This is a genomic window from Nonomuraea insulae (genome assembly GCF_042656245.1).
Genome location: NZ_JBHSPA010000088.1, coordinates 128,359 through 175,052, shown reverse-complemented (window position 1 = coordinate 175,052; position 46,694 = coordinate 128,359). Strand labels below are relative to the sequence as shown.

41 protein-coding genes (1 of these 41 running past the window's edge) are annotated in these 46,694 nt (G+C 69.7%); 14 read left to right on the top strand and 27 right to left on the bottom strand.

Annotation, left to right across the window (positions count from 1 at the left end):
- Nucleotides 1–124: 124 nt before the first annotated feature.
- The 6 genes from ACFPZ3_RS55525 to ACFPZ3_RS55500 all read right to left on the bottom strand — a co-directional run bounded on the left by ACFPZ3_RS55525 (nt 125) and on the right by ACFPZ3_RS55500 (nt 6,969).
- Nucleotides 125–1,405 (bottom strand): thymidine phosphorylase, encoded by a 1,281-nt coding sequence (locus tag ACFPZ3_RS55525; RefSeq protein WP_379522545.1) that lies wholly within the window; start codon nt 1,403–1,405, stop codon nt 125–127.
- A complete protein-coding gene (locus ACFPZ3_RS55520; RefSeq protein ID WP_379522544.1) occupies nt 1,405–1,800 on the bottom strand; it encodes a cytidine deaminase in 396 nt (131 codons plus the stop codon). The genes ACFPZ3_RS55525 and ACFPZ3_RS55520 overlap by 1 nt, the downstream gene beginning before the upstream one ends.
- Nucleotides 1,797–3,077, bottom strand: coding sequence for an ABC transporter permease (locus ACFPZ3_RS55515; RefSeq protein WP_379522543.1), 1,281 nt, complete (start codon nt 3,075–3,077; stop codon nt 1,797–1,799). Before ACFPZ3_RS55515 ends, ACFPZ3_RS55520 begins: the two co-directional genes overlap by 4 nt.
- Entirely contained in the window at nt 3,074–4,216 is a 1,143-nt protein-coding gene (locus ACFPZ3_RS55510) for an ABC transporter permease (protein WP_379522542.1), read from the bottom strand. The genes ACFPZ3_RS55515 and ACFPZ3_RS55510 overlap by 4 nt, the downstream gene beginning before the upstream one ends.
- Nucleotides 4,216–5,823 carry an ABC transporter ATP-binding protein gene (locus ACFPZ3_RS55505; protein WP_379522541.1) on the bottom strand — a complete coding sequence of 536 codons (1,608 nt, stop codon included), beginning with the start codon at nt 5,821–5,823 and terminating at the stop codon, nt 4,216–4,218. Before ACFPZ3_RS55505 ends, ACFPZ3_RS55510 begins: the two co-directional genes overlap by 1 nt.
- 81 nt (nt 5,824–5,904) lie before the next feature.
- Nucleotides 5,905–6,969, bottom strand: a complete 1,065-nt coding sequence (locus ACFPZ3_RS55500; RefSeq protein WP_379522540.1) for a BMP family lipoprotein — start codon at nt 6,967–6,969, stop codon at nt 5,905–5,907.
- Nucleotides 6,970–7,255: 286 nt separating this feature from the next.
- Here ACFPZ3_RS55500 and ACFPZ3_RS55495 point away from each other — a divergent pair, with 286 nt between their 5' ends.
- On the top strand, nt 7,256–9,133 hold the full coding sequence (locus tag ACFPZ3_RS55495; RefSeq protein ID WP_379522539.1) for a Xaa-Pro dipeptidyl-peptidase: 1,878 nt from the start codon (nt 7,256–7,258) through the stop codon (nt 9,131–9,133).
- Nucleotides 9,134–9,194: 61 nt separating this feature from the next.
- On the opposite strand, the gene ACFPZ3_RS55490 is transcribed toward ACFPZ3_RS55495, so the two are convergent.
- Complete coding sequence (locus ACFPZ3_RS55490) at nt 9,195–10,418, bottom strand: M20 family metallopeptidase (RefSeq protein ID WP_379522538.1); 1,224 nt, start codon at nt 10,416–10,418, stop codon at nt 9,195–9,197.
- A gap of 570 nt (nt 10,419–10,988) precedes the next feature.
- On the opposite strand from ACFPZ3_RS55490, the gene ACFPZ3_RS55485 reads away from it, so the two are divergent.
- On the top strand, nt 10,989–12,308 hold the full coding sequence (locus ACFPZ3_RS55485) for a peptide ligase PGM1-related protein (RefSeq protein WP_379522537.1): 1,320 nt from the start codon (nt 10,989–10,991) through the stop codon (nt 12,306–12,308).
- On the opposite strand, the gene ACFPZ3_RS55480 is transcribed toward ACFPZ3_RS55485, so the two are convergent.
- The gene (locus tag ACFPZ3_RS55480; RefSeq protein ID WP_379522536.1) at nt 12,280–12,489 is read right to left on the bottom strand and encodes an SCO4848 family membrane protein; all 210 of its coding nucleotides are present in this window, start codon (nt 12,487–12,489) and stop codon (nt 12,280–12,282) included. The genes ACFPZ3_RS55485 and ACFPZ3_RS55480 overlap by 29 nt on opposite strands.
- Before the next feature lie 83 nt (nt 12,490–12,572).
- Between ACFPZ3_RS55480 and ACFPZ3_RS55475 the strand changes: the two genes are divergently transcribed.
- Complete coding sequence (locus ACFPZ3_RS55475) at nt 12,573–13,691, top strand: D-alanyl-D-alanine carboxypeptidase family protein (protein ID WP_379522535.1); 1,119 nt, start codon at nt 12,573–12,575, stop codon at nt 13,689–13,691.
- On the opposite strand, the gene ACFPZ3_RS55470 is transcribed toward ACFPZ3_RS55475, so the two are convergent.
- Both ACFPZ3_RS55470 and ACFPZ3_RS55465 read right to left on the bottom strand, forming a co-directional pair.
- Nucleotides 13,680–14,603, bottom strand: coding sequence for a YihY/virulence factor BrkB family protein (locus ACFPZ3_RS55470; protein WP_379522534.1), 924 nt, complete (start codon nt 14,601–14,603; stop codon nt 13,680–13,682). The genes ACFPZ3_RS55475 and ACFPZ3_RS55470 overlap by 12 nt on opposite strands.
- 19 nt (nt 14,604–14,622) lie before the next feature.
- A complete protein-coding gene (locus ACFPZ3_RS55465) occupies nt 14,623–15,897 on the bottom strand; it encodes an amidohydrolase family protein (RefSeq protein WP_379522533.1) in 1,275 nt (424 codons plus the stop codon).
- A gap of 61 nt (nt 15,898–15,958) precedes the next feature.
- Between ACFPZ3_RS55465 and ACFPZ3_RS55460 the strand changes: the two genes are divergently transcribed.
- Nucleotides 15,959–16,465, top strand: coding sequence for a MarR family winged helix-turn-helix transcriptional regulator (locus tag ACFPZ3_RS55460; RefSeq protein WP_379522532.1), 507 nt, complete (start codon nt 15,959–15,961; stop codon nt 16,463–16,465).
- Here the strand turns inward: ACFPZ3_RS55460 and ACFPZ3_RS55455 are convergent.
- Nucleotides 16,456–17,319, bottom strand: a complete 864-nt coding sequence (locus ACFPZ3_RS55455) for a haloalkane dehalogenase (protein WP_379522531.1) — start codon at nt 17,317–17,319, stop codon at nt 16,456–16,458. The two genes, ACFPZ3_RS55460 and ACFPZ3_RS55455, sit on opposite strands and share 10 nt — an antisense overlap.
- A 93-nt stretch (nt 17,320–17,412) precedes the next feature.
- Between ACFPZ3_RS55455 and ACFPZ3_RS55450 the strand changes: the two genes are divergently transcribed.
- The 3 genes from ACFPZ3_RS55450 (at nt 17,413) to ACFPZ3_RS55440 (ending at nt 19,447) form a co-directional block, all read left to right on the top strand.
- Complete coding sequence (locus ACFPZ3_RS55450; protein WP_379522530.1) at nt 17,413–17,880, top strand: MarR family winged helix-turn-helix transcriptional regulator; 468 nt, start codon at nt 17,413–17,415, stop codon at nt 17,878–17,880.
- 80 nt (nt 17,881–17,960) lie between these two features.
- Nucleotides 17,961–19,151, top strand: a complete 1,191-nt coding sequence (locus tag ACFPZ3_RS55445; RefSeq protein WP_379522529.1) for a helix-turn-helix domain-containing protein — start codon at nt 17,961–17,963, stop codon at nt 19,149–19,151.
- Between the two features lie 101 nt (nt 19,152–19,252).
- Nucleotides 19,253–19,447, top strand: coding sequence for a hypothetical protein (locus ACFPZ3_RS55440; RefSeq protein WP_379522528.1), 195 nt, complete (start codon nt 19,253–19,255; stop codon nt 19,445–19,447).
- A 379-nt stretch (nt 19,448–19,826) separates the two neighbouring features.
- On the opposite strand, the gene trpS is transcribed toward ACFPZ3_RS55440, so the two are convergent.
- Nucleotides 19,827–20,831: a tryptophan--tRNA ligase gene (gene trpS / locus ACFPZ3_RS55435; RefSeq protein ID WP_379522527.1), complete on the bottom strand. Its 1,005-nt coding sequence runs from the start codon at nt 20,829–20,831 to the stop codon at nt 19,827–19,829.
- Nucleotides 20,832–20,845: 14 nt separating this feature from the next.
- A complete protein-coding gene (locus ACFPZ3_RS55430) occupies nt 20,846–22,159 on the bottom strand; it encodes a hemolysin family protein (RefSeq protein ID WP_379522526.1) in 1,314 nt (437 codons plus the stop codon).
- An 86-nt stretch (nt 22,160–22,245) separates the two neighbouring features.
- On the opposite strand from ACFPZ3_RS55430, the gene galE reads away from it, so the two are divergent.
- Complete coding sequence (gene galE / locus ACFPZ3_RS55425) at nt 22,246–23,193, top strand: UDP-glucose 4-epimerase GalE (protein WP_379522525.1); 948 nt, start codon at nt 22,246–22,248, stop codon at nt 23,191–23,193.
- Between the two features lie 218 nt (nt 23,194–23,411).
- A complete protein-coding gene (locus ACFPZ3_RS55420; RefSeq protein WP_379522524.1) occupies nt 23,412–24,629 on the top strand; it encodes an MFS transporter in 1,218 nt (405 codons plus the stop codon).
- A gap of 46 nt (nt 24,630–24,675) precedes the next feature.
- Here the strand turns inward: ACFPZ3_RS55420 and ACFPZ3_RS55415 are convergent, their stop codons facing one another.
- Together ACFPZ3_RS55415 and ACFPZ3_RS55410 are read right to left on the bottom strand one after the other, a co-directional pair.
- Entirely contained in the window at nt 24,676–25,662 is a 987-nt protein-coding gene (locus tag ACFPZ3_RS55415; protein ID WP_379522523.1) for a malate dehydrogenase, read from the bottom strand.
- Nucleotides 25,663–25,720: 58 nt separating this feature from the next.
- Nucleotides 25,721–27,901 carry a serine/threonine-protein kinase gene (locus tag ACFPZ3_RS55410; RefSeq protein WP_379522522.1) on the bottom strand — a complete coding sequence of 727 codons (2,181 nt, stop codon included), beginning with the start codon at nt 27,899–27,901 and terminating at the stop codon, nt 25,721–25,723.
- 199 nt (nt 27,902–28,100) lie between these two features.
- Between ACFPZ3_RS55410 and ACFPZ3_RS55405 the strand changes: the two genes are divergently transcribed.
- A complete protein-coding gene (locus tag ACFPZ3_RS55405) occupies nt 28,101–29,240 on the top strand; it encodes a saccharopine dehydrogenase family protein (RefSeq protein WP_379522521.1) in 1,140 nt (379 codons plus the stop codon).
- A 522-nt stretch (nt 29,241–29,762) separates the two neighbouring features.
- Here the strand turns inward: ACFPZ3_RS55405 and ACFPZ3_RS55400 are convergent.
- The 4 genes from ACFPZ3_RS55400 to ACFPZ3_RS55385 form a co-directional block, all read right to left on the bottom strand.
- On the bottom strand, nt 29,763–30,791 hold the full coding sequence (locus ACFPZ3_RS55400) for a polysaccharide deacetylase family protein (RefSeq protein ID WP_379522520.1): 1,029 nt from the start codon (nt 30,789–30,791) through the stop codon (nt 29,763–29,765).
- Between the two features lie 139 nt (nt 30,792–30,930).
- Nucleotides 30,931–32,145 carry an NADP-dependent isocitrate dehydrogenase gene (locus tag ACFPZ3_RS55395; RefSeq protein ID WP_379522519.1) on the bottom strand — a complete coding sequence of 405 codons (1,215 nt, stop codon included), beginning with the start codon at nt 32,143–32,145 and terminating at the stop codon, nt 30,931–30,933.
- A gap of 52 nt (nt 32,146–32,197) precedes the next feature.
- A complete protein-coding gene (locus tag ACFPZ3_RS55390; protein ID WP_379522518.1) occupies nt 32,198–32,497 on the bottom strand; it encodes a DUF3017 domain-containing protein in 300 nt (99 codons plus the stop codon).
- 18 nt (nt 32,498–32,515) lie between these two features.
- The gene (locus ACFPZ3_RS55385; protein WP_379522517.1) at nt 32,516–33,637 is read right to left on the bottom strand and encodes a citrate/2-methylcitrate synthase; all 1,122 of its coding nucleotides are present in this window, start codon (nt 33,635–33,637) and stop codon (nt 32,516–32,518) included.
- Between the two features lie 181 nt (nt 33,638–33,818).
- On the opposite strand from ACFPZ3_RS55385, the gene ACFPZ3_RS55380 reads away from it, so the two are divergent.
- Nucleotides 33,819–34,469: an FHA domain-containing protein gene (locus tag ACFPZ3_RS55380; RefSeq protein WP_379522516.1), complete on the top strand. Its 651-nt coding sequence runs from the start codon at nt 33,819–33,821 to the stop codon at nt 34,467–34,469.
- Nucleotides 34,470–34,642: 173 nt separating this feature from the next.
- Here ACFPZ3_RS55380 and ACFPZ3_RS55375 read toward each other — a convergent pair whose 3' ends face one another.
- Nucleotides 34,643–36,172 carry a glycoside hydrolase family 10-like protein gene (locus ACFPZ3_RS55375; protein ID WP_379522515.1) on the bottom strand — a complete coding sequence of 510 codons (1,530 nt, stop codon included), beginning with the start codon at nt 36,170–36,172 and terminating at the stop codon, nt 34,643–34,645.
- An 87-nt stretch (nt 36,173–36,259) separates the two neighbouring features.
- Between ACFPZ3_RS55375 and ACFPZ3_RS55370 the strand changes: the two genes are divergently transcribed.
- Together ACFPZ3_RS55370 and ACFPZ3_RS55365 are read left to right on the top strand one after the other, a co-directional pair.
- The gene (locus ACFPZ3_RS55370) at nt 36,260–37,690 is read left to right on the top strand and encodes a glycoside hydrolase family 3 protein (protein WP_379522514.1); all 1,431 of its coding nucleotides are present in this window, start codon (nt 36,260–36,262) and stop codon (nt 37,688–37,690) included.
- Nucleotides 37,687–38,547, top strand: a complete 861-nt coding sequence (locus tag ACFPZ3_RS55365; protein ID WP_379522513.1) for a MurR/RpiR family transcriptional regulator — start codon at nt 37,687–37,689, stop codon at nt 38,545–38,547. The genes ACFPZ3_RS55370 and ACFPZ3_RS55365 overlap by 4 nt, the downstream gene beginning before the upstream one ends.
- Before the next feature lie 65 nt (nt 38,548–38,612).
- Here ACFPZ3_RS55365 and ACFPZ3_RS55360 read toward each other — a convergent pair whose 3' ends face one another.
- Genes ACFPZ3_RS55360 through ACFPZ3_RS55335 form a run of 6 tightly spaced genes read right to left on the bottom strand, consistent with a single transcriptional unit; the run spans nt 38,613 to nt 44,957 of the window.
- The gene (locus ACFPZ3_RS55360) at nt 38,613–40,073 is read right to left on the bottom strand and encodes a benzaldehyde dehydrogenase (RefSeq protein ID WP_379522512.1); all 1,461 of its coding nucleotides are present in this window, start codon (nt 40,071–40,073) and stop codon (nt 38,613–38,615) included.
- An 11-nt stretch (nt 40,074–40,084) separates the two neighbouring features.
- Nucleotides 40,085–41,755, bottom strand: a complete 1,671-nt coding sequence (locus ACFPZ3_RS55355) for a thiamine pyrophosphate-binding protein (RefSeq protein ID WP_379522511.1) — start codon at nt 41,753–41,755, stop codon at nt 40,085–40,087.
- The gene (locus tag ACFPZ3_RS55350) at nt 41,752–42,522 is read right to left on the bottom strand and encodes an ABC transporter ATP-binding protein (RefSeq protein ID WP_379522510.1); all 771 of its coding nucleotides are present in this window, start codon (nt 42,520–42,522) and stop codon (nt 41,752–41,754) included. Before ACFPZ3_RS55350 ends, ACFPZ3_RS55355 begins: the two co-directional genes overlap by 4 nt.
- Nucleotides 42,515–43,264: an ABC transporter permease gene (locus tag ACFPZ3_RS55345; RefSeq protein ID WP_379522509.1), complete on the bottom strand. Its 750-nt coding sequence runs from the start codon at nt 43,262–43,264 to the stop codon at nt 42,515–42,517. The genes ACFPZ3_RS55350 and ACFPZ3_RS55345 overlap by 8 nt, the downstream gene beginning before the upstream one ends.
- Nucleotides 43,261–44,034 (bottom strand): ABC transporter permease, encoded by a 774-nt coding sequence (locus ACFPZ3_RS55340; protein WP_379522508.1) that lies wholly within the window; start codon nt 44,032–44,034, stop codon nt 43,261–43,263. Before ACFPZ3_RS55340 ends, ACFPZ3_RS55345 begins: the two co-directional genes overlap by 4 nt.
- Entirely contained in the window at nt 44,031–44,957 is a 927-nt protein-coding gene (locus tag ACFPZ3_RS55335) for an ABC transporter substrate-binding protein (RefSeq protein WP_379522507.1), read from the bottom strand. The genes ACFPZ3_RS55340 and ACFPZ3_RS55335 overlap by 4 nt, the downstream gene beginning before the upstream one ends.
- A 105-nt stretch (nt 44,958–45,062) precedes the next feature.
- Between ACFPZ3_RS55335 and ACFPZ3_RS55330 the strand changes: the two genes are divergently transcribed.
- Nucleotides 45,063–45,833 (top strand): IclR family transcriptional regulator domain-containing protein, encoded by a 771-nt coding sequence (locus ACFPZ3_RS55330; RefSeq protein ID WP_379522506.1) that lies wholly within the window; start codon nt 45,063–45,065, stop codon nt 45,831–45,833.
- Between the two features lie 87 nt (nt 45,834–45,920).
- Here the strand turns inward: ACFPZ3_RS55330 and ACFPZ3_RS55325 are convergent, their stop codons facing one another.
- On the bottom strand, nt 45,921–46,694 hold the 3' portion of the coding sequence (locus ACFPZ3_RS55325; protein ID WP_379522505.1) for a bifunctional methylenetetrahydrofolate dehydrogenase/methenyltetrahydrofolate cyclohydrolase. 78 nt of this gene lie beyond the right edge of the window; 774 of the gene's 852 nt are visible here — the last part of the coding sequence; the start codon falls outside the window, past its right edge — the gene reads right to left on this strand; its stop codon occupies nt 45,921–45,923.

The window sequence follows — 46,694 nt, the reverse complement described above, 5'->3', positions numbered from 1 at the left end:
CAATCATCACCAAAAACGATCAAGAAAACACGGCTTGACATCCATAGGAGCATCCCTTCAGTGGCGAGCCGCCGCCACGCGAGCCCACCTTGCCCGGATTCCGTGGTCGACAGCCCGGCGGGAGTTACGAGGCGGTGATGCGGTCGATGATCAGTGGGAGTTGTTCCCCGGAAGCCTGGCCCACCGCGTAGGCGCCTTCCAGCGCCGACAGGGCCCGCTCGAACCGTGAGGTCTCGTCCGCGTGCAAGGTCATCAACGGCTGGCCGGCCCGCACGAGATCCCCCGGCTTGGCATGCAGCACGACCCCGGCCCCGAACGAGACGGGATCCTCCTTGCGGGCCCGTCCGGCGCCGAGCCGCCAGGCCGCCAGGCCCACCGCGTAGGCGTCCAGCCGGGTCAGCACCCCGGACGACGGCACCTCCACGGTCAGCGTCTCGGCCGCCCGGGGCAGCAGGGCGTCAGGGTCCCCGCCCTGCGCGGAGATCATCCGCCGCCAGGCGTCCATGGCGGAGCCGTCCTGCAGAGCCTTCGCCGGGTCCTTGGGCGAGGACACCCCGGCGGCCGACAACATCTCCCGCGCCAGCCGTACGGTCAGCTCCACCACGTCGGCGGGCCCGCCGCCGGCCAGCACCTCGACCGACTCCTCGACCTCCAGCGCGTTCCCCACGGCCCGCCCCAGCGGCCGGTCCATGGCCGTCATCAGGGCGACCGTGCGCACCCCTGCGTCCGTGCCGAGGGCGACCATGGTCTCGGCCAGTTCCCTGGCCATCGGGACGGTCTTCATGAACGCCCCCGAGCCCACCTTCACGTCGAGGACGAGCGAACCGGTGCCCTCGGCGATCTTCTTGGACATGATCGAGGAGGCGATCAGCGGGATGGACTCGACGGTGCCGGTGACGTCGCGCAGGGCGTACAACTTCTTGTCGGCCGGCGCCAGGCCGGAGCCGGCGGCGCAGACGACGGCGCCCGCCGTGCGCAGGACGCCGAGCATCTCGTCGCCCGAGAGGGAGGCCCGCCAGCCGGGGATCGACTCCAGCTTGTCCAGGGTGCCGCCGGTGTGGCCGAGGCCGCGGCCGGAGAGTTGCGGCACGTACGCCCCGCAGGCCGCCACCACCGGCGCCAGCGGGAGCGTGATCTTGTCGCCGACCCCGCCCGTCGAGTGTTTGTCGGCGGTGGGCCGGTCGAGGCCGGACCAGTCCATACGTTCGCCGGAGCGGATCATGGCCTGGGTCCAGTCGGCGATCTCGCGCCGGTTCATGCCGTTCAGCAGGATCGCCATGGCCAGCGCGGACATCTGCTCGTCGGCGACGTCGCCGGCCGTGTACGCGCCGAGCACCCAGTCGATCTGCCCGGTGGTGAGCTCTCCCCTGTCCCGCTTGGCGCGGATGACCTCGATGGCGTCCATCACGTGCTCCTGCTGAGGTCCTGGGGCCCGAACGCGTACGGGAGGATCTCGGCCATCGGCTTGGGCCCGTCCTCGGTCTCGACCAGCAGGTCGGGCCCGCCGAACTCGTACAGGAGCTGACGGCAGCGCCCGCACGGCATCAGCAGCTCACCGTGGCCGTCCACGCAGGTGAAGGCCACGAGACGGCCGCCGCCCGAGCGCTGCAACGCCGAGACGAGGCCGCACTCGGCGCACAGGCCCAGGCCGTAGGAGGCGTTCTCGACGTTGCAGCCGGTGACGATCCGCCCGTCCTCCACCACTGCGGCGGCGCCCACGGGAAATTTCGAGTACGGCGCGTACGCGTGCCGCATGGCCTCCGCGGCCTCGTCGCGCAGGCCGTCCCAGTCGATGTTCAATGTTGTTCCCCCCGGCGATAGCTCACGCCGTCGGCCTTGGGCATCCGCAGGCGTTGCGAAGCGACCAGGAGCACGAGCAGCGTGAGCACGTGTGGCGTGATGAAGACGAACTCGTTGGGCAACTTGTCCACGGTGAGCCAGAGCCAGAACAGCAGGGCCGCGCCGACCACGGCGGCGCCCATCTGGGTGTACTGCCTGGCGCCCCTGACGACCAGCTCGGCCGGCTGGTCTGAGGCGAGCAGGCGGCGGATCCGCAGGGCGAGATAGACCAGCAGGAGCACCGCACCGAACAGGAAGAACGAGGTGACGGCCTCCGAGCTGCGCAGTTGCAGGCCGTCGGCGTAGCCGAACAGGGCGGCGCCGGCCGCGAGCCCGCCCGGACGCCAGTTCCCGAAGATCATGGCGGCCAGGCCGATGAACCCGCGCCCGGCCGTCTGGCCCTCGACGTACTTGGTGGAGACGAAGACCAGGAACACGCCGCCGAGCCCGGCGAAGGCGCCGGAGATGATGACGGCGACGTACTTGATCAGGTAGACGTTCACGCCCAGCGACTCGGCCGCCCACGGGTTCTCGCCCGCCGAACGCAGCCGAAGGCCGAAGGCCGTGTGCCAGAGCACGAAGTACGTCAGCGGCAGCAGCAGGACGGCCAGGATCACCAGCACGTTGACGCCGTGGGTGAGGCCGCGCAGGATCCCCGCCACGTCGGACAGCAGGAACCAGTGGGTGTTCTCCAGCAGGCCGAGCACGTCGGGGCCGCCGGAGAACAGCGGCAGGCTGACCTCCGGCGGGTTCGAGGCCAGCGCGGGCGAGGTGGTGATGCCGGCACCCGCGTCGGAGGCGGGCGTGCCCTCCTTGTAGAGGACCTCGGACAGGAACCGGGTGACGCCGGGGCCGAGCAGGTTGATCGCGACGCCGCTGATGATGTGGTCCACGCCGAACGACACGGTCGCGATCGCGTGCAGGAGCCCGCCGAGCGCGCCACCGAGCAGTCCGGCGACCAGCGCGGCCACCGGGCCCCACTGGTATCCGGCCCAGCCGGCGAACCAGGTGCCGAGCACCATCATGCCTTCGAGGCCGATGTTGACCACGCCGGCCCGCTCGGCCCACAGGCCGCCGAGACCGGCCAGGCCGATCGGCACCGCGAGCAGCAGCGCGGCGGCGAACGTGCCGGAGGAGGTGATGTCATTCTCGCCCGTCACGATCCGCACGAGCGACATCAGCAGGATGAGCGCGGCGATGCCGATGAGCACCACGTGGTATTTGCCGACCCTGGTCATGCGGTCACCTCAACGGGAGTGTTCCTGCCGAGCTGCTGGGCGGCCCGCCGTTCTTCCAGTCTGAGGGCGATCCGCTTCGTCACCTCGTTGGCCATGACGACCAGCAGCACGATCGCGCCCTGGATGATCGTGACGACGGACGCGGGGACGTCCGCGAACTGCAGCGCGCCCTGCGCCCGGTCGAGGAAGGCGAACAGCAGCGCGGCGATCGCGATTCCGACGGGCTTGTTCCGGCCGAGCAGGGCCACGGCGATGCCGAGGAAGCCCAGGCCGGCGGTGAAGTTGGAGTTGTAGGCACCCGAGGAGCCGAGGATCTCGGGCAGGCCGATGAGTCCGGCGATCGCGCCGGACATCACCATCGCCGCGATCACCATGGTCTTGGGGTTGACGCCCGAGGCGAGCGCGGCGGGGGCGTTGAGCCCGCTGGCCTTGACGTTGAAGCCGAAGCGGGTGCGTTCCAGCACCAGCCAGACCCCCAGGCCGAGCACGACGGCCACGAGAAGGAAGCCCCACAGGCCGCCTTCACGGGTGGGCGGGAGCAGGCCGAACCACTCGAAAACCGCGTTCAGGTTGGGGAACATGGCCGAGTCGGGGAGCGGCGGTGTGGTCACGTTGACATCGGTCTTCGCACGTTCGCCGGCGAAGAGGCCCCGGACGAGATAGGACGACAGGTTGATCGCGATGTAGTTGAGCATGATCGTGGCGATGACCTCGTTCACGCCCCTGGTGACCTTCATGACGGCGGGGATGAGCGCGTACAGACCACCGGCCAGCGCCGCCACCACGATGATCACCGGGATCTGGATCCACGACGGCGCCGTGAACGTCGAGCCCACGTACGCCGCGCAGATGGCCGCGATCCGGTACTGGCCCTCGACGCCGATGTTGAAGAGGTTCATGCGGAAGCCGACAGCCACCGCCAGACCGGCGATGAACAGCGGCACAGCCCGGTTGAGGAAGGTGGCGATGGAGTTGGACTGCGCCCGCTCGCTCGTCCCGAAGTCGAAGAAGGCGGCCAGCGCGTCCAGCGGGCTCCCGCCCGCGATGATGATCGCCACGCTGCAGATCGCGATCGCCAGGAGGATGGCGACGACGGCGCCGGCGACGGTGAGCAGCGCCCGGTTGAGCCCGGCGGGCATCACGTCTCCTCAGTGCCGGCGATGGCGCCGGTCATGTAGCCGCCCAGCCGTTCGGGCGTGACGTCGGAAGGGTCGAGCGCGGCCACGAGCCGGCCCCGGTAGATGACCTGGATCGTGTCGGACAGGCCGATCAGCTCGTCGAGGTCGGCGGAGATGAGCAGCACCGCGAGCCCGGCGGCGCGGGCGTCGCGCAGGTGGTCCCAGATCGCGGCCTGGGCGCCGACGTCCACACCCCGGGTGGGGTGGGCGGCGATGAGGAAGGCCGGCTCGCCGCTCATCTCGCGGCCCACGATCAGCTTCTGCTGGTTGCCCCCGGACAGGGCCAGGGCCAGGGTTTCGACGCTGGGCGTGCGTACGTCGTAGTCCTTGACGATGCGCTCGGTGTCGGCCTTCGAGGCCCGCCTGTCGACCCAGATGCCGCTGCGCGCGGGCCTTCTGGTCTGGTGGCCGAGGATCCGGTTCTCCCAGAGGGACGCCTCCAGGAGCAGGCCCTGGCGGTGGCGGTCCTCGGGGATGTAGCCGATGCCGGACTCCCTGCGCCTCAGCGTGGACCAGGCGGTCATGTCGCGGCCGTCCAGCTCGACCCGGCCGTGGGCCGGGCGGATGCCCATGACGGCCTCGATGAGCTCGGACTGGCCGTTGCCCTCGACGCCGGCGATGCCGAGGATCTCGCCCTTGTGGATGTCGAACGACACGTCGTCGAGGAGCAGGCGTTTGCCCTCTTGGCGGAGCTTGTCGGCGTACAGGCTGACGGGGGTGCCCTTGGGCACCGGGCGGAAACCGTCGGCCTCCACGGTGAGGCTGGAGACCTTCAGCGCCACCGTGTCGGTCACGGTGGACTCGCGGGTCTCGGGTGTGGGCAGCTCGCTGCCGACCATCAGCTCGGCGAGCTGACGCGCGGTGACCTCGCCCGGGTTCACGCTGGCGACCGTGGTGCCGCGCCGGATGACGGTGATCGCATCGGCGATGCCGAGCACCTCGTCCAGCTTGTGCGAGATGAAGATGACGGTCAGGCCCTCGGACTTGAGCTCGCGCAGGTTCTGGAAGAGCTCCTCGACCTCCTGCGGCACGAGCACGGCCGTCGGCTCGTCGAGGATGAGGATGCGGGCGCCGCGGTAGAGGACCTTGAGGATCTCCACGCGCTGCCGGTCGCCGACGCCGAGGTCCTCGACGAGCTTGTCCGGGTCGACCCGCAGGCCGTGGGTGGCGGCCAGTTCGGTGATGCGCCGACGGGCGGCGGCCCTGTCGAGCGTGCCGAGCTTCCTGGGCTCGGCCCCGAGCACGATGTTCTCCAGGACCGTGAAGTTGTCGGCGAGCATGAAGTGCTGGTGCACCATGCCGATTCCGACCCCGATGGCGTCGCTCGGCGTGCGGAAGCTGACCTCCGCGCCGTTGACCTTGATGGTGCCCTCGTCCGGCTTCTGCATGCCGTAGAGGATCTTCATCAGGGTGGACTTGCCCGCGCCGTTCTCCCCGACGATGGCGTGTACCGTGCCGGGCTGGACGGTGATGCGGATGTCGTGGTTCGCGACGACACCGGGGAAACGCTTGGTGATGCCCTCAAGCTCTACGGCGGGTTTCACCGTGGCCAAGGTGTCAGCACTCATCTGCCTCTCCTACAGGGGGGCGGCATAGACAGAAGGCCCGAAGTCCGGACTCCGGGCCCTCAGCTGTCTCTTCTACCCCGGTTACGGCTTGGCGGGAACCGTGATTTTGCCGTCGACGATGTCCTTCTTGGCAGCGTCGAGCTTGTCCTTGATGTCGTCGATCTCGCCGCCTGTGGTGGACAGGCCCACGCCGTCGACCTTCAGGTCGTAGATGACGTCCGAGCCGCCCTTGGCGCCGCCCTGGAAGGCCTTGATGAACTCGAACACGCCGACGTCCACGCGCTTGAGCATCGAGGTCATGATGACCGGCTGCAGGTCGGTCTCCTTGACCGTCTGGCGCTGGTCGGAGTCGACGCCGATGGCCTTCTTCTTGGCCGCCGCCGCCGCCTGGAACACGCCGAGGCCGGAGTCACCGGCGGCGTGGTAGACGATGTCCGCGCCGTCCTGGAACATCTTCTCGGCCGCGACCTTGCCCTTGTCGGGGGCCTTGAAGCCGGTGAAGTCGCCGTCAGGGGTGAGGTACTTGATGTCGATCTTGGCGTCCGCCTTGACCGACTTCACGCCGGCCACGAAGCCCGCCTCGAACTTCCTGATCAGGTCGCTCTCGACGCCGCCGACGAAGCCGACGTGGCCGCTCTCCGCCTTGGTCGCCGCGGCGACGCCCGCCAGGTAGGAGCCCTGCTCCTCGGCGAACAGCAGACCGGTCACGTTGGGCGCGTTGGAGGCGGAGTCCACGACCGCGAACTGGATGTCCGGGTATTCGGTGGCGGCCTTCTTGATGTCCTCGGCGTAGGCGAAGCCGACCCCGATGATCGGGTTGTACTCGGCGTCCGCGAGCTGCCGCAGCAGGTCACCGCGGTTGGAGCCGTCAGCGGACGGGCTCAGCTCCTTGATCTCGGCGCCCAGTTCCGTCTTGGCCTTCTCCAGGCCGGCGTAGGCCGCGTCGTTGAAGGACTTGTCACCCCGCCCGCCGACGTCGAACGCGAGACCCACCTTGAGAGAGGCCTTCGGCGCCTCGCTGCTCGCGCCGGTCGGCTCCTGGCTGGCCGTGGTGCCCCCGCCGCCGCCACCACACGCGGCCGCTGCCATGAGCATGACGCCGGCGACCGAGCCGAGCGCCAACCTGTTGAATCGCTTGCCGAGCAAGGCGACTCCTTCCATTTCCCCGCCGTCGAATCTCATCGCAGGCGCGAAGAAACGTACGGCACCTGCACGGAAGATAGTTGCTTGACCAGGGCGAACCAAACCGGCGCACAGGGTCGCAACCTGTCCGTTATCGACATCACTCGCGTCCGTGACCTGAGACCCCATCACGGAGCGCAACCCACACACGGGAAGATTTGCCCAATTTTGGGACACGATCACCTCTTGTCCAGGAGGCGATCGTGACGGAGATTCCCACAGACAGTGGAAATCTCGCATCGGAGCCCGCATGCACCTTCGTACCATTCTCGCCGTGCCGCTGGCCGCGTTACTCGTCGCGTCCATGACCGGCACCACTCCCGCCACAGCCGCCGCCCCGGCCATCAGGATCGGGAACAACGCCACCCAGCCGGTCTTCTCCCGGGCCGACGCCGTCAAACAGACGGTGTTCGTCGAGGTCGCGGGGACCGACAGCGACAACGACGGCGCGCCCGACCGGGTGGCCGTGGACATCCTGCGACCCAAGGAGACCGACGAGGGACTCAAGGTCCCGGTGATCATGGAGGCGAGCCCCTACTACGCCCCCGGCAACGACGTCGCCAACCACCCCGTGGACGTGGACGAGAACGGCAACCCGCTGCCCGCACTGACCGCCCTGTCGGCCAGGGCGGCCGAGCCGTTCGACGGCTACTACGACAACTACTTCCTGCCCCGCGGCTACGCCATCGCCCTGGTGGAGAACGTGGGCAGCGCCCGCGCCACCGGCTGCCCGACCTCGGGCGACCGCAACGAGACCGCCGGCCCGAAGGCCGCCATCGACTGGCTGAACGGCCGCGCCAAAGGCTTCGACCCCGCCGGGAACCCGGTCGAGGCCACCTGGTCGACGGGCAAGGTCGGCATGATCGGCGTCTCCTACAACGGCACGCTGCCGAACGCGGTCGCCGCGACCGGCGTGGAGGGCCTGAAGACGATCGTCCCGATCGCCGCCATCTCCAGCTGGTACGACTACTACCGCGCCAACGGCGGCGTCCTGGCCCCCGGCGGCTTCCAGGGCGAGGACCTGGACGTGCTCGCCAAATACGTGCTGACCAGGGAGAACGGCCAGGAGGCCTGCGGCGCGGTGATCGACAGGATCACCGCGACCCAGGACCGGATCACCGGCGACTACAGCCGATTCTGGGACGATCGCAACTATCTCAAGGACGTGCGCAAGGTCAAGGCCAGCGTCTTCCTGGTGCACGGGCTCAACGACTGGAATGTCAAGACCAAGCAGTTCGCGCAGTGGTGGTACGCCCTGGCCAAGCAGCACGTGCCGCGCAAGATCTGGCTGCACCAAGGCACCCACATGAGCCCCTTCAACTTCCGCACGGCCGAATGGCTGCGCCAGCTCCACGGCTGGTTCGACTACTGGCTGTACGGGATCGACTCGGGCATCATGCGTGAGCCGCAGGCGGACGTGGAGTCCGCCGCCGGCCAGTGGGCCCAGCACGCCTCGTGGCCGCTTCCCGGCACGGTCACGGTGCCGCTCCACCCGGGCTCCGGCTCGACGCTCGGCCTGCTGCCGCGTCCGCGTTCGGCCAAGGAGTCGTTCGTCGACCAGAAGGCCAGGACGGCCGAGCAACTCGTGGAGGCGGTGGGGGCGGATCCGAACCGGCTGGCGTACTCGACCGGTGCCCTGCCCGCCGACGTGCGGATCTCGGGCACGCCCACCGTCTCGGTGCGGGCCTCGCTGAAGGACGGGGCGTCGCCGTACCTGACGGCGCTGCTGGTAGACTACGGCACCGACGTCCGCCCGAACGGCACCCTGGTCTCGACCGGCCAGAACTACTGTTACGGCGAGGGCATTCCGGGTGACACGGGCTGTACGGTCCTCAGGACGCTCGGCACCGCCACGACCCCGTACAAGATCGTCACCAGGGGCTGGCTGGACGTCCGCAACCGTGACCGCCCGGACAGGACCGAGCCGATCAGGGCCGGCAAGGACTACACCTTCGCGTGGGACTTCCAGCCGACGGACTACATCTTCAAGAAGGGCCACCGGCTGGGCCTGGTGATCATCTCGACCGACTACGACTACACCCTGCGTTACCCGCCGGGCACCAGGATCACGGTCTCGCCGGGACAGTCGTCCCTGCGCCTGCCCGTGACCTTCGGCAAACTGCTCTAGGCCCCGTCCCTGTCCCATCTCCCTCTCGGGGGAGGGAGATGGGAGGGACGGCAAGGCGACGTCAGGCCATCGCGGTGGTGATCGAGTCGAGCGGCCCGACCTCCCACAGCGCGGTCAGCGCCGTGGTGGCCATGACCCGCACGCCCATGGCGATCGCCTTCTCATCCACCGCGAACGTCCCCTGGTGGATGTCGTAGGTGACCCCGTCGGGCGAACGCGTGCCGAGCCGGGCGAACGCGCCGGGGATCGACTCCAGGTACCAGGCGAAGTCCTCGCCTCCGAGCGACTGCTGGGTCGGGACGACCGCGCCCGCCCCCAGCGCCCGCTCGGCCGCCTCGGCCAGCATCTCGACGCTGACCTCGTCGTTGACCACCGGCGGCACGCCACGCGTGTAGTCCAGCGTGGCCTCGACGCCGTAGGCGCCGGCCACCGACTCCAGCAGCGACTTGATCAGGTCGGGGGCGGCGTGCCAGGCGTTCTCGTCGAGGCAGCGCACCGTGCCCTCGGCCACGCCGTCGTCGGGGATCGCGTTGGCCGCGGTCCCGGCCACGACCTTCCCCCAGACGAGGCTGAGCGAGGAACGCGGGTCGACGCGGCGCGACAGCGCGGCGGGCAGCTCCGTGAGGATCTTGGCCAGCGCGAAGACCAGGTCGGCGGTCAGGTGCGGGCGGGCGGTGTGACCGCCGGGGCCCGAGACCCGGACGGCGATCCTGTCGCAGGCCGAGGTGATCGGGCCGCTCCTGAGCCCGAGTTGCCCCACGTCCACGCGCGGGTCGCAGTGGAGGCCGAAGATCCGGTCCACACCGCTGATGCCGCCCTGCGCCATGACCTCGAGCGCGCCGCCGGGAAGCTCCTCGGCGGGCTGGAAGATCAGGCGCACCCGGCCGGGCAGCAGACCCGCGGCGGCCTGCTGGGCGAGGAAGAGCGAGGTGCCGAGCAGCACCGTGGTGTGCACGTCGTGCCCGCAGGCGTGGCAGGCCCCCGCCACGGTCGAGCGGTAGGGCACGTCCTTCTCGTCCTGAAGGGGCAGCGCGTCGATGTCGGCGCGCAACGCGATGGTCGGGCCGTCACCGCTGCCCACCTCGCAGATCAGGCCGGTGCCCCTGGGGAGCACCGAAGGCGTCAGCCCCGCGGCGGTGAGCCGCTCGGCGATCCGCTGTGTCGTACGATATTCGGCGAAGGCGAGCTCAGGGTGCATGTGGAGGTCGCGACGGAACGCCACGAGATCCTGCTCGGTCTCCGCCAGGAACGCGTCGAGTTCCCCCCGAAGCTCACGTCCCCGCATATGTCACCGTCCTGTCCCATGCCGCGCCGCCCCACACATCCTGGCCATCGCGGCTCGTGCGCTGTAAGAAAAGTCCCCATCCGCAGCGGCCACCCGGTTGAGCGGCCGCTCGGCGAATCCAAATAACACACCCGATTGGTTTCGGGGCGCGAGATCGTCAGCACGGGCTTCGCATTCGTAGATCGCGAGTGCCACTGCAGCCCGGGAGCACAGCGGTCGGCTGTGAGCCCGATGGCGATGCTTCGACTTTATCGCTCTCGTACGGCTTCGCGCCGACAGATACACCAAAAGTTGCCCGACGGCATGCCCGTAACCGCAGGTGGTCACGTTCCGTGCAGGCATGACTGATCCGGAAATAGTTACAACGGATCAGTAGATCGTGACCCAATGCTGTCAGTTCAAACGTGGTCAGCGATTCCGAATCCTGTCACCTTCTGTCATGGTCATCACACTCTAGCGATGGCTGCATTTGAGAAGAATGCGTGTTTCACTCGCTGTATGATCACTAATATCCCGTTCGGGGAGAAGTGTGCTGGGTTAAGCATCTTCGAGCCGAGCGAGGGGACCCTGGTGGTCGTACCCTCGCTCTCCCTTCCGCAGGATGAACTCCGCCGGATCGCCGGCGCCAGGTCGTACGAGGAGCGCCTGTTGTTCCTCCTGCTGACCCTCCGCGAGCCCCGGGTCAAGGTGGTCTACCTCTCCTCGGCGCCCATCGATCCCGACATCATCGACTACTACTTCGCGTTCCTGCCGGATCCGGATGACGCCGCCAAGCGCCTGACTCTCATCAGTCTCGACGACCCCTGGTCTCAGCCGTTGACCAGGAGTCTGCTCGACCGTCCAGACGCCATCGAGCGGTTACGCTCGGCGATCGACGGTGACGCTTGGCTGGTGCCCTTCGTCCTGAGCGAACTCGAAGAGGAGCTCGCCTCGCTACTCAACGTTCCCGTCTACGGTCCCGCGACGTCCCTTTCCTATTACGGCTCCAAGAGCGGGGCCCGGGAGGTGGGACATGAGGCCGGGGTACCGATGGCACGGGGCTTCGCCGACGTGCGTACGGAACCCGAGATCGAGGAGGCGCTGGAGGCCCTGCCCGGCGAGCGGGTGATCGTCAAGCTGAACGACGGGTATTCGGGTCTAGGCAACGCCATCGTGCCGAAGGCCGACAGGTCGCTGATCAACTTCTCCGCGGCGGGAGAGACCTGGGATAGCTTCACTGCGAAAATCCTTGAACGAGGGGCCGTGGTCGAGGAGTTCATCGAACATAGGCCGCTCTACTACCCGAGCGCGCTGGCTCAAATCACGCCCGGCGGAAAAGCTCAGGTGCTCGCCACGCACGATCAGGTGCTCGGCGGGCCCAACGGGCACGTCTACCAGGGGTGCACGTTCCCCGCGGCGCCCGAGTACCGCGCGGATGTCGGCTCGTCGGCCGCGCGGATCGCGGACATCCTCGCGGAGCGGGGCGTGGTCGGGCTGTTCGGGATGGACTTCTTCGCGCTGAAGGCCGACGCCGGCTACGCCGCGCTGCTGTGCGAGATCAACCTGCGGATCGGCGGCACCACGCATCCGTTCGGTGCCGCCGTGCTGACGACCGGGGCCACATACGACCCCGCCACCGGTCACCTCATGTCAGGAAATCAGCCGAAATTCTATACAGCTACTGACAACTGCCACTCGTCCTGCCTCGCGGGTCGCACCCCGGGTGAGGTGATGCGGACGGCCGAACAGCTCGGGGTCGGGTTCGACGCCGGGCGGCGTACCGGAAACGTCTTCCACCTGCTCGGCGCGATCCCCGAGCACGGCAAGCTGGGCTTCACCTCGATCGGCGACTCACGGGAAGAGGCCGACGAGCTGCACGCCCTCACCCGGCGTCTCCTTTGCGGCCCTTGAGGCCGCGCCAGCCGATGATCCCCAGGACAATGGCGAGGACGATGTTCACCGCGATCAGGATCCCGTGCACCACGTAGAAGCTGGTCGGATGCCCGTCGGCCAAGTTAAACCCCAGGTTCACCCACTCGAAGATCATGAACGCGCCGAGAATGATGAGGAAACCGGCGATCTTTCGTGACACATGTACCTCTCTCGCATCAAGGTGGATCAACGGGGGGATGTGTCGCCACATGGGCATTAACACGGAGCTACGCTGAGATCGCCATGTGGACGAAACTCGTGCCGGTCACGGCACTCATCGCCTCGGTCTCGCTCACAGGCGGGACCGCACACGCCGAACCGACGACGCCGGTCGGCGGCGAGGCGCTGGGCAGCCGCGGCCTTGTCGCCCCCACAGGCGTCAAGAAGCCGCCCAAGAGCAAGGCTACTTCGTACGTCATCGCGGACGCCGACACGGGCCAGGTGCTCGCGGCCAAGGACGCCCACGGGCGCTTCCTGCCGGCCAGCACGCTGAAGACGCTGACCGCGGTCACCCTGATCCCGAAGCTGGACAGGAACCGCAAGGTCAGGCCCAGCCAGAACGCCTGTAACCAGGAGGGCACCGCGGTCGGGCTGTCGCCGAAGGCCACGTACAAGATCGACGACCTGTTCAAGGCGCTGATGATGTCCTCGGGCAACGACGCCGCCATGGCGCTGGCCGAGGCGAACGGCAGCCTGGCCAAGACCATGACCGACATGAACGCCGAGGCCAAGCGGCTGCAGGCGAACGACACGGTGGCCAAGACGCCCAGCGGGCTGGACAAGCCCGGGCAGAGCAGCTCGGCGTACGACCTGGCGCTGATCGCCCGCGCCGGCCTGGCCAACCCGGAGTTCAAGCGCTACATCAGCACGAAGGTCGCCAACTTCCCGGCGCCCAAGGGCCACTACGAGATCAGCAACCACAACAAGCTGCTCTGGCGCTACGAGGGCATGGTCGGCGTCAAGAACGGCTGGACGTCGAAGGCCCAGGCCAGCTTCGTCGGCGCGGCCACCCGTGGCGGCCACACGATCGTGGTGAGCATCATGCGGCACGAGGGCGGCTTCTGGGACGAGGTCGCCTCGCTGATGGACTGGGGCTTCTCCGTACGGGGCAAGGCCGCCCCGGTCGGACAGCTCGTGGATCCGATCCCGGCGGCGGCGCTCGCCGCGCCCAAGCCGTCCGCGGCGCCGGGCGGCGCGTCGGTCACGCCGGCCGCGCAACCGCCGTTGCTGGACTCGGCCGCCTCCAAGCAGACCGACTCCACCAAGATGGTCGGCTCGCTGGTGATCGGTGGCGGGCTGCTGTTCGGACTGGTCTGGCTCGGCTTCGGCATCCGCCGCAGGCGCGGCCGCTCAGACCTCTGAGGTCTTCGACGAGGGGATCGGGGACGGGGAGGGCGGCGGGCAGAGCCCGGCGGTGGCCGTCCAGGCGGCGACGAAGAGCACGAGTCTGGCCGAGAAGTTGATCCAGACCAGCAGGCCGACGATGACGGCGAACGTACCGTAGATCGGGTTGCCCAGCGTGGTCGCCAGCAGCAGCGTCGCGATCTGCTTGAGCAGCCCGAACCCGATCGCGCCCATCAGCGCGCCCTTCGCGATCACGCGGAACGGCTGGGTCGGCTGGGCCACCCAGCCGAGCAGGATCACGAACAGCAGCCAGTCGGCCGCCACGCTCGCCGTCACGCCCGCGACCCTGAAGCCCAGGTTGATCAGCTCGTTCTGGCTGCCGAACAGGAAGTGCATGACGTTGTTGGTGGCCGTCGTGGCGAACCCGGCGACCAGCACGGACACGATCGCCGTCACGCCGAGCATGATCAGCGAGGCCAGGTCGCGCAGCTTGCCGACGAAGAAGTCGAGCGGCGGGGTGGTGGTCATCGACATCTCGCGCAGCGCCCCGCGCAACGCGTCGAGCGCGCCGAGCCCGGCGTAGAGGAGGCCGAGCAGGCCGATGATCCCGGCGGTCGTCCTGGCCGTGGCGATGGCCTCGAAGTCGAGCTGTTCCGCGATGCCCGGCAGCCGTTCCTCGATGGCCTGCCGCAGCGCCTTCCTGGTGGTCTCGCTGGTCGCGACGACGAGCCCCAGCACCGCGTACGACAGCGCCACCAACGGGAAGAAGGACAGGAACGCGAAGTACGTCACCGCTCCCGCCAGCCGGTCGCCGGACTGGAGCTGGTAGCGCTGGGCCGCCCTGAGGAGATGGTCGAGCGACAGCCTGCGCACCCGCCAGTAGTCCACCTTGCGGCGGCCCCAGCGCTTCACCGCCCTGACGCGCTTCATCGCATCCCTCTTCCCGTGATCACCCCCCGCTCACCACGTCCGCGCTCTCCCCCAGGCTCGCGAGAACCGCGGGAAGGTCGTGGTGGAGCATCTGCCCACCACTCTTGACCACACGCCCCGCGACCATGACCGTCTCCACACAACCGATATCGGCGTTCAGCACGACGGCGCCGATGGGGTCGTGGGCGGCGGCCATGCCGGGCGTGTCCGTACGCAGCAGGATCACGTCGGCCTGCTTGCCGGGCCGCAGCGAGCCGATGACGTCGGCCATGCCGAGCACCTCGGCGCCCTCGATGGTGGCCATGCGCAGCGCGTCGCGGGTGGTGAAGCCGAACCCGGCGCCGTCGGGGCGGCCGCGTTCGAGCAGGTGGGCGGTGCGCATCTGGCTGAACATGTCGCCGGGTGCGCACACCACCGTGTCGGCGCTCAGCCCGGTCGGGATGCCCGCCGCCCTGGCGCGGCCCGTGGTGGGGTAGCCGAGGCCCAGGTTCATCTCGTCCACCGGAGAGATCGAGGCGGTGCCGCCGGCCGCGGCGATGCGCTTGAACTCCTCGTCGGTGTAGTACAGCGCGTGCACGAATGTGGTCGGGGTGGCCAGCAGCCCGTTGTCCTCCAGGAACGCCAGCGCCTTGGCCGCGCTCTCCCTGCCGTGCCCGCCGAGGTGCGCGGTGACGGGCAGGCCGAGCTCGGCGGCCATGCGCCATTCCTCCAGTGCGCGCTCCTCGCCCGCGATCTCGGGGCCGAGGGCCGCGAGCACCATCGTGACCAGTCCGGAGGTGTCGAAGAGCTCCTCGCGTACGCGGCGGGTCTCGGCCGCCAGGCCGCCGGGCTCGCCGCCGTAGCAGTAGCCGAAGGCGGCCCTGATGCCCGAGTCGCGCAGGGCCCGGACGGCGTTGTCGGTGTGGGCGGGGCTGAACTGGGCGTGGGACCAGTCGAGCAACGTGGTGATGCCCGCGTCGAGGCACTCCAGCGCGCCCGCCAGGTTGCCCGCGTAGAGGTCCTGGGGGCGGTGGCGGGGGGCCAGCTCTCCGAGGACCCGTCGCAGGTAGGCCGGGAAGTCGATGTCGGGCGCGATCGCCCTGACGGTCGCCTGCCAGGTGTGGCGGTGGGTGTCGACGAAGCCGGGCAGCACGAGCCGCCCGGTCGCGTCGATCACCTCGGCGCCCGGCTCCACGGCCAGGTCGGGGCCGACTTCGGCGATCGTTCCGCGCTCGATCCTGACGTCCATCCGGCCCAGCACCACGGGCTCCGGCTCGGTGTCGATGACGACGCCGTTCTTGATCAATGTTGTCATAGCTAAAAGCTTAATGAGAAGCTTTTAAGAAAGCAATCTTGCGCTGGGTATCCTCTATGACGTGAAGCCGGATGAGATCGACGCGCTGGTGCCCCGCTGGGAGGAGGCGGGGATGTCGTCGCCGCTCATCGCCGCCCTTGAGCTCGGCAAACGCACCTCGCGCCTCCACCTGCTGTTCGACCAGGCGCTCAAGGCCGAGTTGTCGGAGCTGGGGCTGACCTACGCCGAGTTCGACGTGCTGATGGTGCTGAACAGGGCGGCGCCGCCGTACCGGATGAAGCCGAGTGAGCTGTCGAAGTCGTTGCTCCTCACCTCGGGGGGCATCAGCAACGTGCTGCAGCGGCTGACGGCGGCGGGATACGTGGAGCGCGAGGCCAACGCCGGCGACGCGCGCAGCCGCTGGGTGCAGCTCACGGACAAGGGGCGGCAGCAGGCCCAGGAGGCCATGGGGGCCTCGTCCCGGGCCTACATGGAGATCACGGCGGGGATCCCGGAGGAGACCGTGCGACAGGCGGCCGACGTGCTGCGCGAGATCCTGTCCCACGTGGGCCGCCGCCGCTACCGCTGAGCCCCCCGCAGCGCCGACCAGCCGGCGAGGGCGGCGGAGACGGCCTCGGGACGGTCCTCCATGGCGTGGTGCCCGGCCGGGCCGCAGTGGACGATCTCCAGGGCCGCGACGTTCTCCGCGCACCAGGCCGCCATCGCCGCGCCGATCAGCAGTGTCGGCGAGGAGTCGAAGGTGAGCAGCAGCTTGGGCACGTCGTCACTGCTCGCGAGCCATTTCCCGTAGCCCTCGACCCACTCGGCCACCTCGGCGGGCTCGCCTTCCAGCGGGGACGAGCGCGCGAACGCCAGCAGCGGCCTGCGGCTCTCCCTCGTCGGGTACGGCGCCAGGTACGGCTCCATCTCCGCCTCCCCCAGACCCTCCAGCACACCGCCCGTGAACGCCGTGCGCACGAGGAAGTCCTGGTCGAGCACCAGCGACTCCCCTTCGGGCCCGCGAATCTTCTCGGCCCTGGCGATCGCCTGCTCGCTCAGGTCGTGCCTGGTCAGCGGCCTCAGGAAGGTCTCCATGAACGCCACCCCGCGCACCCGCCCCGGATGCCGGGCGGCCCAGTCGAAGGCCAGCGCGCCACCCCAGTCGTGCCCGACCAGCACGACCTCCCGCAGCCCGAGCGCCTCGAACCAGGCGTCGAGGTAGCGGACGTGGTCGGCGACGCGGTAGGGGATGTCGGGCTTGCCCGAGCGGCCCATGCCGATGAGGTCGGGGGCGAGCAGGCGGCGGCCCGGCGCGTGGAGTGCGGGCATGATCTCGCGCCAGGCGTGGGACGAGGACGGGTTGCCGTGCAGGAAGACGACGGGGGCGCCTTCTCCTGAGTCCTCGTAGTGCATCACCGAATCGAGCACGTCGATCGTCGGCATGATGATCCCTCATTTCGTTCGTCACACTAACGTTTATGGCACTAACGAACTTACATCGTTAGTGTCACTAACGCAATGAGTAAGATCGCGCGCATGACGTACACCATGGACGAGCAGGCCACCCCTGGCCCCTTGCGCATCCTGCCCAGCCGGATGTTGTCGCTGGTCGCCATACACGCCGACCGGATCGTGAGCGAGGGCCTGGCCGGGGCGGACGCCCGCAAGTGGCACTACGCGGCGCTCGTGGCCCTCCGCGAGTCGGGGCCGGCCAGCCAGGCGGAGCTGAGCAGGCGTACCGGCATCTACCGCAGCGACCTGGTCGCCGTCATCAACGAGCTCGCCGAGCGCGGCCACGTCGTGCGCGCGCCCGACGCCGCCGACCGCCGCCGCAACGTCATCACCCTCACCGCCACGGGCCGCCGGCACGTGGAGCGGCTCGACAAGTTGATCGCGGAGCTCCAGGACGACCTGCTCGCGCCCCTGACCCGACCGGAACGTGAGAGTTTCACGGATCTGCTCGCCCGGTTGCTGGCCCATCATTCGCGCCGCGGGGGTGCCTGAGCAGGGCGGAAACCATGGCAGCGGGACATCGGGAGCCCTAGCCTGAGGGAGTTGGGACCGATCCAGGAGACGTCACGCCTATGGCCGAAATCAGCACCGGGCAAATGGTCAGGCTCCAGCGCGAGCGAAGGGGCATGAGCACCACCGCGCTGGCCACCCAGTCCGGCTGCACCCCCAGACACATCGAACTGATCGAGCACGGCAAACGAACCCCCTCGCTCCCCCTTCTGCGAGAGATCGCCAAGGTGCTCGGCGTACGGACCGCGGTCCTTTTGGGAGAGAGCCCCCGAGACTCACACGAGCCCAACAGGCCGCAGATCGGCGACATCGAGCGGGCCCTGTTCACGTGCCGGTCGCTGGCGCCCGACATCGAACCGCCCGACGCCGGGCAACTCGCCGAACGGGTGGCCTCGGCCCGCAACGCCTGGTTCACCTCGACGCGCCGCTACTCCATCCTGATGGCCGCGCTGCCGTCCCTCGTCACCGATGCCGAGAGCCTGGCGCTGGAGCACACACAGGAGGCGCACAGCGTGGCGACGGACGCCTACCTGCTGGCGAGGGGGGTGCTGAAACACCTGCGGCGGGTGGACCTGGCGCATCTCGCGGCCGACCGGGCCATGCGCTTCGCCGAGGAGTCGGGGGATCCGCTGATGGTCGCGTGGGCGTACTGGAACCTGGGGCAGTCGATGCTCTCCGACGACATGCACGAGATCGCCTACGACGTCGCCAGGCGCGGCATCGAAAGCCTCGAACCGCACGTCGGCGACGGCGACGAGCGTCACCTCAAAGCCCTGGGCGCGCTGCACCTGCTCGCCGCGATCGGCGCCGCCAGGATGGGCGACGACGACGAGGCCAGGGAACGCGTACGCGGGCCCGCCGCCCGCCTGGCCGAACGCGTCGACGACTCCGCCGGCGTCTACGACCTGGCCTTCTTCGGCCCCACCAACGTCGCCATCCACCTGGCCAGCATCGAGAACGACACCGGCCATCCTGAGGCGGTGCTGCACCTCGCCGACGACATCGACCTGCGCCGCACGCCGTCGATCGAACGACGCACCACCCACCTCGGCCACGTCGCCCGAGCCTGCGAGGACCTCGGCGACGACGCCGCCAGCCTGCTCCACCTCCTGCGGATCGAGCGTGAGTGCCCGGAGGAGCTCGACCACAAGCTGCTGCTGCGCGAGATGGTCAGGTCACTGGCGCGGCGGGCCCGGCCGTCCTGGGCCCCGGAGGTGCGCTATCTCGCAGAACGCCACGACATTCCCATCTGACGAGTTCCCCATCTGACGAACTCACAGTTCGGTCGCAACGAACTGGGAGATCTTTCGCCTGAGTTCGTCACGGACAGGCATGTCGGTGACACTCTGCGTTCATGACCAGAGCGCCGAGTGCTGATTTCGTCATGGAACGCCTGCGCCAGGAGGCGACCAGGGAGTTCCCTGGATGGTCCTTCGAGCGAGATCGTTCGAGCTGGACCGCCATCCATGACGAGACCCGGTTCACCAGGCACAGTCTGGCCGCCCTGCGTGCCCTCCTGCGCGTGCACCGGGCCGCGCGGAGGAGCTGATCTCCACGCCCTCCGACGACGACCTGGCCCGGCGGCAGCTCGCGGTCCTGCGGTCAACCTATCCGGCCTGGGAGATCAACCTGCGCGCCGACGCGCCCGGCACGGCCCGCTGGACGGCCGCCCTGCGGCGCCCGGTCACGCCACAGCTTCGCGCGAACGGCGTACGCGAGCGCCTCGGCGCCCCCGACGCCATCACCCTCGCCTCCGCCCTGGCCCACCAGGCGTCGCTCCTGCACAACGGCGGCACAGCCTGGCCGCCACCTCCCTGACCCCTCCCCACCCCGGCCTACCTCCCCATCACGCCGCCGGCCCGGACGGGTCCGTCGGCGTGATGGCGGGGTGGTCCGAGGCCTGAAGAAAGGGCCCGGCGGTGAAGCAGTCACAACTTGGGGAGGAAGCCCACCCGGTCGCGGACCTGCGCCATGGTCTCCCTGGCCACGGCCGCCGCCCGCTCCGCGCCGATGGCCAGCAGGCGGTCGAGCTCCACCTCGTCCGCCAGCAGCTTCTCCGTGCGCTCCCGGATCGGCGAGAACGTCTCCGTCACCGCCTCCGCGACGTCCTTCTTGAACGTGCCGTACCCCTGCCCCTCGTAACGGGTCACCAGCTCGGGGATGGGCGTGCCGGTCAGAGCCGACAGGATGCGCAGGAGGTTGGAGATGCCGGGCTTGTTCTCCTCGTCGAACAGCACCTCGGACCCGGTGTCCGTGACCGCGCGCATGACCTTCTTGCGCAGCGGCCCCGGCTGCTCCAGGACGTCGAGGATGCCCGCGGGGCTGGAGGAGGACTTGGACATCTTCGCCGTCGGGTCCTGGAGGTCGGTGATCTTCTCGACCTCCTTGAGGATGTACGGCTCCGGGAGCGTGAAGGTGTCACCGAAGCGGTGGTTGAAGCGCTGCCCCAGGTCGCGGGTGAGCTCCAGGTGCTGCTTCTGGTCCGCCCCCACGGGCACCCGGTTGGCCTGGTAGATCAGGATGTCGGCGGCCTGCAGGACCGGGTAGGTGAACAGCCCGACGCTGGCCGCGCTCTCCCCGAACTTGGCCGACTTGTCCTTGAACTGGGTCATCCTGGCCGCCTCACCCATCCCGGTGAGGCAGATCAGGATCCAGGCGAGCTCGGTGTGCTCGCGCACGTGCGACTGCACGAAGACGGTGGAGCGCTCGGGGTCGAGCCCGGCGGCGAAGAGCTGGGCCGCGGCCACGCGGCTGCGGCGGCGCAGCGCGGCGGGCTCGGTCGGCACGGTGATCGCGTGGAGATCGACCACGCAGTAGAACGCGTCGTGGGTCTCCTGCAAGGTGACCCACTGGCGGACCGCACCCAGGTAGTTGCCCAGGTGGAATGAGTCCGCTGTGGGCTGGATGCCGGAGAGTACACGAGGTCTGGCCATAGCAGGCAATTGTGTCAGGAATCCTGCTCAGGAGGCGACTCGGCGACCGGTCGGCGTTTCACTCTCACCCGGTCGATACGGCGGCCGTCCAGTTCGGTGACGGCCAGCTCGAAGCCCGAGAACTCCACCCGCTCCCCCGCGTCCGGCACGTGGCCCAGCATGGCCATGACGAACCCGGCCAGCGTCTCGTAGGGGCCGTCGGGCAGCCGGATGCCGGTCTCGGTGGCGAAGTCGTTGAGGTTGGTCAGGCCGTCGATCTCGATCTCGCCGGCGGGCAGGATGACGACGTCCTCCTCGACGTCGTACTCGTCCCTGATGTCGCCGATCAGCTCCTCGACCAGGTCCTCCATGGTGACGATGCCGGCCGTGCCGCCGTACTCGTCGACCACGATCGCCAGGTGCTGGCCCTCGTCGCGCATCTCGTTCAGCGTGGTGAGCAGGCGTTTGGAGGCGGGTACGAACTTCGCCGCCCTGATGGGCACGACCGCGCTGATCGGCTCGGTGCGGCCGATCAACTCCGGGTCCAGCAGGTCGCGTACGTGGACGAAGCCGACCACCTCGTCGTAGGACTCCCGGTAGACCGGGAAGCGCGAGTGCGGGAGTGTGGCGGCCAGCCGCGCCGCGTCGTTCAGCGGCGTGTCGGCCTCCATGAACTCCACCTCCGTACGCGGCAGCATCACCTCCCTGAGCTGCCGTTTCCCGGCGGCGAACACCTCCCCGATGAGCTTGCGCTCGTCGGCGGTCAGGTCGGTGTGCCCTACCACCATGTCGCGCAGCTCCTCGGTGGAGACCTCCTCCCTGTCGGCCTTCGGGTTGCCGCCGAGCAGCTTGACCACGCCGTCGGTGGACTTCGACAACATCCAGATGATCGGGCGCGACAGGGAGGCGATCCGGTCGAGGAACGGTGCCACGTACAACGACAGCCCCTCGGCCCGCTGCAGCGCCAGCCGTTTGGGGGCCAGCTCGCCGAGCACCAGCGACACGTACGAGATCGCCAGCGTCACGAGCACCAGCGCCATCACGGGCGCGACGGCGGGCGGCACCTGCCAGCCCTCGAGGACGGGGACGAGCTGCGCGGCCAGCCGGTCGGCGCCGAACGCGGCCGACAACATGGTGGCCACGGTCACGCCGATCTGCACGGCTGACAGGAATCTGTTGGGGTCGTGGGCCAGCTTGGCCACGCGCTCGCCGCGGCGGCCGTGCCGCGAGAGTTTGCGGACCTGGCTGTCGCGCAGGGAGACCATGGCGATTTCGGCGGCGGCGAAGAAGCCCCCGATCAGGATGAACAGCAGGACCAGGGCGATGTTGGCCGCGACGGTGTCAAACATGGTGGTTGGCAGCGTACTCGTCCGGTTTCCCGCGTATGCTGAACGGCAAGCCGTACAAAATCAAACATATTTGAACAGGAGCGCACATGAGACTACTGGTCACCGGAGGCGCCGGATATGTCGGCAGTGTCGTCGCGGCGCAGCTCATCGAGGCGGGACACGAGGTGACCGTACTCGACGACCTGTCAACCGGGCATGAGGACGCGGTGCCGGAGGGCGCCCGGTTCGTGCGGGCGGACATCCGCGAGGCCGATCAGGCGCTGGACGGCGTGGAGGCGGTGCTGCACTTCGCGGCCAAGTCGCTGGTCGGTGAGTCCGTGCGGGAGCCGGGGCGCTACTGGGCCGGCAACCTGGGCGGCACGCTGGCGCTGCTCGACGCCATGCGGGACAAGGGCGTGGGGCGGATCGTGTTCTCCTCGACGGCGGCCACGTACGGGGAGCCCGAGCGCTCGCCCATCGAGGAGAGCGACCCCACGCGCCCCACGAACCCCTACGGCGCCTCCAAGCTGGCCGTGGACACGGCGCTGAGCGCGTACGCGGGGCTGCGCGGGCTGGGCGCGGTGAGCCTGCGCTACTTCAACGTGGCCGGCGCCTACGGCCGCTACCGCGAGCGGCACGCGGTCGAGACCCACCTCATCCCGAACGTGCTCAAGGTCGCGACCGGCGAGCGCGAGTCGGTGAGCGTGTTCGGCACCGACTACCCCACGGCCGACGGCACCTGCGTGCGCGACTACATCCACGTCTCCGACCTGGCCAAGGCCCATTTGCTGGCCCTGGGGGCGATCACGCCCGGCGAGCACGAGATCTACAACCTGGGCAGCGGCACCGGCTTCTCCGTGCAGGAGGTGATCTCGGTCTGCCGCGAGGTCACCGGGCACGAGATCCCGGCGGTCGTCGGGGAGCGGCGGCCCGGCGATCCCGCGGTGCTGGTCGCCTCGTCGGCCAGGATCCAGCGCGAGCTGGGCTGGAAGGCCGAGCGGGCGTCGCTGCGGGACATCGTCTCCGACGCCTGGGGAGCGCTTTCCGGGAAATGAGCCATGCGGCGCGGAATTATGTGCTGTGATACCGAAATGTGAGGAGCATTTCACCAAGGGTCACGAAGCTGATCTTCGGTGCCGTCATCGTGGTGGGCAGCCTTCTGGCCGCGGCCGGCGTGCTCTTCGCCACACCCCAACCTGCTCCCGCCGTCCAGCCGACGCCTTGCGCGAAGGTGGACAAAAGGTGAAAAGGGCCTGACCGCTACCCTTTCGGCGTGCCACTCCTCCCCGAGAGCGGGCCTGTCCGCGCGCTCACGTACGCCACCTTCCTGCGCGCCATCGGGCGCGGCCTGTTCATCACGGTCAGCGTGCTGTTCTTCAAGCTGTCCGTGGGACTGTCCGACGGGGAGATCGGGCTCGGCATGACGATCGCCGGCGCCGTCGGCCTCACGGCGGGACTGCCCGCCGGACGGCTGGCCGACGTGGTCGGGCCGCGCGGGGTGCAGATCGTGTTCTCCTCCGCCGGGGCTGTGCTGGTGGCGGCGTACGCGCTGGTGAACGACTTCACCGGGTTCGTCGTCGTGGCCGCTCTGGTGACCTTCGCCGAGGCCGGGGAGTCGACGGCGCGGGCGGCGCTGGTCGGGGGCGCGGTGCCGGGGCCCGATCGGGTCCGCGTGCGGGCCTACCTGCGGGCCGTGACGAACGTGGGCTGGTCCTTCGGCGGCATCGGGGCGGGGGCGGCGCTGGGCCTCGACAGCCGGCCCGTGTACCTGGCGATGATCTTCGGGTGCACGGCCTGTTATCTGGGGAGCGCGGCGCTGATGTTCCGGGTCCCGCCGGTCGCGCCCGTGGCCCGCGGCGGCGCCGGGCCTTCCTGGGTGGTGCTGCGCGACCGGCCGTACGCGGTGCTGGCGCTGCTCAACGCGGTGCTGTTCATGCAGGGCGGGATGTTCAACTACGCGATCCCGCTGTGGGTCGCCGGGCGCACCTCCGCCCCTGCGTGGACGGTGGCGCTGCTCGCCCTGCTCAACAGCGTCATCGTCACGCTGCTGCAGGTGCGTCTCAGCCGCGGCACCGACGACGCCGCCGGCGCCGCCAGGGCTCAGCGGCGCTCCGGGGTGTTCCTGCTGGCGGGCTGCGTGGTGCTGGCCCTGGCCGCCGGACAGCCGGTGTGGGTGGCCATGGTGACGCTGATCGCCGGGGCGATCCTGCACGTGTTCGGAGAACTGCTGCAGGCTGCGGGGTCGTGGGGCCTGTCGTACGAGCTGGCGCCGCCGCACGCCATCGGCCAGTACCAGGGTCTGTACGGCATGGGGCAGCAGGTGTCCAACATCGCCGCCCCCGCCGTCATGACCACGGTGGTCGTGGGCTGGGGGCTGCCCGGGTGGATCCTGTTCGGGGTGCTCTTCCTGGCCGCCGGGCTGGCGGTCCCACCGGTGACACGGTGGGCCGAACGTACGCGTACCACCGCCGATCAGCCGCAACCCGCCTGAACGCGGACGCGCGCCCCCCGTCCGTCGGGAGGCGCGCGTCTCAGGGCTAGATGAGGCCCAGTTCCTTGACCGCGTCGCGCTCCTCTGCCAGCTCGCGCACGGTGGCGTCGATGCGCTCGCGGGAGAAGTCGTCGATCTCCAGGCCCTGGATGATCTCGAACGAGCCGTTCGCCGCCCGTACGGGGAAGGAGGAGATGAGCCCCTCCGCCACGCCGTAGGAGCCGTCGGAGACCACGGCCGCCGAGGTCCAGTCGGTGCCGTTGACCCAGTCGTAGACGTGGTCGATCGCGGCGTTGGCGGCCGAGGCGGCCGAGGAGGCGCCGCGGGCCTCGATGATGGCGGCGCCGCGCTTGGCCACCGTCGGGATGAACGTGCCGCTCAGCCACTCGGACTCGACCTGCTCGGCCGCGACCTTGCCGCCGACTTCGGCGTGGAACAGGTCAGGGTATTGGGTGGCGGAGTGGTTGCCCCAGATCGTCATCTTCTTGATCTCGGTGACCGGGACCTGGAGCTTGGCCGCGAGCTGGGACAGCGCGCGGTTGTGGTCGAGCCTGGTCATCGCGGTGAAGCGGTCGGCCGGCACGTCGGGCGCGTTGCGCTGGGCGATGAGCGCGTTGGTGTTGGCCGGGTTGCCCACGACCAGGACCTTGATGTCGGCGGCGGCGTGGTCGTTGATCGCCTTGCCCTGCGGCCCGAAGATGCCGCCGTTGGCTTCGAGCAGGTCGCCACGCTCCATGCCGGCCTTTCGCGGCATGGCGCCGACCAGCAGCGCGACGTTGGCGCCGGCGAAGGCGACGTTGGGGTCGTCGGTGATCTCGATGCCGGACAGCAGCGGGAACGCGCAGTCGTCCAGCTCCATCGCGGTGCCCTCGGCCGCCTTCACCGCGTTCGGGATCTCCAGCAGGCTGAGCTTGACCGGCACGTCGGCGCCGAGAAGCTGCCCCGACGCGATGCGGAACAACAGTGCGTAGCCGATCTGGCCGGCGGCTCCGGTGACGGTCACCTTGACGGGCACAGTGGCTGACGACGCCATGGCCTTCCCCTAACTCCAGGCACGAATCGTTGACGTTGGGGATGTTACCCGCATGTCATCAGCAGCTTTCCATCGCGGGCACCTTCAGCTCCGCCTGGAAGTCCACCGTCCCGAACTGCTTGGTGATGAGCTGCTTGATGAAGCCCGTGGTGTACAGGTCGGCGATCACCGCCTTCACCGCCTTGCAGGTCTTCACGTCGCCCTTCTTGATGCCCACGGAGTAACGCTCGTTCGTGAGCTTGACCCCGAGGATCTTGAACCGCATGTTCTCCCTGGCCGCGAACCCCGCCAGGATCAGGTCGTCGCCCGGCACCGCGTCCACCGCGCCGCTCCTGAGCATGTCCATGCAGACGGCGTAGTTGGTGGCCGAGACCGGCTCGACCTTCACCCGGTCCTGGACCGCGCCGACCGACGGGCTGTCGGGCGCGCAGATCTTCTTGCCCTTCAGGTCCTCGACCGACTCCACGCCGACGCCCGCGCGTACCAGGATGTCCTGGTGGGCCAGATAGTAGGGCCCGGCGAAGCGCGTCTCGCTCTTGTCGACGGAGTAGGTGGCGATCACCAGGTCCACCCGGCCGTCGGCCAGGGAGCTCGCGCGGTCGTCCCTGCCGACCCTGACGAACGTCGTCTCCTTCGCACCCAGCTCCGTCGCGACGCGCTTGGCGATCTCGATGTCGAAGCCCTGGAAGTCGTCGCCGTTCTGCAGCCCCACGCCGGGCAGGTCGCCCTTGACGCCGATCACGATCTTCCCGGTGCCGGCCACCTTGTCCACCACCGTGGCGAAGGTGCCGGCGGGGCCCTGCTCAGATGTCTCCTGCTCAGGACCGGACTGCTCGCCGAACGCCAGCGGCCGCCAGCCGTTCAGCAGCAGCGCGATCCCCGCGGCGGCGAGCAGCACCAGCGCGGTGACGACCGCGAGCCACACCTTCGCCCGCCTGCGCCTCGCGGGCACGGCGGGCCCGGTCATCGGGTACGGCGCCCCACCCCCTTCCGGCGGCCCCATGGCGCCGTGCTGACCGGTCGTGACGTGCGGAAGCGGCGGCTGCCCCGGCACGGCCTGCTGACCCGTCACCGGACGCTGATCCTGCTGACCGCCCGTCGTCCTATGGTCCTGCTGGCCCGCTGTCGTCCTGTGGTCCTGCTGACCGCCCGTCGTCCTATGGTCCTGCTGGCCCGCTGTCGTCCTGTGGTCCTGCTGACCGGCTGTGGTGCGGGGATCTTGCTGGCCCGCCGTCGTCCCGTGGTCCTGCTGACCGGCTGTGGTGCGGGGATCGTGCGGGTACCCGCCGGTTTGGGAGGGCGGCGTCCCGGACCCCGTACGGCCCGGCTGGTCTGTGATCGACCCGGCGGACACCCTGATGAACGGCGTGGTGTCGTCACTGGCCACCTGCACGCCCCGCGTCAGCACCGCCGTCGAGGCCCCCACCGTGGAGGACTGCCCCAGCAGCCGCAGCAGGATCTGGTCCGCGGAAGGCCGCTCGGCCGGTGCCTTGGCCAGCGCGGAGCCCACCACGCTCCGCAGCGGCTCCGGCATCATGGAGACGTCGACCTCGTGGTTGAGGATGCGGTTGAGCACGACGGCGATGGACTTGCCCTCGAACGCGACCTGCCCGGTCGCCGCGAAGGCGATGGTCGCGCCCCACGAGAACACGTCGGTGTAGGGCCCGATGTCGTCGCCGGCGATCTGCTCGGGCGCCATGTAGGCGGGGGTGCCGATCGCGCGGCTGGTGATCGTACCGGTGGAGTCGATGATCCGGGCGATCCCGAAGTCGACCACGCGCGGCCCGTCGGCGGCGATCAGCACGTTGTCGGGCTTGAAGTCCCTGTGCACGATCGAGGCGTGGTGGATCGCCGTGAGGGCCGTGGCCGTGCCGATGGCCAGCCGGTCGAGCGCCGTGCCGGTGAGCGGCCCGTCGGTCTCGACGATCTCCCGCAGCGGCCTGCCGTCGATGTACTCGCTGGCGATGTACGGCGTGTCGCCGTCGAGATCGGCCTCGATCACCCGCGCGGTGCAGAACGACGCCACCCGCTGCGCCGCCTTCAACTCCCTGGCGAACCGCGACCTCGCGATGGTGTCACCGCTGAACTTGATGTGCAGCAACTTGATCGCGGCGCGCTCGCCGTCGCCATTGACTCCCAGGTAGACGATCCCCTGACCGCCTTCCCCGACCCGTCCGGACAGCCGGAAAGACCCCAGCTCGGTGGGATCGCCGGTGACCAACGGCGAGATCTGCGGCATTCGTCATCCCCACGTGTACTGAACCCCATCGAGGCAAACTTTACGACGCTAAGCAAGTTCACAGGGATCCGTTAATGGTTCGTGACGTCACGGGTTCGACTCTTTCGCGCACGGATTCATCACTTTTGCGACAGAGCCTTGTTCTGTTTTGGCAAGGGACGCCTTGCGCCCGGGCCCCGCCGGAGGCAGTCTCGGGATCATGGATCGCCCCTTCGACGTCGTGCTCTTCGGCGCCACCGGGTTCACCGGCGCGCTGACGGCCGCCTACCTCGCGCGCGCCGCCGGCCCCGGCACCCGGTGGGCGCTGGCCGGTCGCGACCGGGGCAAGCTGGAGCGGCTCGGACTTGAGGCGCCGATCCTGCTCGCCGACGCCACGGACCCGGCCTCGCTGGCCGGCCTGGCCCGCCAGACCCGCGTCCTGGCGACCACGGTCGGCCCCTACGTACGGCACGGGGAGCCCCTCGTCGCCGCGTGCGCCGACGCCGGCACCCACTACCTGGACCTCACGGGCGAACCCGAGTTCGTGGACCGCACGTACGTACGCCACCACGACCGCGCCACCCGCACCGGCGCCAAGATCGTGCACTCCTGCGGCTTCGACTCCATCCCGTACGACCTCGGCGTCCTCCACACCGTCACCCAGCTCCCCGAGAACGTCCCGATCACGATCAGCGGCTTCCTGCGATCGAGCATGCGGCCCTCGGGCGGCACCCTGGCCACCGCGCTGTCCGTACTCGGCCGCGCCCAGGAGACCGCAGGGGCGGCCGCACAGCGCCGCTCCGCCGAGCCCCCGCCCAAGGGCCGCAAGGTGAGCTCCCGGGCCGGTGGGCTGCGTTACGTGGGCGGCTGGGCCCTGCCCCTGCCCAGCCTCGACCCCCGGATCGTCGGCCACTCCGCCCGCCTCCTCGACCGCTACGGCCCCTCTTTCACCTACCGCCACCACTACGCGGTCAAAACCCTCCCGGCGGCACTGGCCACGGTGGCGGGCGCGGGCGCGTTCGCGGCCCTCGCCCAACTCCCTCCGGTACGCGGCTGGCTCCAGGGCCGCATCAAGCCCGGCGATGGGCCATCGGCGGAACGACGGGCCCGTAGCTGGTTCAAGGTCACGTTCGTGGGCGAGGGGGGTGGGGTGCGGGTGGTCACCGAGGTGGCGGGCGGGGACCCCGGCTACGACGAGACGGCCAAGATGCTGGCGGAGTCGGCCCTGTGCCTGGCTTTCGACGACGTTCCTGAACGAGCGGGCCAACTGACCACGGCCTCAGCCATGGGCCAACCCCTCATCGACCGACTTCACGCGGCCGGGATCACGTTCACCACCCGGCACGTCACTGCCCCCTGACCCCCCACGCCTTCCTTCCCCGCCGTACTACGGCTGGGGTCCCTTGGGGAAAAGGGGATGGCTACGCTCCCCCGGCACGCCCCGGCAGACTCCCTCCGGCAGGCGGCCCCGAAACGCGGTCCGCTGGCGGCCGATAGGCGGTCCGTTGGCGGCGGCCCGGTATGGAGCCCGCCTGCCCAGGTGCACGGCTGGCCGCCGCCCGGCCACGCGGGTCAGGCGCCGTCCGGCCACGCGGCCAACTGTTGCCCGGTTACGTGGTCAGGACGGTGTTCCGGGGTTCCGTGGTCAATGCTTTTGGCCACGGAAACCGGCCGGCAGGGCGCTCCGTTGCGGCGGTGCGCCGCTGACCGGTCAGCGGGCGTTTCCCTGGACAGGCGCAAGCCCGCGACGGCGGGTGGCCGGCCACGGCAGCGCGTAAAGGATGGATATCCCCCACACCGGTCAGCGGGCGTTTCCCTGGACAGGCGCAAGCCCGCGACGGCGGGTGGCCGGCCACGGCAGCGCGTAAAGGATGAAGATTGATCAATACGGCAAGCCCCAGGCGGCGAAGGACTTGCGCATGTACGGGGTCTTGAACTTCGGATAGGCCACCGTGCTCACGTCGCCGTCGGAGGTGTACCTCATGTCCGGGTTGGACTTGAGCCAGTCGAGCCAGGCCGCCGAGCAGAACTGCGCGCAGTCGCCCTTCTTCTCCATGACCTTGATCCGTGGGATCCCGGCCGCGTCGAACGACTTGCTGAACGGCGCGGGCGCGGGCGTGTAGCCGGCCAGGAACGCGCCCTGGTGGTGGTAGAGCTTGCCGCGCAGCGCCCAGTCCTTCTTGCTGGGCTGGTTGCCGTACGGCAGGGCGATCGTGGTCGGCTTGATGTAGGACAGCGAGGTGATCTGCTTGCCGATCGTGCCGATCTGCTCCTCGACCTCCTTCTGCGAGCGGCCCCGCAGGTTGAGGTGGTCGCGGGTGTGGTTGCCGATCTCGAACCCGTTGTCCTTGAGCCAGAGCAGCGCCTGCGCCTGCTCCTCGCGCACGGTCTTGCCGAACATGTCGCGTGTCACGTAGAACGTGGCCTTCGGCTTCCAGCCCGGGTGCTCGGCCCCCACCTCCTTGAGGATGGCGACGGCGGTGTCCTTGGCGGGGACGCCCATCTCGTTCAGGGTGAGCTGGGATGGTGAGGAATCGTCAAATGTCAGGACCACGGGATGCTTGCCGGCCGGGATGTCGATCTTCCCGGACACCATCTCGGCGGCCGTGATCGGCACGTAGTCCTCTTTGACCAGCCGCTCCAGGTCCGCCTTGAACTGCTGCGGCGACCGGTCGTCCGTGGTCTGCGGCTTGGGGACGATGCGGTGCCACATCAGCACCGGGATCTGTCCCAGTTCGTTCGCCTTGACCTTGGCGGCGGCCTTCGTCTTGGCGGCCTTGCTCGCCTTGACCTTGGCGGCGGCGTTGGCCTTGGTGTCGGTCAGCTTGACGGTCTCCGGCTCAGAGTCGCATCCCGTCAGGATGACGGCGGCCGTGAGCACCCCTAGCCCACTCAAATAACGCAGTCGCATCCGAACCCCCCGAGACGCGCACGACTGTTGTGAGATGGCTCATACCCAGCTGATCAACTGCGCCACGCCGCCGTACCGTCAAGACATGGGAAAGGGCCGCCCGGAGGCGGCCCTTTCGTGCTGCGGGGGAACGGAACGATCAAGCCATCTTCTTCTTGAGGTTCTCATCCAGCGCCGCCAGGAAGTCCTGGGTGGTGAGCCACTTGGCGTCGCCGCCGACCAGGAGCGCGAGGTCCTTGGTCATCTGGCCGCTCTCGACGGTCTCGACGCAGACCGCCTCCAGCTTCTCGGCGAACTCGGTCACCGCCGGGGTGTTGTCGAGCTTGCCGCGGTGGGCCAGGCCACGCGTCCACGCGAAGATCGAGGCGATCGGGTTGGTGGAGGTGGGGTTGCCCTGCTGGTGCTGGCGGTAGTGACGGGTCACGGTGCCGTGCGCGGCCTCGGCCTCGACGGTCCGGCCGTCGGGGGTCATCAGGACCGAGGTCATCAGGCCGAGCGAGCCGAAGCCCTGGGCGACGGTGTCGGACTGTACGTCGCCGTCGTAGTTCTTCGCGGCCCAGACGTAGCCGCCCTCCCACTTCATCGCCGCGGCGACCATGTCGTCGATGAGGCGGTGCTCGTAGGTCAGGCCGGCCTTGTCGAACTCGTCCTTGAACTCGCTCTCGAAGACCTCGGCGAAGATGTCCTTGAAGCGGCCGTCGTAGGCCTTCAGGATCGTGTTCTTCGTGGAGAGGTAGACGGGGTAGTTGCGGTTGAGGCCGTAGCGCATCGAGGCGCGGGCGAAGTCGCGGATCGACTCGTCCAGGTTGTACATCGCCATCGCGATGCCGCTGCCGGGGAAGTCGTACACGTCGATCTCGATCGGCTCGGAGCCGTCCTTCGGCGTGAAGGTCAGCGTCAGCGTGCCCTCACCGGGGATCTTCAGGTCGGTGGCGCGGTACTGGTCGCCGAAGGCGTGACGGCCGACGACGATCGGCTTGGTCCAGCCGGGCACGAGCCGCGGCACGTTCGACATGATGATCGGCTCGCGGAAGATGACGCCGCCGAGGATGTTGCGGATGGTCCCGTTGGGGGACTTCCACATCTTCTTGAGTCCGAACTCCTCGACGCGCGCCTCGTCCGGGGTGATGGTGGCGCACTTCACGCCGACGCCGTACTTCTTGATGGCGTTCGCGGCGTCGATGGTGACCTGGTCGTCCGTGGCGTCCCGGTGTTCGATGCCGAGGTCGTAGTACTTCAGGTCGACGTCGAGGTAGGGAAGGATCAACTGGTCCTTGATGAACTGCCAGATGATCCGGGTCATCTCGTCGCCGTCAAGTTCGACGACAGGACCCTCCACCTTGATCTTGGGCATGCGAATGGTTCCCCTTCAATGATTGATGCGTTGAGGCTATCGGACCGTCAGGTCACGGGGCGAAAAGGGACAGGATCAGCGCCTTGAGCTCGTTGTTGTAGAGCAGGAGCGAGGTCAGGACCAGCACGAATCCGAACCCGGACAACGTGATGACGTCAGTCGTCTTGCTCCGCAGAGCGAGCTGTCCGCCGTAACCGGCGAAACGGAGGGCGGCGGCGATCATGATGAAGGCGCCCAGCACGAACCCGCCCCAGCGCGGGTTCACGATCAAGATCACGAGCGTGCCGATGGCCGCACCAGCCAGGATCAGCGGGTACGGCCCCCAGCTCTCGCGTTCAGTCCCTTGGCTCAACGCGCTCCTAACACTCTTCTACCGCTCTTCTATCGGCTTCCACTTCTGGTCCGTCTCACCGATGTACTCACTGTCGGGACGGATCAGCCTGTTGTCGGCGTGCTGCTCGATGACGTGAGCGGTCCAGCCGGACATGCGGCTGATGGAGAATACCGGCGTGAACAGGTCGGTCGGAATCCCCAGGTAGTGATAGACCGAAGCCGCGAAGAAGTCGACGTTCGGGTAGAGGCCCTTCGTCTCGAGGACGACCTCTTCCATTTCCTTGGACATCCGATAATACGTGTCGTCGCCGGTGGACTCGGCCAGCTCTGCCGACAGCCTGCGCAGGTGCGTGGCCCGCGGGTCCTCGGTCTTGTAGACGCGGTGCCCGAAGCCCATGATCTTCTCGCCGGCCGCCAGCTTGTCGCGTACGGCCTGGGCGACGCCACCGGGCGACAGCGACTCCAGCGTCTTCATGACCTGCTCGTTCGCTCCGCCGTGGAGGGGTCCCTTGAGGGTGCCGATGGCGGCGACGATGGCGGAGTGCATGTCCGACAGGGTCGCGGCGCAGACGCGGGCGGCGAACGTGGAGGCGTTCATCGTGTGGTCGGCGTGCAGGACCAGGCACTCGTCGAAGATCTCGACCTCGCGCGGCGCGGGGGCGCGGCCGGCGATCTGGAGCAGGAAGTTCCCGGCGATGCTGAGCGACGGGTCGGCCTGCGGCGCGGCGGCGCCGGTGCGGGCGGCGTGGTAGCGGGCGACGAGCTGCGGCTGCTGGGCGACCAGCCGGGCGGCCTTGCGCAGGTTGGCCTCGGGGGAGATGGAGTCCTTGTCGGGATCGTCGGCGCCCGACAGCGAGACGAGCGAGCGCAACGCCTCCATGGGTTTCTGTTTCTCGACGATTTCGGCGATGTTCGCGGACGCCAGGGCACCCAGCTCCCGGCCGCTCGTCAGCTCGTCTCCGTAGGCGTCCAGCTCGGCGCGGGTGGGCAGCTTGCCTCGCTGGAGCAGGTGTGCGGTCTCCTCGAACGTCGCGCGGCCGGCCAGGTCGTGGATGTCGTATCCACGATAGAAGAGGCGACCGGCCTTTCCGTCAATGTCGCTCAGCGCTGTGGACGCCGCTACGACATCAGCCAGACCTTTCGTGGGCTTGTCCGCCATGAGTGTTTCCTCCGCTTATCTCCGACCGAAGTCTACCCGTGAGCAGGCAAAACCGATCGGAGAGGTCCAGACCAATTTCACGAGGGATTCTGCTTTCGGCAAAGGCGATTCCCCATCACCTCGTTTGGGTAAGCCGGAGCTGTAGTAATAGTTACGGCGGGCTACCTGGGGAGGAACTGCCGTGGAGGGGCCGTTCATACGCATCGAGGACACTGGCGAGGTGGTCCCGTTGCGCCCCGAGATCACTACGGTCGGAAGGGGCCGGGGTGCAGACATCCGGCTCACCGACCCGAGTGTGTCTCGACTCCATGCCGAGTTCGTCAGACGAGGACCCTACCTGTATGTCGTGGACCTGGGGCTGTCCAGGAACGGCACACGGGTGAACGGCAGGCCGATCGCCCGGAGGGTCCTTGACGACGGCGACGTCGTCTCGTTCGGCGCGGCGCGGGGTCGCATCGGTGGAGTCCCCCGTGAGGACTTCACCCCTGAGGTCGAACTGCGCAGGGCGGCTGCGCCCGAGCTGACCAGGCGCGAGGTCGATGTGCTGACCTCGCTCTGCAGGCCGGCGCTGTCCGACGAAGCGTTCGTCGCTCCGGCGACGGCACGCGAGATCGCCGACGATCTGGTCGTGACCGAGGCCGCGGTCAAGCAGCATCTGCTGCGGCTCTACCAGAAGTTCAGGATTCCCGAGGGCACCAACCGGCGCACACGGCTGGCCAACGAGGTCGTCGCGCTCGGTCTGGTGCGTCCGACCCCTGTGGTTCCACCACAGCGGTCGTCGGGAGCCACCAACGCCGAGCAACCTTCGGCGGCTGGACGCAGAGCTTCTTAGGAACGGATCGCGACCGGGGCTACGGCGAGGGGTTCCGGCAGCGTCGGAACCTGAACGTCTCCGTGTCCAGGTGCGGCATGACTTGAGCAGCGGTGACCACGCCTGAGGGCGTGGCGCCGGGCTCGTCGCCGGTCAGGAAAGTGGCCGGCGACGCGCGCTGGCGTAGCACGCCCTCAGATCACGCGGAAGGCGTTGCTCGGCTTGCTGGTCCTGTTGGCCCGGTCCACCGCTACGACGTAGTAGTAGTGGCCGCGCCTGCCGTCGGGGTCGGTCCAGCGGATCTGCCGGTCCCCCGGCACGACCGCGACCAGGTTGCGGGCGTCGGTAAAGGCGCCGGAGCCCGCGGGCCGGTCGAAGCGGAAGATGGCGAACTGGAACGGCTCGTCCCGGCCGGTCGCCACGGCCCGCACTTCGACCCCGCCCGAGCGGCGCAGCGCGTAGGCCAGCACCGGCCGGTGGGGCGCCGCACCGTGCGCCAGCCTGGGCAGCACGGGCGCGAGCGCGGGCCGCTGGTAGTGGTCGTTGACCGCGGTCGTGATGGAGGCGATGCGGTCTGCCTTGACATCGTTGGCGTTGTACCAGATGTCGCCGCTGATCTCGGGGTGCTCCCGGTTGAGCGTCAGATGCCTGGACAGCTCGCCGGTGACCTGCCACTCGGGCGCCTGGGCGGGGTCGGCCACCTTGTACGCGGCCTGCCCGATCCACAGGAGCGTGTTCGTGCCGCTCGCCACGTCCGACCACCAGGGCACGAGCTTGGAGTAGTCGGCCGGCGGCTGCCCGACGTACCAGTAGAGCTGCGGCGCGATGTAGTCCAGCCAGCCCTTCTTGACCCAGCCGCGGGTGTCGGCGTGCAGGTTGTCGTACGACTGGCCGCCGTTGGTGTCGGAGCCCAGCGGGTCGGTGCCCTTGTTGCGCCAGATGCCCGACGGGCTGATGCCCCAGGCGATCTCCGGCTTGGCCGCCAGCACGCGCTGCTGCATCTCCTGGACCATGAGGTCGACGTTGTTCCGCCGCCAGGAGGCCAGGTCGGGGAAGCCCGCGCCGTACTTGGCGAACTCTTCGGCGTCGTCGAAGGCCGTGGTGTTGGTCGGGTAGAAGTAGTCGTCGAAGTGCAGGCCGTCGATGTCGTAGCGGGTGATCGCGTCCAGCATGGCGTCCTGGCAGAACTTACGCACTTCCGGCATGCCGGGGTTGTAGTAGAGCTTGCCGCCGAACGGCAGGATCCAGTCGGGGTGCTTGCGGCCGGGGTGGTCGGGGTGCAGCTTGGCCGGGTCGGCCTGCATCGAGACGCGGTACGGGTTGAACCAGGCGTGGAAGGCCAGGCCGCGCTTGTGGGTCTCCGCCACGGCGAACCCGAGCGGGTCGTAGCCGGGGTCCTGCCCCTGGGTGCCGGTCAGATATTGTGACCACGGCTCGTAGGGCGAGGGCCAGAACGCGTCCGCCGTCGGCCTGATCTGCACGAACACCGAGTTGAGCTTGCGCTGCTCGGCCACGTCCAGCCAGGCCAGATACTCGGCCTTCTGCTCGTCGGCGCTGAGCCCCGGCTTGGACGGCCAGTTGATGTTGACCACGGACGCGATCCACATGCCGCGCATCTGACGTAACGGCGGTACGTACCCGGAATCCGCGAAGGCGGGCAGCGGGACGGCCGAAGCGGCGGCGGCGAGGGCGAGACCCTTCAGGAGAGTCCTTCTGCTGGGCATGGGGGGTGGCCTCTCGGAAGTGGTTGTATCGAAGGCGACGATGACAGAAAATTACCTTCAGATCAACAACTGTGAAGGAAAATGCCGATGAGCGGTGACCTGTACAGACTGGCGATGACCGTGCTGCATCCGGGGTTCGAGGGAACCTCCGCCCCCGACTGGTTGCGGCGGGCGCTGGGCGAGGGTCTGGGCGGTGTGGTGCTGTTCGCCCGCAACGCCATCGGCGAAGGGCTCGTACGAGACTTTCGCGCCGAGAACCCCGACACCGTGGTCGCGATCGACGAGGAGGGCGGCACGGTCACCCGGCTGGAGGTCATGGCCGGCAGCTCCTTCCCCGGCAACCGGGCGCTGGGCGTGGTGGACGACGTCGAGCTCACCGAACGGGTGGGCCGCCAGATCGGCAGGATGCTCGCGGAGATCGACATCACGCTCGACTACGCGCCCTCCGCCGACGTGAACTCCAACCCGGCCAACCCGGTGATCGGCGTGCGCTCGTTCGGCCCCACGCCGGAGCTGGTCTCCCGGCACACCGTCGCCTACGTGAACGGCGTCCAGGGCGCGGGCGTGGCGGCCTGCGCCAAGCACTTCCCCGGGCACGGCGACACGGTCACCGACTCGCACCTGGCGCTGCCCACCGTGCACGCCGCGCGCGAGGTGCTCATCGAGCGCGACCTGCCGCCGTTCCAAGCCGCGATCGACGCCGGGGTGCGCTCGATCATGTCCGGCCACCTGCTGATTCCCGCGCTCGATCCGTCGGCGCCGGCGACGCTCAGCCGTACCGTCATGACCGAACTCCTGAGGGGCGAGCTCGGTTTCGACGGGATGCTGGTCACCGACGCGATCGAGATGCGGGCGGTGGCCGCCATGTTCGCCCCCGGCGAGATCGCGGTGCGCGCGCTCAACGCGGGCGTGGACGCCATCTGCGTGGGATTGTCCACCGAGGACAGCCTGCGCGAGATCCGCGACGCGATCGTGGCGGCGGTCAGGAACGGCACACTGCCCGAGGAGCGGCTGGCGGAGGCGGCCGCGCGGGTGCGCGCGCTGTCCACCTGGTACGCCGCCCAGGCGTCGCTGCGCGCGAAGGTCCGCGACGACATCGACGAGAGCGCCGGCCTGCGGGCCGCCAGGGCGGCGCTGACCACGTCCGGGACCGCGGCGCTCGACCGCGGGCCGCTGGTCGTCGAGGTCAACACCCGCTTCAACAAGGCCGTGGACCCCGCCACGCCGACCGGCATCACCTCCGCGCTGGCCTCCATGCTGCCGAACACCGAGAGGGTCCAGATGGAGCCGGAGGGCGAGCTGCCGGCGTTCGACGAGCGGCCGGTCGTGCTGGTGGTGCACGACGCGGCGCGGCACCCCTGGGTGCGCGACACCATGGCCAAGGCCCTGGCGCTGCGGCCCGACGTGATCATCGTGGACACCGGCATCCCGGCTCCGCCCGAGGGCGCGATCCATGTGGCCACGCACGGCATCTCCCGGGTCTCCGCGCTGGCCGCAGCCGAATGGTTGCTCCGGTGACGGCCGAACCCGCGAACCCGGTCGCCACCGTACGGGCTGTGCTGCCGTCGCTGACGCCGGCGGCGCAGTCCATCGCCCGCATCATCCTGGACGATCCCGGGCTGGTCGTGCGGAGCACGATCACCGAGTTCAGCGGGGTGTCGGGGACGAGCGAGGCGACCATCGTGCGCACCGCGCGGGCGCTCGGCTTCGCCGGGTACTCGCAGATGCGCTTCGCTTTGGCCGCGGCCGTGGCCAAGGAGCCGGAGCGGCTGGTGCCCGGCGACCTCGCGCCCGACGACCCGCTGACGGACGTGATCGCCAAGGTGGCGCGGGCCGAGTCGGAGGCGCTCGCCGACACCGCCGCCCAGCTCGACCCCGAGCAGCTCGGGGAGGTCGTGGACGCGATCTCGCAGGCGCGGCGGGTGGACGTGTACGGTGTGGCGGCCTCGGGACTGGTGGCGGCCGACATGTCGCAGAAGTTGCTGCGGATCGGCCTGTCCAGTCACCCGTTCAGCGATGCCCACCTGGCGCTGACCAGCGCGGCGCTGCTGCGGGAAGGCGACGTGGCGGTGGCGATCAGTTGCACGGGCGAGACGCCCGACGTGCTGGTGCCCGCCCGTACCGCCGCGGAGGCGGGGGCGTTGATCGTGGGGATCACCAACAACCCGCGGTCGTCGCTGGCCGCGCTGGCACGTCACACGCTGGTGTCGGCCGGGCGGGAGACGGCCTTCCGGCCTGGGGCGCTGGCCAGCCGGATCAGCCAGTTGCTGATCGTGGACTGCATCTTCGTGGGGCTGGCGCAACGCCGCTACGACACGGCGGACGCCGCCATCCGGGCGACCAGGGAGGCCACCGACCGCTACCGCAATCGGTGACCCGGTGGGGTGAAGGTCCCTTCAGGGGCCCCTTCAGGGGCCCTCACCCCTCCTCCTCGGGGCCGTCAGAAGGGGTAGGTGGCGATGTCGCCCTGCATGGTGACCCACTGCGTCTCCGTGAAGGCGTCCACGTTGGCGCCCGTGCCGCCGAAGCGGGTGCCCGTTCCCGAGGCGCCCACCCCGCCGAACGGGGCCACCGCCTCGTCGTCCACCGTCTGGTCGTTGATGTGCACGATCCCGGTCGGCACCAGGTCGGCCAGGGCCAGGCCCTTCATCACGTCCCGGGTGAGGATGCCGAGCGACAGGCCGTACTCCGAGTCGGCCGCCAGCGCGGCCGCCTCCTCCAGGGAGGTGAACGTGGTCACCGGGGCGACGGGACCGAACACCTCCTGCGCGTACGCGGGCGCGCCGACGGGCACCTCGGCCAGCACCGTCGGCCGGTAGAACAGCCCCTCGTACGTCCCCCCTGCAGCCAGCCGGGCCCCGGCCGTCACGCTCTCCGTGACCAGCCGGTGCACCCGGTCGCGCTGCCCGGCGTCGATGAGCGGGCCGAGCGCGACCTGCCCGGTGGCCGGATCGCCGACCGGCAGACCATCGGCCTTGGCGGCCAGGCGCTCGACGTACTCCTCGGCCACGGAAGCGTGCACCAGGTGCCGCCCGGAGGTCATGCAGATCTGGCCCTGGTGGAAGAACGACGCCCACGCGCCCGCCGACACGGCCGGGCCGAGGTCGGCGTCGTCGAAGATCACGAGAGCGGAGTTGCCGCCGAGCTCCAGGTGCACCCGCTTGAGCGAGCGCGCCGCCAGCTCGCCGACGCGCCGACCGGCCGCGGTGGAGCCGGTGAAGGAGATGACCGGGATGTTCGGGTCGGCGACCACGGCCTGGCCCGCCTCCGGGCCGCCGGGCAGCACGTGCAGGAGGCCAGGGGGCAGGCCGGCCTCCTCGAAGACGCGGGCGATGGCGTACCCGCCGCAGACGGCGGTGCGCTGGTCCGGCTTGAACACGACCGCGTTGCCCAGCGCCAGGGCCGGGGCCACCGACCTGATGCCGAGGATGAGCGGGAAGTTGAACGGCGCGATCACGCCCACGACGCCGGCCGGCACCCGCCGCGCGAAGCTGAGCCGCTTGCGGGCGGTCGGCAGCACCTCGCCGAGCGGCTGCGAGGCCAGCGCCGCCGCCTCGTAGCATTCCTGCGCGGCCACGTGGGTCTCGAACCCCGCCTTGCCCGGCACGCCGCCGGACTCGCGCACGATCCAGTCCTGGATCTCCTGCGCGTGCTCCTCGAACAGCCGTCCGGCCCGCCGCAGCAGGGCGGCCCGCTCCTCGTAGGGCGTGGCGGCCCACGCCCGCTGCTCCCGCCGGGCGTGTACGGCCGCCGCCGCCACGTCCTCCGCGCCGGCCGTACCGGCGCGGCCGAGCTCGTTACCGGTCGCGGGCTCGACGACGGGCACGTCGCCGGCGCGCGAGGCCGTCCAACCGCCGTCGAAGATCAGTCCGGTCCAGATCTTGGGGTCCAGGAACGTCATGGTGAGCCTCCTCAGGGCTGGAAATCCGGGTCCACGCCCACGGCCACGTCGAGGAGCAGGGGGCTCTCGCGGGTCGCGAGCGTGGGCATGACGTCGTCGAGTGCGGCGGTCAGGGCATCGTAGGAGTCCACCCGCAGGGACGGGCACCCCAGCGACCTGGCCAGGCCCCCCATGTCCACCTCGGTGAACGGCGGCCACGGCGCCTTGCCGCCCTGTTTGTCGGCCAGCCGGTCCATGACCGCGTACCGGCCGTTGGCGAGCACGAGGAACAACGCGCCCACGCGGTAGTGCGCGGCGCTCCAGAGCGCGTGCAGACCGTAGAGCGCCGACCCGTCGCCCACGACCGCGACCACCGGGCGGCCTGGAAGCGCCATCCGCAGGCCCACCGCGGCGGGCACGGCGAACCCGAGCCCGCCCATGGCCGCGGACAGGAAGCCCAGCGAGGTCCTGGCGGGCACGAACCGGTGCAGGTCGGGCCGGGAGGACGGCGTCTCCTCGATCAGCACGGCGTCACGGGGCAGCCGCCTGGCCAGCTCGCGCAGCACCCGCGCGGGCCGCATCGGCTGTCCGTCCACGGGCTCCTCCTCCCGCGCGGGCCGCATCGGCTGTCCGTCCGCGGGTTCCTCCTCCCGCGCGGGCCGCATCGGCTGTCCGGCCGCCGGTTCCTCCTCCCGCGCGCGCGGCCCCGCGCCGCCACGGTCGGCGGGCGGCAGCAGGGCGGTCAGGCGGGCGCACACGGCGGCGGGTGAGGCGAGGTAGGCCAGGTCGGCGGGGCTGCGATGGGCCACCGCCGGATCGTCGGTGACCAGCGCGACCACCGTGCCGGGCGGCACCAGGGGCCCGGGCGCGTACGGGTACTGCCGGAACACCGGCGCCCCCACCACCAGCACCACGTCATGGGGCTCCAGCCGCTCCCGCAGCCGCTCCCTGTCGGCGGGCAGCACCTGGCCGTACTGCGGATGGTCCTGCGGGAACCCGGCCCGTCCACCGAACGACTCCTGGTACACCGGGCACCCCATGCGCTCGGCCAGCGCCACCAGCGCGTCCCACCCGTCGCGCACGCCCGCCCCCGCCACGATCGCCGGCGCGCGCGCCCCGGTCAGTAGCTCGACCAGCGGCGCGAGGTCGGCGTCGGCCACGTTCGCGGGCCGGAGCAGGCGCTTGGGCGCGGCCATGACCTCGCCGTCGAAGGGCGCCCGCCAGTCGTCCATCGGCACCACGACCAGCGCGGGCCCACGTGACGTGCCCGCCTCGTGGAAGGCCCTGGCCACCGCGCCCGGCACGTCCTGCGCGCGTACCGGCTGGTCGACGCGTACCGGGTAGTCGCCGGCGAGCCCGCCCAGCCGCCCGGCCAGGAACGGCTCCAGCGCCAGGTGCCGCCGGTCCTGCTGGCCGACGAGGATCACCAGCGGCACCCGGTTCTCCCTGGCGGTGGCGATGGCGCCGACGGCGTTGCCCAGCCCGGCCGTCGTGTGCAGGATGACCAGCGCCGGGGACTCGCGGCCGATCGCCCAGCCCGTGGCCATGCCCACCACGGAGCCCTCGTGCAGGGCCAGCACGAAACGCAGGTCGTCCGGCAGCCCGGTCAGCAGCGGCACCTCGGTCGAGCCGGGGTTGCAGAAGATCGTGGTCATCCCGTGGTGCCGCAACACCGCGAAGACGGCGTCCTTGACCGTGGTCACCGTTCCCCCCTCGCCCGCTGGATCTGCCGGTAGACGTGCCCGCGCAACTCGCCGAACCGGGGCAGCGAGCGCGTCGTGAGCTGGTCACGCTCGGGCGGCAGGTCGATCTTGAGGTCCTCCAGGATCGTGGTGGGGGACGAGGACAACACGACGACCCGCTGCCCGAGGTAGACGGCCTCGTCGATGTCGTGGGTGACGAACAGCGTGGTCACACCGAGGTCCCGCCACAGCCGCAGGATCAGATCCTCCAGGTCCGCCCTGGTCTGCGCGTCCACGGCGGCGAACGGCTCGTCCATCAGCAACACCTGCGGCTCGTACGCCACCGCCCTGGCGATGGCCACCCGCTGCTGCATCCCGCCGGACAACTGCCACGGATGCGCGTCGGCCACGTCGGCGAGCCCGACCGCGCCCAGGGACTCGGCGACCAGCTCACGCCGCCGGTCGGCGGGCAGCCGTTTCTCCTTCAGCGGCAGCTCCACGTTCTGGCGCACGGTCATCCAGGGGAACAGGCTGCGGCCGTACTCCTGGAAGACCACGGCCATGCGCGGCGGCGGGCCGGTCACGGGCACGTCGTCCACCCGCACCTCGCCGCCGCTGGCCGGCAGCAGCCCGGCCACGCAGCGCAGCAGGGTCGTCTTGCCGCAGCCCGAGGGGCCGACGACGCAGACCAGCTCTCCGGCGCCGACGCCGAACGTGATCGAGCCGATCGCCTCGACCCGGCGGCCGGGGCTCTCGTAGACCTTGTTCAGCGAGGAGATCTCAAGCACGGGCGGCTCCAGTGCCGTAGTACCAGGACAGGACCCACCGCTCCAGGCGGCGGAAGAGCAGGGACAGCCCGAACCCCAGCAGCCCGAGCAGCAGGATGCCGCTCCACATCTCGGCGATCTGGAATCCCCGCTGGAACAGCACGATCGTGAAGCCGAGGCCGCTGGAGCTGGCGAACATCTCGCTGATGACCATGAGGATGATGCCGATGGACAGCGCCTGGCGCAGCCCGGTCATGATCTGCGGGCTGGCGCCGCGGAGCACGAAGCGCCGCATTCTGGAGACGCCGCGCACGCCGTACATGCGGCAGGTGTCGGCGAGGACCTCATCCAGCGCGCGTACGCCCTCCACGGTGTTGAGCAGGATCGGCCAGAGGCAGCCCGAGACGATGACCAGCACCTTCATGGGCGTGTCGATACCCACCAGCAACATGATCAGCGGCACCAGCACGGGCGGCGGGATGGCCCTGAAGAACTCCAGCACCGGCTCCAGCGTGGCCCGCAACCGCCGCGACAACCCGATCGGCACGCCCAGGCCCACACCCAGCAGCCCGGCCACCGCGTAGCCCGCCAGCAGCCGCCCGGCGCTGGGCAGCACGTCGTCGACCAGCCGCTCGGAGAACCAGGTGTCGGCGAACGCCCGCGCCACGGCGGCGGGGCCGGGCAGGTAGAACGAGCTGCCGCTGATCGCCCACCAGGCCAGCACCAGCACGGCGGGCAGCAGGAGCAGCCTGATCGCCCTCATGCGGCCACCTCCGAGCGTACGGCCGGGTGCCAGGCCAGCACCCTGCGCTCCAGCCGCCGCACGGCCGCGTTCACCGCGATGCCGACCAGCCCGGCCAGCACGATCAGGGCGTACACCGTGGGCACCGCCCCGCTGCTCTGCGCCACCTGGATCTCGGCCCCGAGCCCCGGGCTGCCGATGACCAGCTCCGCCGTCACCGCCAGGATGAACGCCACCGCCGCCGCCAGCCTGAGGCCGGTCATGACGTACGGCAGCGCGGTCGGCCACACCAGGTGCCTGACCCGGGACCAGGCCGACAGTCCGTACGACCTGGCGGTGTCGAAGGCCACGGAGTCCACGGCCGCGACGCCGTACAGGACCTGGATGAGCACCTGCCAGAACGCGGCGTAGACCACCAGCAACAACGTCGAGCCGAGCGACGGGCCGAACAGCAGCGTGGCCAGCGGCACCAGCGCGACCGACGGGATGGGCCGCAGGAACTCCACGGTGGAGTTCGTGTAGGCGCGCAGGCCGGGCACGATCCCGATGACGAGGCCGACCGCGACCGCCGCGCCGAACGCCAGCGCCAGGCCGATCGCCCAGCCGAGCAGGGTCTCGCCGAGCGCGATCCACAACGCGGGCGTGACCAGGTTCGCGGCCAGCGTGCGGAGGATCTCCGTGGCGGGCGGCAGGAAACGTTCGTCGACCAGGCCGAGCCTGGGCACGGCCTCCAGCAGGATCAGCAGCCCGCCGAGCCCGGCCGCGCCGTACGCGTGCCTGCTCCCGCTCACGGCACCAGCGCCGACACGTCGACCTTCTTGTTCAGCACCCCGTCAGCCAGGGCCAGGTCGGCGATGGTCTGCACGGACGCCTTGTTCACCTCGACCGGCCACTTCGGCAGGTAGATCTTGGCGATCACCTCGGGCGCGATCTTCGTGTAGGTCTTCAGCACCTCGCGTACCTCGTCGGGATGCGCGTCGGCGTACTCCAGCGACTTGCGCATCGCCGCCGTGAAGCGCTTGGTGAGGTCGGCGTCGGTCTTGCTCGTGGTGAAGTACATGGCCACGGTCAGGTCGGGGGCGGCGTCGGCGAAGTTCCAGGCCACGGGGCGGGCGCCCTGGCTGATGGCCTGGCTGACGAACGGCTCGACCACCCAGATGGCGTCCACCCGGCCGCTCTGCAGCGCGGCGGGCGCGTCGGGGAAGGGCAGTTCGACGAACTCGATGCCGGTCGGGTCGCCGCCGGCCTTGCGCACGGAGGCGCGTACGGTCGTGTCGCCGATGTTCTTGAGCTGGTTGACCGAGATCTTCCTGCCCGCCAGGTCCTTGGCCGCCTTGATCGGGCTGTCCGGTTTGACCAGCACCGCGCTGAAGTCCTTGCCCTGTTCGCCGGTCGAGGAGACGCCGTTGGCGACGACCTTCACATCCAGCCCCTGCTGCTTGGCCGTCAGCAGCGAGGTCGTGTTGGCGAAGGCGAACTGGAACTGCCCGCTCACCGCGCCGGAGACCGCGGCCGCGCCGCCCTGGACGGGGGTGATCGCGAGGTCGATCCGCTGCTCGGTGAAGAAGCCCTTGGCCTTGCCGAGATGGATCGGAGCGGTGTCGACGATGGCGATGACTCCGGCGGTGACCTTGGTCGTCGCCGAGCCCTCCGGCTGTGTGCCGCCACAGGCGGTCAGGAGTAAGGCGGCGAGGATCAAGAGAGGGCGACGCACGACAGGCTCCTCTTTGTGTTCGCTATGCGTACATGTATTCTCTGTCCGAACAACCCCGTATCGCGGAACCTACGCTTCTGTCGGCTCCTGTCAAGGGGGATCAGCATGGTCGATCATGTGCAGTCGCTGGCCCGCGGGCTCGCGGTGATCCGCGCCTTCAGCGCCGCCGAGCCCGAGCTGACGCTCAGCCAGGTGGCCCGCGCGACCGGGCTCAGCAGGGCGGCGGCCAGGCGGTTCCTGATCACGCTCGGGGATCTCGGCTACGTACGCAGCGACGGGCGGTTGTTCGCGCTCACGCCGCGGGTGCTCGAACTGGGCTACGCCTACCTGTCCAGCCTCTCCCTGCCCGAGGTCGCCGACCCGCACCTCGAACGGCTGGCCGCCGAGGTGCGCGAGTCGGCCTCGGTCGCGGTGCTCGACGGGGAGGACGTGGTGTACGTGGCGCGGGTGGCCACGGCCCGGATCATGCGCGTGACGATCAACATCGGGACCCGGTTCCCCGCCCACTGCACGTCCATGGGGCGGGTGCTGCTGGCCTCGATGTCGCCCGATTCGCTGGAGGCCTACTTTTCGCAGGCTTCGCTGCGGCGGCTCACCTCGCGCACGATCGTGTTGCCCGCCGCATTGCGGGCGGAGCTGGACGAGGTGCGGGGGCGGGGGTGGGCGATGGTGGACCAGGAGCTGGAGGAGGGGTTGCGGTCCATCGCCGCGCCCATCCGGGATCGTACGGGGCGGGTGGTGGCGGCGGTGAACGTCTCGACGCATGCCAGTCGTACGACCTTGCAGGCTGTGCGCCGTGACCTGCTGCCGCCGCTGCTGGCCACGGCCGCCAAGATCGAGGCCGACCTCTCCTCGCTGAGCCCCGCCCGCGTCTGACCCCTCGGAAGAGCCGGGCCGCCTCTCCGTCGTACGGCGGCGGCCGTTCTCGCGAAGTCCTTACCCGAAGCCGTTCTCGCGAAGTCGTTATCCGAGACGGCGCTCGGCGGCCTCCACGACGTTCGACAGGAGCAGGGCGCGGGTCATGGGGCCGACGCCGCCCGGGTTGGGCGTGAGGTGTCCGGCGACCTCCTCCACGTCCAGGGCCACATCTCCCGCGATCTTGCCGTTGACCCGGGAGACACCCACGTCGAGCACGGCCGCGCCCGGCTTGACCATGTCACGCTTGATGAGCTCGGGCACCCCGGCCGCCGCAACGACGATGTCGGCCTGGCGCACGTGAGAGGCCAGATCCTGGGTGCCGGTGTGGCAGAGGGTCACGGTGGCGTTCTCGCTGCGGCGGGTCAGCAGCAGGCCCAGCGAACGGCCCACCGTGATGCCGCGCCCCACCACGACCACCTCGGCGCCCTTGATCGGCACGCCGTATTCCCGCAGGAGCAGCACAATGCCGTGCGGGGTGCAGGGCAGCGGCGCGTCGACCATGTGCACGAGCCGGCCGAGGTTGACCGGGTGCAGCCCGTCGGCGTCCTTGGCCGGGTCGATGCGTTCGAGCAGGGCCATCGTGTCGAGGTGCTTGGGCAGCGGGAGCTGGACGATGTAGCCGGTGCAGGCAGGGGAGGCGTTGAGCTCGTCGATGGCCGCCTCGACGTCGGGCTGGGTGGCGGTCGCGGGCAGATCGACGCGGATGGAGGCGATGCCGACCTCGGCGCAGTCGCGGTGCTTGCCGGCCACGTAGATCTGGCTGCCGGGATCCTCGCCCACGAGCACGGTGCCCAGGCCGGGGGTGATGCCTCGTTCCTT

Excerpts from the sequence above, each read along its gene's own strand:
- ACFPZ3_RS55525 (WP_379522545.1), bottom strand. The coding sequence starts at position 1,405 with ATGGACGCCATCGAGGTCATCCGCGCCAAGCGGGACAGGGGAGAGCTC.
- ACFPZ3_RS55515 (WP_379522543.1), bottom strand. The coding sequence starts at position 3,077 with ATGACCAGGGTCGGCAAATACCACGTGGTGCTCATCGGCATCGCCGCG.
- ACFPZ3_RS55510 (WP_379522542.1), bottom strand. The coding sequence starts at position 4,216 with ATGCCCGCCGGGCTCAACCGGGCGCTGCTCACCGTCGCCGGCGCCGTC.
- ACFPZ3_RS55505 (WP_379522541.1), bottom strand. The coding sequence starts at position 5,823 with ATGAGTGCTGACACCTTGGCCACGGTGAAACCCGCCGTAGAGCTTGAG.
- ACFPZ3_RS55495 (WP_379522539.1), top strand. The coding sequence starts at position 7,256 with ATGCACCTTCGTACCATTCTCGCCGTGCCGCTGGCCGCGTTACTCGTC.
- ACFPZ3_RS55490 (WP_379522538.1), bottom strand. The coding sequence starts at position 10,418 with ATGCGGGGACGTGAGCTTCGGGGGGAACTCGACGCGTTCCTGGCGGAG.
- ACFPZ3_RS55475 (WP_379522535.1), top strand. The coding sequence starts at position 12,573 with ATGTGGACGAAACTCGTGCCGGTCACGGCACTCATCGCCTCGGTCTCG.
- ACFPZ3_RS55470 (WP_379522534.1), bottom strand. The coding sequence starts at position 14,603 with ATGAAGCGCGTCAGGGCGGTGAAGCGCTGGGGCCGCCGCAAGGTGGAC.
- ACFPZ3_RS55465 (WP_379522533.1), bottom strand. The coding sequence starts at position 15,897 with ATGACAACATTGATCAAGAACGGCGTCGTCATCGACACCGAGCCGGAG.
- ACFPZ3_RS55455 (WP_379522531.1), bottom strand. The coding sequence starts at position 17,319 with ATGCCGACGATCGACGTGCTCGATTCGGTGATGCACTACGAGGACTCA.
- ACFPZ3_RS55450 (WP_379522530.1), top strand. The coding sequence starts at position 17,413 with ATGACGTACACCATGGACGAGCAGGCCACCCCTGGCCCCTTGCGCATC.
- ACFPZ3_RS55445 (WP_379522529.1), top strand. The coding sequence starts at position 17,961 with ATGGCCGAAATCAGCACCGGGCAAATGGTCAGGCTCCAGCGCGAGCGA.
- ACFPZ3_RS55440 (WP_379522528.1), top strand. The coding sequence starts at position 19,253 with ATGACCAGAGCGCCGAGTGCTGATTTCGTCATGGAACGCCTGCGCCAG.
- trpS (WP_379522527.1), bottom strand. The coding sequence starts at position 20,831 with ATGGCCAGACCTCGTGTACTCTCCGGCATCCAGCCCACAGCGGACTCA.
- ACFPZ3_RS55430 (WP_379522526.1), bottom strand. The coding sequence starts at position 22,159 with ATGTTTGACACCGTCGCGGCCAACATCGCCCTGGTCCTGCTGTTCATC.
- galE (WP_379522525.1), top strand. The coding sequence starts at position 22,246 with ATGAGACTACTGGTCACCGGAGGCGCCGGATATGTCGGCAGTGTCGTC.
- ACFPZ3_RS55415 (WP_379522523.1), bottom strand. The coding sequence starts at position 25,662 with ATGGCGTCGTCAGCCACTGTGCCCGTCAAGGTGACCGTCACCGGAGCC.
- ACFPZ3_RS55410 (WP_379522522.1), bottom strand. The coding sequence starts at position 27,901 with ATGCCGCAGATCTCGCCGTTGGTCACCGGCGATCCCACCGAGCTGGGG.
- ACFPZ3_RS55405 (WP_379522521.1), top strand. The coding sequence starts at position 28,101 with ATGGATCGCCCCTTCGACGTCGTGCTCTTCGGCGCCACCGGGTTCACC.
- ACFPZ3_RS55400 (WP_379522520.1), bottom strand. The coding sequence starts at position 30,791 with ATGCGACTGCGTTATTTGAGTGGGCTAGGGGTGCTCACGGCCGCCGTC.
- ACFPZ3_RS55395 (WP_379522519.1), bottom strand. The coding sequence starts at position 32,145 with ATGCCCAAGATCAAGGTGGAGGGTCCTGTCGTCGAACTTGACGGCGAC.
- ACFPZ3_RS55385 (WP_379522517.1), bottom strand. The coding sequence starts at position 33,637 with ATGGCGGACAAGCCCACGAAAGGTCTGGCTGATGTCGTAGCGGCGTCC.
- ACFPZ3_RS55375 (WP_379522515.1), bottom strand. The coding sequence starts at position 36,172 with ATGCCCAGCAGAAGGACTCTCCTGAAGGGTCTCGCCCTCGCCGCCGCC.
- ACFPZ3_RS55370 (WP_379522514.1), top strand. The coding sequence starts at position 36,260 with ATGAGCGGTGACCTGTACAGACTGGCGATGACCGTGCTGCATCCGGGG.
- ACFPZ3_RS55360 (WP_379522512.1), bottom strand. The coding sequence starts at position 40,073 with ATGACGTTCCTGGACCCCAAGATCTGGACCGGACTGATCTTCGACGGC.
- ACFPZ3_RS55345 (WP_379522509.1), bottom strand. The coding sequence starts at position 43,264 with ATGAGGGCGATCAGGCTGCTCCTGCTGCCCGCCGTGCTGGTGCTGGCC.
- ACFPZ3_RS55330 (WP_379522506.1), top strand. The coding sequence starts at position 45,063 with ATGGTCGATCATGTGCAGTCGCTGGCCCGCGGGCTCGCGGTGATCCGC.